This is a genomic window from Streptomyces sp. NPDC012888, from assembly GCF_042900645.1.
GTDB lineage: Bacteria > Actinomycetota > Actinomycetes > Streptomycetales > Streptomycetaceae > Streptomyces.
In genome coordinates this window covers 56020-98386 of the sequence record NZ_JBIBBM010000017.1, presented here as the reverse complement: position 1 = coordinate 98386, position 42367 = coordinate 56020, and the positions used below count along the sequence as shown (strand labels likewise).

Here is a 42367-nt window from a genome sequence, read left to right as displayed (position 1 = left end):
CCCGCCCGCGGCGCCTCTGTGCCACACCCACCGGGGCGGGCGGTGGTGTAGATGGGGCCGGGGGGGGGGGCCCGCGGGGCGGGGGGGGGGGCGGGGGGGGGGGGGGGGGCCCGCGGCCGCCGCCATTCTGACGAGGAACAACGGAGCGAAGGACGGGCTATGAACCCCGAACTCAGCAGCGGGCGCCGCCGGGCGATCCTCGCGCTGCTCGCGGCCACGGTGCTGGTCGTTGTCATGGACCTTACAATCATCAACGTCGCACTGAACCCGATCCAGCAGAGCCTGGACGCGACCCACGGCGAGCTCCAGTGGGCGCTCGACTCCTACCTGATCACCTTCGCGGCCTTCCTCTTCACCGGCGGCGTCTGCGCCGACCGGTTCGGCCGCCGGAAGACCCTGATCACAGGTCTCGTGGTGTTCGGCGTCGCCTCGGTGCTGGGCGCCTACGCGACCGACATCGTCCAGCTGATCGTCTGGCGCGCGGTCATGGGCGTCGGCGCGGCCGTGGTGCCCACGGTCACCCTCGCGGTCATCATGAACGTCTTCCCGCCGGCCGAGCGCCCCAAGGCCATCGCAGGCTGGGCCGCGGCCGCCGGTGTGGCCATGGCCGTCGGCCCGGTGCTCGGCGGCGTGCTGCTGGAGGCCTTCTGGTGGGGCTCGATCTTCCTGATCAACGCCCCGCTGATCGCCGTGGCCGTCGTCCTGCTCGCCACCCTGGTGCCCGAGTCCAAGAGCCCGGTGCGCGGCAAGTTCGACCCGGTCGGCGTGCTGCTCTCCGTGGTCTCCATCGGCCTGCTGGTCTACGGCATCGTGGTCGCCGGTGAGGACGGCTGGACCAGCGCCGGCGCGCTCGGCGCGATCGCGGGCGGTCTGCTGCTGCTCGTCGCGCTCGTCGTGTTCGAGAAGCGGACCGCCGCGCCCTCGCTGGACGTCAGCCTGCTGCGGAACTCCCGGTTCTCGGCCGGCACGGTCGCCATCGCCCTCTGCTTCTTCGCCCTGATCAGCGTCATCTTCCTGTCGCAGTTCTACTACCAGGCGGTCCTCGAGTTCTCGCCGCTGAAGGCGGGCCTGCTGATGCTGCCCATGGGCATCGGCTCCATGGTCGTCTCGGCCCGCTGCCCCAAGCTGGTCATGCGCTTCGGCCCGCGTGCCGTCGTCGCCGCCGGCGCCACCGTGATCGCCCTGTCGGCCGCCGTCGCCGCCCTGTTCGACGCCGGTACGCCGACCTGGCTGCTGGTCGTCTCGCAGCTGGTACTGGGCCTCGGCTGGGGCTCGATCATGGCGCCCGCCACCGCCTCGCTGATGTCCGTCGTCCCGCCGGCCAAGGCGGGCGCGGGACAGGCCGTCTCGCAGACCGGCCGCCAGGTCGCCGGCGCCCTCGGCGTGGCCGTCATCGGCAGCCTGCTCGGCTCCAGTTACCGGTCTTCGATGGGCGACGCCGTGAACGTCCTGCCCGAGGCCCTGCGCGAGGAGGCCGCCAACTCCATCGGCGGCACCCTGCGGGCCGTGCAGGCGACGGAGCTGGGCGACCAGGCCCCGGCGCTGATCGCCAAGGCCTCGGACGCCTACGTGGCCGGCATGCAGCTGACGATGTTCGTGGTCGCCGGCGTCGCCCTGGCCGCCGCCCTGGTGGCCCTGCGCTGGCTCCCCAAGACCCCGCCGGCCCCGCCCGGACCCCCGCCGGGCGCGGCCGGGCCGGGAGCCCAGGCCCCCGGTGCCCCGGCACCGGGCGCCCAGGCCCCGGCTCCCCCGGCGGACCTGCCCGGCCCGGCGAAGGACGGACAGCCCGTCCGTCCCTGAGCCCCGCGCAGCCCGCCCCCGTGCCCGCCGCCCCACCGAGGGGCCGGCGGGCACGGCCGTTCCCGGACGACGGAGCCCCCGCCCGCGCGCCGGTCCGGCGCCGCCGGCGGGGGTTCGCGCGTGGGCGGGGACGGGTGCGGACCCGGGTCTGGCGGGGCGGGCCGCCGGAGGCCCTTTCGGGGCGGGTTCCCGGATGTTCCTCCGATTTGTTCCAGTCACCGTCGTGGGTTCCATTGGTCTTCAACTGCCCGCATTGAGCCATGAGTTGAAGGAATGTCGGACACGACGGATATGCATTCCGGCCGCACTGGCCGGTCGACGACCGGTCAGGTCGGGCTCAAGTGTTTCGGCGTTATGTACAACCCAAAAGGGGGTTCCCATGCAACTGGGCAAGGGGTCACAGCACACCGGCGCGTCCTGGGGGGACGACGTCGCGGCGATAGCCGGCTGGCTGCGCGACGAGGTCGCCGCACGGACCGGCCGGACACCCGGCGAGATCCATGACGACGACCTCTTCTCGGCGCTCGGCATCGACTCCATGCGTGCCGTCGCCCTCATGGCGGACCTGTCGGGGCTGGCCGGCACCACGCTCGGCCCGGCGCTCATGTGGTCGCACCCCACCATCGCCTCCCTGGCCGCCCGGGTGGCCGCCGGTGAGGACGCGCCGCCCGCCGAGGTGCCCGAGACCTTCCGCGCCGCCCCGCGCGAGCGCGAGCCCATCGCCGTCACCGGCATGGCCTGCCGGTTCCCGCAGGCCGACGGCGTGCGGGAGTTCTGGGAGCTGCTCCGCTCCGGCACCGACGCGGTGAGCGAGGTCCCGGCCGAGCGGTGGAACGCCGCCGACTGGCTGGACGCCGATCCGTCCGCCGCCGGCAAGATGGTCACCTCCCAGGCGGGCTTCCTGCGCGGCCCCGTCGACTCCTTCGACCCCCTCTTCTTCGGCATCTCCCCGCGCGAGGCGCAGGAGATGGACCCCCAGCAGCGGCTGTTCCTGGAGGTCGCCTGGGAGGCGCTGGAGGACGCCGGGCTCACCGACGGCCGGCTGTCCGGCACCGCCACGGGTGTGTTCGCCGGCGCGATCTGGCACGACTACGCCGACCTCGGCGCCGCCGACCCGGCCGGGACCTCGCTGCACTCGGCCACCGGGCGGGCCCTCAACATGGTCGCCAACCGCCTCAGCTACCTGCTCGGGCTGACCGGCCCCAGCGTCGTGCTGGACTCGGCCTGCTCCTCGTCCCTGCTCGCCGTCCACATGGCCTGCCAGAGCATCTGGTCCGGCGAGTCCGAGACCGCCGTGGCGGGCGGTGTGAACCTGCTCCTCAGCCCCCACACGATGGTCGCGCTCAGCAAGTTCGGCGGGCTCTCCCCGGACGGCCGGTGCAAGGCGTTCGACGCCCGCGGCGACGGCTTCGGCCGCGGTGAGGGCGCCGGGGTCATCGTGCTCAAGCCGCTCTCCCGGGCGCTGGCCGACGGCGACGACGTCTGGTGCACCATCCGCGGCACGGCCACCAACAACGACGGTCTCAGCAACGGGCTGACCGCCCCCAACCCGCTCGCCCAGGAGGCGGTCCTGCGCGCCGCCTGCCGGCAGGCGGGCATCTCCCCCGCCGGTGTCCAGTACGTCGAGACGCACGGCACCGGCACCGCCCTCGGCGACCCGGTCGAGGCGTCCGCCCTCGGCGCGGTCTACGGCCGGGGCCGCACCCCGGACGCGCCGCTGCTCATCGGCTCGGTGAAGAGCAACATCGGCCACCTGGAGGCGGCCGCGGGCATCGCCGGCGTGGTCAAGGCGGCGCTGGCACTGCGCCACCGCCACGTCCCGCCCAGCATCCACTTCGAGACGCCCAACCCGCACATCGCCTTCGAGGAGCTCGGGCTGAAGGTGGCCGCGGCCGAGGAGCCCTGGCCGGACTCCGGTACGGGTCCCGCCCGTGCCGCGGTGAGCGCCTTCGGCTGGGGCGGCACCAACGTGCACGTGGTCCTGGAGGCCCACACGGCACCCGCCCCCGCCGCCCTGCCGGCCGGATCGGGCACGGAGCGCCCGGACGGTACGGCCGCACGCCGCCCGAAGGTCGCCTTCGTCTGCTCCCCGTACGGGCAGCAGTGGACCGGCATGGCCCGCACCATGCTCCGCACCGAACCGGTGTTCCGCGCCGTACTGGAGGAGTGCGACCGCGAACTCGCCCGGCACACGGGCTGGTCCCTCCTGGAGGAGCTGCACGCCGACGAGGCCACCGCCCGCACCGGTGACGTCGGGGTCATGCAGCCGGTGCTGTTCGCCGTCCAGGTCGGCATCGCCGCCTGGCTGGAGGCCGCCGGGGTGCGCCCGGACGCCGTGGTCGGCCACAGCCTGGGCGAGGTCGCGGCCGCGGTCATCGCGGGCGTCCTCGACCTGCCCGACGCCGTCCGCCTGATCCACCACTACAGCGACCAGCAGCGCCGGGTCGCCGGACCCGGCGGCGGCATGGCGGTGGTCGAACTGTCCGCCGCCGAGCTGGAGGAGCGGCTCGCCGCCCGCGCCGCGGACGGGATCTGCGTGGCCACGCACAACGGCCCGCGCACCACCGGACTGGCCGGACCGCGCGAGGCCCTTCAGGCCCTGGTCGCCGAGCTCAAGGCGGAGGGCGTGCTGTGCAGCATGATCCGCGTCGACCTGCCCGCGCACAGCCCCGGCATCGACCCCATCACGGCCGACCTGGAAGCGGCCATCGGCCGACTCTCGCCGCGGCCGGGGCGGATCCCGATGATCTCGACGGTGACCGGTGAGCAGCTGGACTGGCGGACCGCCGACGCCGCGTACTTCGTGCGCAACCTGCGGCAGCCGGTGCTGCTGGCCCCCGCCACCGACCTGCTGCTGGCCGGCGGGACCGACGTCCTGGTGGAGGTCAGCGCCAACCCGGTGCTGGTACCGGCGCTGCGCCAGGCGGCCGAGGACCGCGGCGGCACCGCCACCGTCCTCGCCACCATGCGCCGCGAGGGCGACGACGACCGCGCCGGCCTGCTGGACGCCCTCGGCGCGCTCGCCCGGCTGGGCTGCGAGGTCCGGCTGCCGTCCGCCAGACCGGAGCCCACCGCCGAGCTCTTCACCCTGTCGGCGCGCAGCCCGCAGGCGCTGCGGGAGCTCGCCGGGGCCGTCGCCGGGCAGCTCGCCGGCCCGGCCGCGGACGCCGGCGCCGGCGGTGACGGAGACGGCGGTGACGGCGACGGCGACACGGCCGCCGGGCCCGCCCTGCTGCCGGCCCTGGCCAGGGCCGGCCTGACCCGCGCCCACCACCCCTACCGCCTGTCGGTGGTGGCCCGCGACCCGGCCGAGCTGGCCGAGGCGCTCGCCGCGCACGCCGCCGGCGAGCGGCCGCCGCTGCTGTACGCGGGCGAGTCCGCCGTGCAGTCCCGGCCCAGGACCGCGTTCGTCTTCCCCGGGCAGGGCTCCCAGTGGATCGGCATGGGCCGCGAACTGTTCCGGACGGAACCGGTGTTCGCGGCGTCCATCCGGACCACCGACGCCGCCGCCCGCGCCTGGATCGACTGGTCCATCGAGGCGGAGCTGTGCGCCGACGAGGACACCTCGCGGCTGGACCGCATCGACGTGGTGCAGCCCATGCTGTTCGCCGTCGAGGTCGCGCTGGCCGCCCTGTGGCGGTCCTGGGGCATCGAGCCCGACGCCGTCATCGGGCACAGCATGGGCGAGGTCGCCGCCGCGCACGTCAGCGACGCGCTCGGCATCGAGGACGCCACCCGCGTCATCTGCCGCCGCAGCCTGCTGCTGCGCCGCGCGGCCGGCCAGGGCGCCATGCTGGCCTGCGAGCTGACGATGGAACAGGCCGGGGAGCTGCTCGCCGGGCGGGAGCACCTGGTGTCGGTGGGCGTCAACAACAGCCCGCGCTCCACCGTGCTGTCCGGCGACCGCGACACCCTGACGGAGATCGCCGCCCGCCTGGAGGCCGACCAGGTCTTCTGCCGCTGGGTGAAGGTGGACGTCGCTTCGCACAGCCCGCAGATGGACCCGCTGCGCGAGGACCTGCTGGCCGCCCTGGAGGGCATCGCCCCGCGGGCCGGGAGCGTACCCGTCTACTCCACCGTCACCGGCTCGGTCGCCTCCGGCGCCGAGATGTCCGTCGACTACTGGGCCGACAACCTGCGCGAGCCGGTGCTGTTCGCCGACATGGTGGCCCGGCTCGTCGAGGACGGGGTGACCGTCTTCGTGGAGATGAGCCCCCACCCGATCCTGCTGCCCGCGGTGGAGCAGACCGCCGCGGAGGGCGGCACCGCGGTGGCGGCCCTGCCGTCGCTGCGCCGCCGCGAGGAGGAGCGGGACACCCTGCTCGGCTCGCTGGGCCGGCTGCACGTGCTGGGCGCCCCGGCCCGGGTCCACCGTGCGCTCACCCCGGCTCTCGCCGGGCAGAAGCTGCCCCACTACCCGTGGCAGCGGGAGCGGTTCTGGATCGACGCGGCCGGGCCGGGCACCGCAGGGACCCCGGCCCGGGCGCTGCGCGGCGGGCTGCTCGGCGAGCGCTTCGACTCGCCGCTCACCCCGGGCACCCACTACTGGCAGATGGACTTCGACGCGGGGACGGCGACTGCCTCGGACCATCGCATCGGCGGGGGCGCCGTCCTGCCGGGGGCCGGTTTCGCCGAGATGGCCCTGGCCGCGTCCGCGCAGGTGCGGCCCGGTGCCCGGCCGGTGCTGGAGGGGCTCGCCTTCCGGGAGCCGCTGGTCCTGCCGGCTCGGCGGACCCGCCGGGTGCAGGCCGTCATGGAGGGTTCCGGGAGCGACCGGGCGGCCCTGCGCTTCTTCGTGCGGGACGAGGACGGGGAAGCGGTGTGTACGGCCGAGACGGCCGTGCTGTTCGACGACACGACCCCGGGTGACACCACCGGTACGGACGGCGGACCGGCCGCCGGTGCCTTCGATCCGGCGGCGGTGGCCGGGGACCTGCCCGAGGTCCTCGACGGCCCGGCCTACTACCGGGCGCTGGCCGCATGCGGGCTCGGATACGGGCCGGCCTTCCGGCAGATCGCGGAGATCCGGCGCGGTCCGGGTGCCGCGCTGGCCCGGATCGTCCCGGACCCGGCGGTGCTGCCCGCCGACCACGGCTACCGGGCGCACCCGTCGCTGCTGGACGCGGCGTTGCAGTCGGCCGTCGCGCCGCTGCTCGGCGCGGCGTGGGGCGAGGGCGTCACCCAGGGGTTCGTCAGCGAGTCGCTGGGCCGGCTGCGGGTGCACGGGCGGCTGAGCGGCGAGCTGTGGGCGTACGCGCTGTGCGAGCCGGCCGGGGACGGCGACGGCCGGCGCCACACGGCCCGGGTGCGGGTGCTGTCCGCCGCGGGGGTCCTGCTCGCCGAGGCGGAGGAGCTGCGGATCGTCCGGCTGGACTCCGTGCCGGTGCTGGCGGCCGACGACGCGCCGGGGGGCGCGGACGCCGGCGGCGGGGCGGCCGCCGGGGCGACGGCGGCCGCGCTGGCCCTCCTGCCGCTGGACGAGCGGCGGGCGGCCGTGGAAGCGGCGGTGCGCGAGATCGCCGCGCAGGTGGTGAAGCTGCCGGCCCGGCGGATCGCCCCCGAGACCCCGCTGCGGTCGCTCGGCATCGACTCGCTGATGTCGCTGGAGCTGCGCAACCGCCTGGAGGCGGCCTTCGGTGTGGAGCTGTCGGCCACCCTCATCTGGAACTACCCGACCGTGCGGGACGTCGCTCCGTTCCTTGCGGGCAAGGCGGGCATCGCCCTCGACGGCGACACCGGCACCGGCACCGGCACCGGCACGGGCACCGGCGCCGACGGGGACGCCGCGCCCACCACCGCGCCCACCGGGGCGGACACCGCGGCCGGCGCGGAGGACCCGGAGGGCCTGGAAGCCCTCCTCGCACGCGAACTCGCCGAACTGAGCGAGCGGATGGAGAGCTTCTGACGGGCTCCCCGTCTCCCCTCCCTCCCATCCCCTCCCTCCCCTCCCCGACGGGCCCGACGGGACCCCGCGGGAGGGGAGTCACACCCTCGCGGGTGCACAGCACCGAGATGACGACGCGTTTCCTCCCCCGGTCACGTCCCGGGGTTTCCACGCAAGGGGATTGAAGATGAGCCTTACCGCCGCCGGGGCGACCGCCCCGGCCGAAGCGCGGTCCGCAGACGCCCTGACCAAAGCACTGTCCGCCGTCCGCATGCTGCGCGGCAGGCTGGACGCACTGGAGCAGCGACGGCACGAGCCGGTCGCCGTCGTCGGCATCGGCTGCCGGCTGCCCGGCGGCGTCCGGTCCCCCGAGGACTACTGGCGGATGATCACGGGTGGCACCGACGCCATCGGCGGCGTCCCGGCCGACCGCTGGGACGTGGACGCCTACTACGACCCGGACCCGGCCGCGCCGGGCCGCACCACCATGCGGCACGGCGGGTTCATCGACGGGGTCGACCGGTTCGACCCGTACTTCTTCGGCATATCGCCGCGCGAGGCGGCCCGCATGGACCCGCAGCAGCGGCTCTTCCTCGAGGTCGCGTGGGAGGCCCTGGAGGACGCGGGGCTGACCCGCGAGCAGCTCCAGGGCAGCCGCACGGGCGTCTTCGTCGGCGCCAACAACGTCGACTACCTGCACATGCAGCTCCAGGAGCCGGCGGGTGTCGACACCTACACCGTCATCGGCGGCACCAACTGCATCATCTCCAACCGGCTCTCCTACCTGCTGGACCTGCGCGGGCCGAGCCTGACGGTGGACACCGCGTGCTCGTCCTCCCTGGTCGCCGTGCACCTGGCCTGCCAGGCGCTGCGCAACGACGACTGCGGAACCGCCGTCGTCGGCGGGATGAACCTCATCCTGTCGCCGACGGTGACGGTCGCCCACACCAAGGGCCTGCCGCTGGCGCCCGACGGCCGGTGCAAGACCTTCGACGCGAGGGCCGACGGCTACACCCGCGGCGAGGGCGTCGGCACGGTCGTGCTCAAGCGGCTGTCCGACGCGGTAGCCGACGGAGACCGGATCTGGGCCGTCGTCCGCGGGTCCGCCGTCAACCAGGACGGGCTGACCAACGGCCTGACCGCGCCCAGCGGCCTGTCCCAGCGCGAGGTGATCCGCACCGCCCTGCGCAACGCCCGGCTGGAGCCCGCGCAGGTCACCCTGCTGGAGGCGCACGGCACCGGCACCAGCCTCGGCGACCCGATCGAGGTCGAGGCCCTCCAAGAGGTGTACGGGGCGCCGGACGCGACCGGCAGGGACTGCGTGCTCGGCTCGGTGAAGGCCAACATCGGGCACCTGGAGGCGGGTGCCGGACTGGCCGGGCTGATCAAGGTGGCGCTGAGCATCCACCACCGGGCGATCGCGCCCAACATCCACCTGGAGACCCTCAACCCGCACATCTCCCTCGACGGCGGACGGCTGCGGATCCCCACCGAGCCGGCCGTCTGGGACGAGCCCGCCGAGCGGCGCCACGGCGCGGTCAGCTCCTTCGGCGCGGGCGGCACCAACGCCCACGTGGTCCTCGGACCGGCCCCCGGGCCCCGGCCTGCGGACGCACGCCCGGAGCAGGACGCCGCGCCCGCCGCCCCCGAGGTCCCGCAGGCCGCCGAGGGGCCCTGGCTGCTGCCGGTGTACGCGGGCACCGCCGAGGCGCTGGTGCCGATGGCCCGGGCGTGGCGCGACCACCTGCGGACGAAGGAGTCCCGCGAGGCGCCGTTCGGGGCGCTGGTGCACGGAGCGGCCACCCGCCGCACCCGGCACCCGCACCGGCTGGCGGTCGCCGCGGGCTCGCACGCCGAGGCGGCGGAGCGGCTCGACATGTGGCTGGAGGGCAAGGAGCCCGCCTCGGTGGTCACCGGCCGCGCCGGGGGCGACATCGGGGACAAGGTGGTCTTCGTCTTCCCCGGCCAGGGCTCCCAGCGGGCCGGCATGGGCCGTGAACTGCTGCGCACCTGCCCGGTGTTCCGGGCGGCGGTGACCGAGTGCGACGAAGCGATGAAGCGGTGGACCGACGGCGGTCTCTCCGTGATCGGCACCATCATGGCCCTGGAGGACGGGGCGCCGCTCGACCGGATCGACGTCATCCAGCCGGCCCTGTTCGCCGTCGCGGTCGGACTGGCCGCCCGGGCGCGGGCGTTCGGGGTGGAACCGGACGTGGTGGTCGGCCACAGCATGGGCGAGGTCGCCGCCGCGTACGTCGCGGGCGCCCTCACCCTGGACGACGCGGCCCGGATCATCTGCCGCCGCAGCTCCCTGCTGCGGCGGATCAGCGGGCGGGGCGCGATGCTGGTGGCGGGCCTGACCTTCGAGCAGGCCGCCGGGTTCGTCCGTGAGCACAGCGACCGGGTGTCCGTCGCGGTGAGCAACAGCCCCACATCGACGGTGCTCTCCGGCGACCCGGAGGTCCTCGACGGGCTGGCGGAGGAACTCCGCGCGCGCAACGTGTTCTGCCGGCACGTCAAGGTGGACGTGGCCTCGCACAGTCCCCAGGTGGACGTGCTGCGGGCGGACCTGCTGGCCGAGCTGGAGGGCATCGAGCCGCGGGCGGCGCGGGTACCGATCCTGTCGACGGTGACGGGCGCCCTGTGCGACGGCTCCGGTTTCGACCCGGCCTACTGGGTGGACAACCTGCGCGAACCGGTGCTGTTCTGGGACGCCGTCCGCTCCCTGATCGAGGACGACCACGGGGTGTTCGTCGAGATGAGCCCCCATCCGACGCTGCTGTCCGCCGTCGAGCAGGGCTTCGAGCACACCGGACGCGAGGGGCTGGCGCTGCCGTCCATGCGGCGGGACGAGCCGGAGGCGCACGGCCTGCTGGAGGTACTGGGCGCGCTGCACGTCAACGGGCTGCCCGGCCGGCTGTCGGACCTGCTGCCGCCGGCCCCGGCCCGGCCGGTTCCGCTGCCCCGCTACACCTGGCAGCACGAGTCGTTCTGGTTCCGCGCACCCGGTGACGCCGGTCCGGTGGCGGTGACCGCCTGCGCGCCCGCCGCCGTCGTGGCGGCGGAGGAGCGGGCCGGGGCGGCGGGCCCCGCCGAGCTGGTGGCGGCCGTGGCCGCCGCCGGGCCGGGTGCGGCCCGTGCGGAGGTGGTCCGCGGGTTCGTGCTGGACACGGTCGCCTCGACGCTGGAGCTCGCTCCCGCCCGGATCGACCCGGCGGGCGGCTTCTTCCAGATGGGCATGGACTCCACGCTCGCCGCCGTGGCCCGGCGCCGGCTGGAGGGCCTGCTCGGACGGCGCATGCCGGCGACGGTGATGTTCGAGCACCCGTCGGTGGAGGCGCTCGCCGCGCACCTGCTGGTGCTGGCGGAGCGGGCCCTGGACCGGGCCGGCCCGCTGCCGGACGCCGCGTCCGCGCCCGTGCCCCCGTACGCCACCGGCTCCGCGCCCGCCGCGGAAGCCGTCGGGACGGCCCCCGGGACCGCCGCCGGACCGGCCCCGGACGGCTCCGGTCCGGACGACGACTCCCTTGACTCCCTTTCCGAAGCCGAGCTCCTGGCCGTCCTGGCCGAGGAGTCCGGTTCGCCCACCCAAGCAGCCGGAGGAGCCAGATGACCGACATCGAACGCGAGCGGCAGAACGTGCTCGCGCAGAGCGTGCGGGAGATCCGCAGGCTCCGCGAGGAGCTCGACGCCGCCGACCGCGCTCGCTGCGAGCCGGTCGCCGTCGTCGGCATGGCCTGCCGGATGCCGGGCGGGGCCCGGACCCCGGAGGAGTTCTGGGAGTTCCTCCGCTCGGGCGGCGACGGCATCCGCGAGGTCCCCGCGGACCGCTGGGACACCGCCCGGCACGGCAGCCGGCGCGGCGGCTTCCTCGACTCCGTGGACGGCTTCGACGCCCCGTTCTTCGGGGTGTCGCCGCGCGAGGCCGCCTCCCTGGACCCGCAGCAGCGGCTGCTGCTGGAGGTGGGCTGGGAGGCGCTGGAGGACGCCGGCATCTCCCCCGCCTCGCTGGCGGGCAGCCCCACGGGCGTGTACTTCGGCATCACCACGTACGACTACGTGCAGAACCAGATGCAGCAGGTCGACCCGGCCGAGCTGGAGGCCTACAGCCTCACCGGCAACGCCTCCACCTTCGCGGCCGGCCGGTTCTCGTACTGGCTGGGCCTGCGGGGCCCCAGCCTGTCGGTGGACACGGCCTGCTCGTCCTCGCTGGTGGGCGTGCACCTGGCCTGCCAGAGCCTGCGGTCCGGCGAGACCTCCATGGCCCTGGCCGGCGGGGTGAACGTCCTGCTGTCGCCCGAGTGGTTCACGGTCGCGGAGAAGGCGAACATGCTGGCCCCGGACGGCCACTGCAAGACCTTCGACTCCCGCGCCGACGGGTACGTGCGCAGCGAGGGCTGCGGCGTCGTCGTCCTCAAGCGGCTCTCCGACGCCCGCGCGGCCGGCGACCGGATCCTCGGCGTCATCCGCGGGTCGGCCGTCAACCAGGACGGCCGCAGCAGTGGCATCACCGTCCCGAACGCCGCCGCCCAGCAGGACGTGGTGCGGGCGGCACTGGCCTCCGCCCGCGTCGAGCCCGCGGAGATCGGCTACGTGGAGGCGCACGGCACGGGCACCCCGCTGGGCGACCCGCTGGAGCTGCGCGCCCTGGACGCGGTCCTCGGCGGCCGCGCGCCCGGCGAGGAGCTGCTGGTCGGCTCGGTCAAGAGCAGCATCGGGCACCTGGAGCCGGCCGCCGGCATCGCCGGGCTGATCAAGACGGTCCTGGCGCTGCGGCACGAGGAGGTCCCGGCGCAGCTGCACCTGGACGAGGTCAACCCGGAGATCGGGCTGGAGGACCTGTCGATCGCCTTCCCGCGCACCACGGTGGCCTGGCCGCGCGGCGACCGCCCCCGGCTGGCGGGCGTCAGCTCGTTCGGCGCGAGCGGCACCAACGCGCACGTCATCGTCGAGGAGGCCCCGGACGGCGGCACCGCGCCGGACACGGCCGCCGCGCGCGAGCGGGCGGCGCAGCTGCTGACCCTGTCCGCGAAGTCCCCCGCCGCGCTGGCCGAGCTGGCGGACCGCCACCGCGCCCTGCTGGAACGGCCGGACGCAGCCCCGCTGGCCGACGTCTGCCACACCGCCGCCACCGGCCGCGCCCCGCAGCCGCACCGGCTCGCCGTGGTGGCGGCCGACGCGGCGGAGATGGCCGGCAAGCTCGCCGGGTACGCGCCCGGCGGGCTGCTGCCGGCCGGGGTCCGCGCGGGTCACGCGCCGGGCGGGGCCGCCCCCGGGGTGGCGTTCCTGTTCACCGGCCAGGGCTCCCAGTACCCCGACATGGGCGCCGGCCTGTACCGCACCGAGCCGGTGTTCCGGGACGCGATCGACCGCTGCGACGCGATCGTCTCGGAGCTGGCCGACCGCTCGCTGCGCTCCGTCCTGTACCCGGCTCCCGGGGACGCCGGACTGGTCCACGAGACCCGGTGGACCCAGCCGGCGCTGTTCGCCGTCGAGTACGCCCTCGCCGAGCTGTGGCGGTCCTGGGGCGTCGAGCCGGGCGCCGTGCTCGGCCACAGCATCGGCGAGATCGTCGCGGCCTGTGTGGCCGGCGTGCTGTCCCTGGAGGACGCGCTGACCCTGGCCGTGCGGCGCGGCGCCCTGATGCAGGAGCTGTCCGGGGAGGGCGCCATGGCGGCGGTCTTCACCACCGAGGAGCGGATCGCGGAGGCGCTGCGCCCCCACCGGGGCGAGCTCGACGTGGCCGCGGTCAACGGGCCGGAGTCCCTCGTGGTGTCCGGTTCCGCGGCGGCGCTGGACGCGCTGCTGGCGGAGCTGGCCGAGGAGGGCGTCAAGTCGAAGCGGCTCGCCGTCCGCCGGGGCTTCCACTCGCCCCTGATGGACCCGGTGCTGGACGCCTTCGAACGCACCGCGGCCGGCCTGACGTACGCCGCCCCACGCATCCCGGTGGTCTCCAACGTCACCGGCGAGCCGCTCACCGGCCCGCAGGCCTTCTCCGCCGGCTACCTGCGCGAGCACATCCGCCGCCCGGTGGACTTCCTGCGCGGCATGACCGCCCTGCACGGCCTGGGCTTCCGGGTGTTCGTGGAGGCCGGCCCGCAGCCCGCGCTGTCCGGCATGGCCAAGCGGTTCCTGCCGGCCGACGGCGAGGACGGGCCCAGGCCGGTGTTCCTGCCGTCGCTGCGCAAGGGCCACGAGGACGGCCGGGTCGCACTGGACGCGCTGGGCGCGCTGTGGGCCCTGGGCGTCCGGGTGGACTGGGCGGCGTACGACGAGGGACGCGGCCGGCGCCGCGCCGCCCTGCCGACGTACCCGTTCCAGCGCACCCGCCACTGGTTCGCGCCGAGCGCCCGGCCGGCCGGTCCCGCGCCGGCCGGCGGTTCCGCCGCCGGGGCCGCCCCGTCGGCCCGTCTGGTGGGCGAGCGGCTGCCCTCGCCGCTGGACGCGGTGCAGTACTCCGCGGTCCTGGACACCGCGGCCCACCCCTGTCTGGGCGACTGCGTGATGGACGGCCTGCCGGTCGTCAACATCGGCGTGTACCTGGAATCGGCCCTGCAGGCCGCCCGGGCCGAGGGCGGTACCGGTCCGGCGCTGGTCGAGGAGTGCCTGGTCCTGCAGAGCATGGTCCTCGACGACGACCGTCGGGCCCGGGTCCAGCTGGTGCTGGACCCCGCGCCCGGCGACCGCACCCAGTACCGCTACTACTCGGCGCGGCCGGACGGTTCCGGCTGGCTGCTGCACGCGCAGGGCCGGCTCGCCCCGCTGCCCGGACGCCCGCCCGCCGCCGACCTGGGCGCCCTGCGCGCCCCGCTCGCCGAGGAGACCACGGGCGAGGAGTTCTACCGCCGGATGTGGCGGCGGAAGCTGTACCTCGGCCCGACCGCGCAGTGGATCGACCACGTGTGGAGCGGTGGCGGCGAGGCCGTGGCCCGGATGCGGCCGCCGCGGCCCGGCGAGGCCGACGGCTACCTGCTGCACCCCGGCCAGACCGACGCCCTGTTCCAGGCGCTGTTCGCCTGCCTGCCCGAGAACACCCCGGCCGACGCCACGTTCATGCTCGTGGGCATCGACCGGTTCGCCTTCCACGGCTTCACCGGCGCGCAGGGCGAGACGTGGTGCCGGGTACGGCTGCTGCCGTCGCCCGACCCGCAGGGCATGCTGCTCGCCGAGGCCGCCCTGTACGACGCGGACGGCCGCACGGTGGTCGAGGCGACCGGCGTGTGCCTGCGCCGCGCCGAACGGAGCCAGCTGGTCCGCGAGCCCGGTCCGGCGGCCGCCCCGGCCGCCGCCCGGCCGCTGTCCGCCGCCCCGCCGCCCCCGGTGGCCGCCGGGCCGCTGGACGCCGCCGGGGTACGGGAGCTGCTCACCGCGACGGTGGCGCGCGCCCTGGGCAGCGCCCCGGACGCGGTGGACCTCCACGAGCCGCTGCAGAACCTGGGCCTGGACTCCCTGATGGCCCTGGAGGTCAAGGAGGCGCTGTCCTCGGCGCTGGGCGTGTCCCTGCCGCTGGTGGCCTTCCTGGAGGGCCGCAGCGTCACCACCCTCGGCGACCAGGTGCTGGAGACCCTCGGCACGCCGGACGGCGGCGCCACGGAGCCCGCCGGGGAGGGCACCGCGCCGGCTCCGGCTGCCGGCCGGCTGCCGGAGCTGGTCCGCGACGAGGCGGCCCGCTACGAGCCGTTCCCGCTGACCGACCTCCAGCAGGCCTACCTGGTGGGCCGCTCCAGCGCCTTCGAACTCGGCAACGTCTCCACGTACTTCTTCATCGAGGTCGACCTCGACGGCGTGGACGTCGGACGGCTGCAGGACGCCCTGCGCCTGATGATCGACCGGCACGACATGCTGCGCGCGGTGATGACCGAGGACGGCTACCAGCGGGTGCTGCCCGAGGTGGCCCCGTACGAGATCCGCACCACCGACCTGCGGGAGTGCGGCGAGGAGGAGCGGCGGGAGCGGCTGGCCGAGCTGCACGACGAGGTGGCCGGCCAGGTCTTCGACACCACGGTGTGGCCGCTGTTCGACATCCGCGCCACCCGCGTCACCGAGGACCGCACCCGGCTGCACATCGGGCTGGACGCGCTGGTCATCGACGCGTGGAGCACCTCCATGCTGTTCCGCGAGTGGGCCGCCGCCTACCGCGGCGAGGCGGACGCCCTGCCCGAGGTGCCGCTCACCTACCGGGACTACGTGCTCACCGCCAAGGCCGTCGAGGAGACGGAGCTGCACGCGGCCTCGCTGGCCTACTGGCGGGAGCGGCTGGACACCCTGCCGCCGGCGCCCGAGCTGCCGCTGGCGGTGGACCCGGGCACCCTGGACCGGCCGGTGTTCGCGCACCGCTCCAGCCGGATCGAGGCCGCGGACTGGTCCCGGTTCAAGGCGTACGCCGCGGCCGCCGGCGTGACCCCGTCGGCCGCTCTGTGCACCGCGTACGCGCAGGTGCTGGCCTCGTGGAGCAAGTCCGACCGGTTCACCCTGAACGTGCTGTTCTTCAACCGGCTGCCGCTGCACGAGCAGGTCGGCAGCGTGCTCGGGAACTTCAGCGCCACCACCCTGCTGGAGATCGACTCCCCGGCGTCGGCGCCGTTCGGCGAACGGGCCGGCCGGATCCAGCGCCGGCTGTGGACGGACCTGGAGCACAGCCACGTCAGCGGCGTCGCGGTGCTGCGCGAACTCAACCGGGCGCGCGGCGGGAACGCCCGCGCCAACATGCCGGTGGTGTTCGCCAGCACCGTCAACTTCGCGGCCAAGGAGGACTCCGCGGCCTCGATGGGCCTGGCCCAGCACCTGACGTCCATCGGCAGCGGCGGACAGGAGGTCGCCAGCTCGATCCGCACCCCGCAGGTGTGGCTGGACCACCAGGTGGTCGAGGACGCCGGGGCGCTCATCGTGAACTGGGACGTCATCGAGGAGCTCTTCCCCGCGGGGATGATCGACGCGATGTTCGCGGCCTACCTGGACGTGCTGCGCGGCCTGTGCCACGAGGAGCGGGCCTGGGACCGGCCGGCGTCCGCGCTGGTCCCGGCCGCCGAACTGGCGGTGCGGCAGGAGGTCAACGCCACGAACGCCCCCCTGCCCGCCGGACTGCTGCACGAGCCGTTCACGGCGCAGGCCGCCGCGCACCCCGGGCGGGTCGCGGTGATCGCCCCCGGCCGGCGGCTGGACTACGGCGAACTCGACGGGCTCGGCGACCGCCTGGGCCGCTGGCTGGCCGAGCACGGCGCGGGCCCGGGCACGTTCGTGGGCGTCGTGATGGAGAAGGGCTGGGAGCAGGTCGCCGCCACCCTCGGCGTGCTGAAGTCGGGCGCCGCGTACGTGCCCGTCGACGCCGGGGTGCCGGCGGAGCGGCTGAGGCTGCTGCTGGAGAAGTCGGGCATCCGCCTGGTGCTGACGCAGAGCCGGGTCGAGGACACCACCGCCTGGCCGGACGGGACCGTACGGCTCAGTGTGGACGGGCCGGAGGTCCTGGACGTGCCTGCCGGGCCGCTGCCCCCGTCACCGGCGCGCCCGGAAGACCTCGCGTACGTGATCTTCACGTCGGGGTCCACGGGGGAGCCGAAGGGCGTGATGATCGAGCACACCGGCGCGCTCAACACCGTCCTCGACATCAACGAGCGGTTCGGGATCACCCACGAGGACCGGGTGCTGGCCCTGTCCGCGCTCAACTTCGACCTGTCGGTGTACGACGTGTTCGGCGTCCTCGCGGCCGGCGGCGCGATCGTGCTGCCCCCGCCGGACGCCCACCGGGAGCCCGGACGCTGGGCGGAACTGGTGACCGAACACGGCGTCACCGTGTGGAACAGCGTGCCGACGCTGATGGAGATGTTCACCGAGCACGCGCTGGCCGCCGGTCTGGCCGGCACCCTTCCGCTGCGCACGGTGATGATGAGCGGCGACTGGATCCCGCTGAACCTGCCGGAGCGGATCGCGGCCCTGGTCCCGGACGCGGCCGTGTGGAGCCTGGGCGGCGCCACCGAGGCCTCGATCTGGTCCATCGCGCACCCGATCACGGGCGAGGCGGACCCGTCGCTGACCTCCGTGCCGTACGGGCGGCCGCTGCGCAGCCAGCAGTTCCACGTGCTGAACGAGGCGCTGCAGCCCTGCCCGGTGTGGGTGCCCGGCCAGCTGTACATCGCGGGCGCCGGCCTGGCGCGCGGCTACCTCGGCGACGAGGCGAAGACCCGGGCGTCGTTCTTCCGGCACCCGGCGACCGGCGAGCGGCTGTACCGCACGGGCGACCTGGGCCGGTACCTGCCGGACGGGAACATCGAGTTCCTGGGCCGGGAGGACTTCCAGGTCAAGATCCAGGGCTACCGGATCGAGCTCGGCGAGATCGAGGCCGCGCTGCTGGCCTGTGCCGGGGTCCGGACCGCCGTGGCCTCGGCGGTCGGCGAACGGCAGGGGGCCAAGCGCCTGGTGGCGTACGTGGTGCCCGAGGAGGGCGCCGGCGAGGTGACGCCCGAGCTGCTCGCGAAGACGATCGGCGCCGGCCTGCCCTCGTACATGGTCCCGCAGCACATCCTGCTGCTGGACGCGCTGCCGCTGACCGCCAACGGCAAGGTGGACCGGAGCGCGCTGCCGGTGCCCGGCGCCGACAGCGGCGCGGGAGCGGCTTCGGCCCGGCCCCGCGACGCCACGGAGAGCGGCCTCGCCGCGATCTGGGCGGAGTTCTTCCCCGGCGCCGAGTTCGGCGTGCACTCGGACTTCTTCGCGCTGGGCGGCAACTCGCTGCTCGCCGTGCGGCTGATGGCCGAGGTCCGGGAGCGGCTCGGCTGCTCGCTGCCGCTGTCCACGCTGTTCGCCCGGCCCACCATCGCCCTGCTCGCGGAGACCGTGCGGGAGGCCGGCGGGGCGGTCCGCCGCACCGCCCTGGTGCCGGTACGCGCCACGGGCAGCCGGCCCCCGCTGTTCTTCGTCCACCCGGTCGGCGGCGACGTGCTCTGCTACGGCGAACTGGCCGCGCTGCTCGGCCAGGACCAGCCCTTCCACGCCTTCCAGGTGCCCGACGGGGAGCCGCTGACCTGCGTGCCGGAGCTGGCCGCGCATTACGTCGCGGAGCTCACCGCGGCGTTCCCCGAGGGCCCGTACCGGCTCGGCGGCTGGTCCATGGGCGGGGTGATCGCCCTGGAGATGGCCCAGCAGCTGACGGCGGCCGGACACGAGGTGGAACGCCTCGCGGTGATCGACCTGCTGGAGCCGCCCGGCCCGGCGCCGGACCGGGACCGCGTCGACGAGGCCGTGCTGCTGTCCTGGTTCGGCCGCGACCTGGCGGGCCTCGCCGGCACCGACTGGGAGCCGGATCCGGAACCGCTGCGCACCGCCGCGGACCCGGAGGAGGCCTTCCGGATGCTGTACGCGGAGGCGGCGGCGCGCGGGGTGCTGCCGGCCGGGGTGGGGCTGGACGTGTTCCAGGAGATCTACACCCGCTTCGCCCGCAACTTCCGCGCCCTGCTGTCCTACGCGCCCCGCCCGTACGCCGGGCAGACCGCGTTCTTCCGGGCCGAGGGCGGCGCCGGCGACGAGGCGGTCGCCGCCTGGTCCCGGTTGTTCACCTCCGGTCCCCGGGTGGTCTCCCTGCCGGGCGACCACTACACGGTCATGCAGTCGCCGCTCCTGCGGCAGCTGGCCGACCAGCTGACCCCCTGGCTCGCCGGCACGGCGGCCCGACCCCTCGAAGGAATACAGTCATGACTCTGCGGTTCGGCGCTTTCATCCCGCCCTTCCACTCCCTTGCCGAGGACCCCACCACCGCCTTCTGGCGGGACCTGGACCTCATCGACTGGCTCGACGAGCTGGGCCTGGACGAGGCCTGGGTGGGCGAGCACCACTCGGGCGGCTGGTCCACCGTCAGCTCCCCCGAGGTGTTCCTGGCCGCTGCGGCCGAGCGGACCCGCCGCATCAAGCTCGGCACCGGCGTGGTCAGCCTCCCGTACCACCACCCGCTGACCGCGGCCAACCGGGTCGTGCAGCTGGACCACCAGAGCGGCGGGCGCGCCATGTTCGGCATGGGCGCCGGGGTCTCCCCGGCCGACGCCCACATGATGGGCATCGCCGCCGGCGACCAGCGCCGGATGATGGCCGAGTCGCTGGAGGCGCTGGTCCGCCTGTTCCAGGACGACGAGCCGGTCACCATGAAGACCGACTGGTTCGAGCTGCGCGACGCCCGGCTGCACCTGCGCCCGTACACCAAGCCGCGGTTCGACCTGGCCGTGGCCAGCGCCGGCACCGAGCGGGGCATGCGGCTGGCCGGCCGGTACGGGCTGGAGTCGCTGACGTTCGCCGGGCGGCCGGGCATGGCGGAGCCGCCGCTGGCCCAGCTGTGGGCCGCGGCCGAGGAGGAGGCCGCGAAGTACGGGCAGAGCGTGGACCGCTCCAAGTGGCGGGTGGCGATCTGCGTGCACATCGCGGAGACCCGCGAGGAGGCCCTCGACCAGGTGCGGGCGGGCATGACCCACTGGTTCCGCGAGTACGTGCGGGACACCGTGGGCGCGAACGCGAAGCTGCCCGAGGGCCGGGAGGCGGAGGTGGCGGTGGAGACCCACACCGCGATCATCGGCTCCGTCGAGGACGCCATCGAGGGCATCGAGCGGATGCAGCGCGAGAGCGGCGGCTTCGGCACCCTGCTGGTCAACACCCAGGACTGGGCCACCCGCGAGCAGACCAAGCGCAGCTACGAGCTGCTGGCCCGCTACGTGGCTCCGCACTTCACCGGTGCGCTCGACAGCCGCCGGGCGTCCCAGCGGTGGGTCGCCCAGAACCGGGACGGTTTCGCCGCCCAGGCCCGGGAGGCCGCCTCCCAGGCCTCCCGGCCCTCCAGCTGACCCTTCGACGGACGGAGTGACCGTGCCGACCAACGTCCAGGGGGCGGTCCCCCTGCAACAGAAGCAGCCCACCGTGGACGGGGCGACCTTCAAGGAGGCGATGTCGCTGCTGGCGGCGCCGCTGACCGTGGTCACCACGCGCGACGCGGACGGCCGGCCCTGGGGGTTCACCGCCAGCGCGGTCACCTCGGTGTCGCTGGACCCGCCGCTCGTGCTCGTCGGCATCGCGCACACCTCCAGCTGCCACGGGGCCCTGACCCGGGTGCCCGAGTTCGTGATCAACGTGCTCGGGGAGGAACACCGCGACCTCGCCGGCCGGTTCGCGACCAGCGGGGTGGACCGGTTCGCCGGCGCCCCGCTGGAGGACTGGCCCGACACCCGGGCCCTGCCACACGTGCCGGACGCGCTCGCGTTGCGCTGCGCGCTCGCCGACCGCATCACCCTGGGCGACCACGACCTGCTGATCGGCCGGGTCCTGGAGGTGCGGATGGCCGGCTCCGACCGGCCGCTGCTGTGGTACCGGCGGGCGTTCCGCACCGCCGGCTGAGTCCGGGTCCCGAAAGCCTCCGGGCCGCGCCCTCCGCGGCCCGGACCGGCCCCGGCCGTGCCCGCCCGGCGTGATCCGCCGGGCGGGCGGAAGCCGGCCGGCCGCCCACAGCGGCCGGCCGGTCCGGCCGGTGCCGTCCGCCGGGCCGCCGCATCCCCGCGGCCGCGGGGGCGGACACTTCCGGGGGGCCGGCGCGGGCAACTCCCGCTCCGGCCCCCCGGCTTCGTCATTCCCGGTCCCGGGCCCGGGACCGGGACCGGGACCGGTCACGGCACCGGTCACGGCACCGGACCGGTGCCGTGCGCCGTTTCAGCCGGCGGAACGCCGCGCGGTCGCCGTCGCCAGGGCCTCCGCCAGGGCCCGGGCGGAGCCGGGGGTGCCGTCCGCGGTGCCGGCGACGACGACCAGCGGCGGGTACCAGCCGTGCGCGGCGATCCGGCCGGCGGCCTCCAGGGCGACCGCCCCGGCACCGGCGTGACAGCCGATCAGCAGCGGTTCGCCGGTCGCCAGCGCCGGGCGCAGCGCGGTCAGCAGCTCCGCCGCGCCGGCCGGCGCGTCCAGGGTGGCGAGTGCCTCGGGCCCCCGGTACAGGCAAGCCAGCGGCGCGTAGCAGTCCTCGGGCGCGCCCGGCGGCGGGACCAGGAAGACCGTGCCGGCGCCCGGGTGCGCGGACCGGCGCAGCAGCCGGTGGGCCGCCGGGGCGGGAACGGCCGCGGGGGGCACCCGGGTCCCGGCGAGCAGGCCGAGCGCCTCCGCGACGGTGGTGGACCCGTCGGCGGTCGACGGCAGTTCGCGCAGCAGGGCCGCGGTCTGCGCGAGGACCTGTGCGGCCGCGCCATCCGAGAGGCGGCCGCGGTCGTGCACGGCGTCGAGCACCAGGGAGCCGTCGGCGGAGTGCCGGGCGGTGAGGCTGAACGGCACTCCGCCGAGCGGGCCTTCGGCCTCGGCGTCGTCGATCCGGACCCCCTCGGCCGCGAGTTCCGCCCGGTCCGCCGCGGCGGGCCCCGGCTGGGGGGTGCCGGGCACCGGCGGGGGTTCGAAGACCAGCAGCGACTCGGTGGGCCCGGCCTCGTACGGGTCGTGGCCCGCCCATGCGCCGATCTGGCCGGCCGAGACCCATTCGTAGGCGGCGGCGTCCAGGGCCCGCCCGCTCAGGTCGGCGAGCAGGCGGGAGACGCCGGCCGCCGGGTCGACGACCACGTGTACGGGCTGCGGGTTGCGCAGCGGGGCCGGGAGCCGCTCGGCCCCCGGCAGTCCGATGCCCCGGCCGGAGACGGTGACGGCGAACGCGACGGGGCGGGGCGGGGCGTCGGGGCCGACGGCGGCCCGGTACAGCTGCAGGGCCCAGGCGGCGTGCAGGGCGGTGCTCTCCGCGGCGCCCCAGCGGGCGGCCCACTCCCGCAGCCGGTCCGCCTCGGCGGGGGTGAGGACCTGCCGTGCGGTGCCGCGGCCGCGCTGGCCGGTGGGCCGGGCGGCGGGCCGGGCGGGCAGGGTGGCGGCGCCGGGCGGGGGCGCGGCGTGGTACCAGAACGTGCGGGCGGGACCGAGGTCCCGGGCGCGCAGCCACTGGAGGTGGTCGCGGACGTCGGGCCGCCGGTCGCCGCCGGGGAGCCGGCCGCCGGCCAGGTAGGCGCGGTAGAAGGCGCCCAGCAGCAGGCGGACGCCGTGCGGGTCCAGCAGGGCCTGGTGATAGGTGATCAGGACGCGGGTGGCGGGCTCGCCGTCCGGGCCGGGGGCTTCGCCCAGCAGGGCGACGCGCAGCGGGCTGGGGCGGCGCAGGTCGAAACCGCGGGCCCGTTCGGCGGCGGCGAGGCCGGCCCAGTCGGTGCTGCCGTGGGCGTGGTGGCGGACCTCCGGGACGGCGTAGGGGTGGACGGCGACCCGCGGGCCGTCGTCGCGGACGGGCGGGGCGAGCGCGGCCCGCAGCACCGCCTCCCGTTCGGCCAGCGACCGCCAGGCGGCGGTGAACCGCCCGGTGTCCAGCGGCCCGTGCCACCGCCAGTGCAGCTGGCCCACGTGGAGTCCGGCACCGGGCGGGGCGGCCAGCGCGTCGAGCAGCAGGTCCCGCTGGAGCGGGGAGGCGGGTACGGCGAGGGCCGCCGGGGCGGTGAGCGCGGCGGGCGCCGCGGGCACCGGCGCCGGCACCGGCCCCGGCGTCCCGGCGGCGTCCCGGGCCCGGCCGCGCCGTACGCCGAAGACGGGACCCTGCGCGGGCAGTCCGCCCTGGCCGGCAGCGGGTACGGCCGGTTCGGGCAGCGGGGCCGCCAGCAGGTCGACGAGGGTCCCGGCGGGGAACGGCGGCGGGGGCAGCACCAGGGTGTGGTGGTCGGCGGTGTGCCGCCGGAGCGTGGGGGTGCACGGCGGCAGCGCCGCCAGCGCCGCGTCCAGGTCCTGCTCGGTCAGCGGACCGTGCAGGTCGAACGAGGGCGGCGGACCGGGAGCGGCGATCACCGTCACGGGCACGGCCATCTGCTCCCTCCTCGGGCGGCTGGGTACGGGCGAAGGCACGGGAAAGGGCACGATCCTGCGTGCCCGGCCCACGCGGCGCTGACGCGCCGCTGACACCGGCGGCCGCCCACGGCGGCGTGGCACGGCCGTGGGGGCCGGCCGGGAGGTCAGCCGGCCGTCGCGAGGAACTCCTCGACCGCGCCGACGAAGCCCTCGTCGAGCATGGTGTGGACGGCGGTGTCCCGGGCCGGGTCCAGGCCGCTGTCGTGGCAGGCCGTGCTCAGCAGGTAGCGGCCGCCGAGCACCGGGTGGGTCGCGAAGGCCCACTCGCCGCGGGAGGCGGGGGAGCCGTCGGGTGCGATCAGGGCGCCGCTGTCCAGTCCGAAGCCGAACTCGGTGAAGCCCAGCCGCAGGCCCTGCCCCAGCGCCTTGGTGTACGCCTCCTTCAGGGTCCACAGCCGCAGCATCTCCGAGGCCTGCCGCTCCTGGGACATCCGCACCAGTTCGGCGTACTCGGCGGGGGTGCACATGTGCCCGTGGAGCAGGTCGAAGGACATCCTGCGGCCGGCCGGTTCGGCGTCGACGCCGATCCGGCCGTTGCGGCTGACGCCGACCGCGATCAGGTCGTCGGTGTGGCTGAGGCTGACGTCGATCTGGTCGAACCCGCGGATGTACGGCCGTCCACCGATCTTGTACGCGAGGTCGAGCGCGGCCGGATCGGTCCTCAGGACCTCGGCGGCCGTGTGCTTCAGGACCATGCGGGAGGTGACGAACCGGTAGCGGATCGCGGCGTCCTCGGTGCGCCGGTAGCGCTGCCAGTCGCGGCCGAGCAGGGGGCGCAGCCCGGCGTCGGCGAGCGCCGCGGTCAGCCATTCGCCCCAGGTGGTGTAGACGACGGCGCTGCCGTCGCGTTCCAGCCGGCTGCGCACCGTCTCCCAGGGCCGGCCGGGGCCGGGGCGGGGGACGTGCACGGGCGGCGGCAGCGTCCTCGCGTCGGGTGCGGGGCCGTGCGGCACGGTGGGCTCCCCTCTCATCGGGTCAGTTCGCTGCCGTCGAGGTCGCAGCTGCGGCCGGTGCGGTAGCGGCGGAGGAGTTCGTCCAGCAGCTGCGCCACGCAGCTGTCGGGCAGCTCGGGCGCGGCGATGCCCAGCCGTCCGGCCAGCCGGGACAGCGCGAGCACCGCCCAGGCGGGGTCGGCGAGGAAGGCGTCGGTACCGTCCTGGCCCTCCCAGGTGCCGAGCACCGCGGCGGCGGCCTGGATCAGGGCGTACCGGTCGCTGAGGATCACCGCGGCCGGGTCCGGGGCGGTGGCCCGGCCGGCGGGCAGGGCGGCGCAGCCGGCGCGCAGTGCCCGCAGTTCCCCGGTGAACGCCTCGGCGAGGTCGGCGAGTACGGCGATCTGGCCGCCGACGCCGCGGGTGCCGGCGAGGCGGGCGGCGGAGCCGGCGAGGGTCGCGGACAGGAAGTCGTCGCCGCTGGCGATGCCGAGCAGCCGGTAGTCGAGGGCGGGCAGGTCGGCGCCGGGGCGGAACAGCTCGGGCGGGGGCTCCTCGGCCCGGAACCAGGAGCGTTCGGCGAGGGAGCGCAGCTGGGGGACGATGACGGCGTGGCAGGCGGCCGTCCCGGCGTGGCCGAGGCCGGCGACGGGCAGGTCGCGGACCAGTTTGTCGAGGGAGCCGTACTGGGGGCTGCCGTGTTCGTAGCCGTGCGCGCCGAGGACGGTGGCGAGTTCCTCCAGGTCCTCCCGCAGCAGGTCGGGGACGACGTACTTGACGGCGGCGGCCAGGATGTGGGCGCGGTCGGGCAGCAGGCTGAGGGCGCGCAGCGCGACGGTGGCCATGCTGTCGCAGGCGAGGAGGTCGGCGAAGACCCCGGCGAGCGGTTTGTGCCAGCGGCGGGCCGGCGGCCCGGTCCGGCCGGCGGACACGGCGCGCACGGCCGAGCGCAGCACGGTGTCGGCGGCGGCGATGGCCACGCCGGGGATGAGGCAGCGGTTGACCTGGAAGGTGCGCAGGGCCAGGGCGACGCCCTCGCCGGGCCGGCCGACCAGGGCGTCCGCGGGGACGGGGCAGTCGGCGAACGCGAGGCCGGAGAACAGGCCGCCGCGCATGCCGGGGGTGGGGACGCGGGGCAGCCTGCGCACCCCGGCGGCGGGCAGCTCGCCGGGCTCCAGCAGCAGCACGGAGTGGCTGCGGGGGCCGCGGTGGGGCGCGGTGCGGGCGTAGACGACCCAGGCGTCGGCCCGGGAGGCGTTCATGATGACGTCCTTGCGGCCGCCGAGGGTCCAGCCGCCGCCCGGGGCGGGGGCGGCGACCAGCTCGTCGCGCAGGATGGCGTTGGCGTGGGCGAGTTCGTGGTGGACGATCGACGCCCGTCCCCCGCCCAGCAGCAGTTCCGCGGTCCGCCCGCGCTGCCGTGCGCTGCCCGCGGCCCAGACGGGCGCGGTGGCGAACAGCGACGTGATGCCGAACCCGAAGCCGAGGGCGAGGTCGCGGCGGAACAGCGGGCGCAGCGTGGTGGCGAGCAGGTCGGCGCGGGTGAGGCGGCCACCGTGCTCGGCGGGGACGAACTCGGCGGCCAGGCCCGCCCGGGTGAGCAGTTCCTCGGTGGGGGCGGGGGGTTCGCCGCGGGCGTCGGCGGCGCACAGGGCGGCGATGCCGTGCGGGTTGGCCGGGTCGTGGGGGTCGCCGAGGAGCGCTTCGAGGCGGGCGGCCCGGTCCCGGGCGGCCGCGGCGACGTCCGTGGCGCGGTCCGCGGCGGGGATGGTGGTGGTGTCCGGGGTGCTCGGGGAGAGGGCCATGGCTGTGGTGATCAACTCCCGGTTCACAGGGCACGTACGGCGGATTCCGCGTGCCGTGCGGCGAGGTGCAGGACCGTGCTGCTCTGTGCTCCGAACAGGTCGCGGACGTGGGCGCGGACCGCGGCGGCGCCGCGCCCGGGCAGGTCGCGCAGCAGGACGTGGTGCTGGGCGACGGCGGTGACGCCCGTCTCGTCGGGCAGCACCGACCACTCGGTGGTGTGCGCCTCCAGCGGCCCGGCGGGCGCGGTCTCCTTGGAGACGATCCGCAGGGCGTGCGGGAAGCAGATGCGGACGCTCTCGGCGGTGCGCACCGTCCCGTCGCCGGACCGGGTCGTGGTGCGGACGGTCTGGACGCCGGGCTGCTGTTCGACGACGTCGGCGCCGAGCACGTGCGGGACGCGGCCGGGCCAGTCGGCGATCCCGCAGAGGTAGTCGTAGACGAGCTCGGCCGGTCCCTTGACGCGCACCGACTCCTCGAAGGACAGCAGCAGCCCGTCCAGCCGGTCCCAGCGCTCGGCGGTCCCCTTGAGCAGGGCCAGTTCGGCCGCGCTGTTGGCGTCGGTGACGCGCCCCACCCAGGCGGCGTCCCCGGGACGGTCGCCGGCGACGGTGAACTCGTGCTCCAGGACGAGCCGACAGCGGTCGGCGCCGGTCTCCGCGACGGTCCAGCGCCCGCCCAGGGACAGTGCGGGGGCGGCGGGCACCTCCTGGTGGAAGTCGATGCGGCGGGCCACCGGGTCCAGGGTGCGGTGCGACAGCCAGGACTTCACCGCGCCGTCGGCCGTGACCCACATCTGGAACCGGTCCCGGACCCCGTCGAAATCCAGGCGTTCGACGTGGATGCTCGGCGGCACGAGGAGCGGCCACCGGGTGGTGTCCGCGACGAGACCGTAGACGACGCCGGCCGGAGCGGCGACGTCCACCGCGTAGGTCCTGCGGTGCACCGGCTCACCAGCCATGGCCTGCCCTCCCTCGACGTTTGCTCCCGAGGTTCACCGGGGCGCCCGGAGAACCCCTCGAACTTCCCTGGACCCCGGGCGGAGTCCACCGGGCCGGTGGTACGGCCCCCCGCGCGGCCCGGACGCGGCGGCGTGCGCGAAGCCTGGTGGACAGCGTCTCCCGGCCCGCTCGAAGCCCGCCGGAGAGCGGGTCGGTACCGCTCGGAGGGTGCGGGGCGGCGGGCCGCCGGGCGGTTCCGCGGGCCCGGCCCGACCGGCACCCTGGACCCCTGACGTCGTACGGGGAACGGGGAGACGGGGAATCCATGACCGGGATCAGCGGAACGGGCGCGGCCGGCGGGGAGTCGGACTGGTTCCGGGCGTTCAGCCCCTCCCCCGGGGCGGCCGTGCGCCTGCTGTGCCTGCCGCACGCGGGCGGTTCGGCGGGCTACTGGTTCCCGGCCGCCAAGGCGCTGGCCCCCGGGATCGAGGTGCTGGCGGTGCAGTACCCGGGCCGCCACGACCGGCGGCAGGACCCGCTGGTGCCGGAGGTGTCCGTACTGGCCGACCTGATCGCCGACGAGCTGGCCGCGTACGCGGACAGGCCGCTGGCGGTGCTGGGCCACAGCATGGGCGCCGTGGTCGGGTTCGAGGTGGTCCAGCGGCTGGAGGCCCGCGGGCGGGCGGCGGTGGAGCTGTTCGTCTCCGGGCGCCGCGCCCCGTCCGCCGTGCGCGGCGACCAGTGGCACCAGGTCGGCGAGGCGGAGCTGATCGCCGAGATCAAGTCCCTGGGCGGAGCCGGCTCGGAGCTGCTGGACGACCCGGAGATCCGGGCGATGATGCTGCCGGTGATCCGCAACGACTACCGGGCGGTCGAGACGCACGTCTACCGGCCGGGGGCGCGGGTGTCCTGCCCGGTCACCGTCCTCACCGGGGACGCCGACCCCAAGGTGACCGTGGACGAGGCCATGGCCTGGCAGGACCACACCACCGGTGCCTTCCGCGCGGAGGTGTTCCCCGGCGGGCACTTCTACCTCGCCGACCACCTCGACGCCGTCCTCGCCACCGTCACCGCCGCACTGACCGCCCCGGCCCTGGCCGCCGACTGACCGGTGCCGCCGGAACCCCCTCGTACGGATCCCCGGACCTGCGCCGGACGCACGTCGGCCGGTACCGGGTCCTGTACGAGGTCACCGAGGCCACCGTCACCGTCGTGGTCGTCCACGTCGGCCGCCTCGGCTGACCTACCCGACGCGTCCGAGGGACCGGACCGCGCGCTCGGGCCCGCCGGCCGGTTCCTGCGGGCGGGCGGTGCGGCCCAGGGGGGCCAGTGCGCGGTCCAGGACGGCCGGGCCCAGCTCGGCGCCGCCGGCGGCGACGTACCCGTCGGGCCGGATCAGCACCCAGCCGCCCGGCACCAGCCGGAGTTCCGTGCGCAGCCGCCCGTGCGGGTCGGCGAGCGGTCCGGGGTCCCCGGCCGCGCCGCCGACCGTGCGTACGGACATCCACTCGCCGTACGCGGCCGCGGCCCGCAGCGCCGTGGCTCCGGCGGCCGGGGGGCCGTCCGCCGCGTACAGCAGCGACCAGCGCGGGTCGCGGAGTTCCGCGGTCAGCCCGTCGGCCCCCGGGTCGCCGGGGTGCCGTGCGGCGGCCGCCGCGGCCCGGCTCCCGGGCGCCACGCCGGCCGCCGGGTCGGGGCTGGTCAGCGGACTGTCGGGGTAGGCGACGCGCAGCCCGGACATCCCGCCGAGCACCTTGCGCTGGATGGCCCGCCGCAGCGGCGGCAGGTTGCGCACCACGCCCAGCACGACCGGCAGCATCACTCCGGCGACGGCGTTCTTGAACTGCACGAGGAAGGTGGCGGTCCGGGTGCTGCCGAGCAGTGCCCGGCCGATCGGGACGCGCTCCTGGCCGTAGCTGGCGAGGAGTTCGGGGCCGGCGTGGCCCCGGTCGACCTGGGCGAGCTTCCACGCCAGGTTGAACGCCTCCTGGATGCCGGTGTTCATGCCCTGCCCGGACGCGGGGCTGTGCACGTGCGCGGCGTCGCCGGCCACGAAGCAGCGGCCCTCCCGCATCCGCGGCACCATCCGCTGCTGGAAGGTGAAGCGGGAGGTCCACTCGGGCTCCCCGACCTCCACCGGCTGTCCCAGTCCCCCGCCGAGCTTCGCGCCGAACCGGCTCGCGGCGTCCCCGGCCGGGCGGCCGCCGGCGACGCCGGCGTCGTCGGCGGCGGGCGCCGTGTCGAGCAGCCGCCAGTGGCCGGTGCGCGCGTACGGCACCATCATCATCGCCTGCCGGCCGGTGTGCACCCAGTAGATGCTGTCCGGCTCCAGGGCGGTGGTGACGGGGGCGTCGGCCAGCTCCCAGGTCTCGCTGGACTCCCCGATCAGCGGCAGCCGCAGCTGCTTGCGGACCGTGCTGTGCCCGCCGTCGCAGCCGACCAGCCAGGGGACCTCGTACTCCTCGTACTCCTCGTGCTCCTCGTGCTCCTGGGCGCCGCCGGCGTGCTGCAGCCGGGCCAGGACCCGGTCGCCGTCCTGTTCCAGACCGGTCAGCCGGACGCCCCATTCGACGTGGACGCCGAGCCGGGCCACCGCCTCGCGCAGCAGTTCCTCGGTGCGGGTCTGCTCGATGATCACGGTGTAGGGGTGGCGGGTGGGCATGGTCGAGTAGTCGGCTTCGAGCCGGACCTGCCTGCGCCCGCCCGCGAACATGGTGAACGCCCGGTTGCGGCGCCCGGCCCCCACCACCCGCTCCGCCAGGCCCATCTGGTCGAAGGTCTCCAGGGTGCGGGGGTGCACGGCCACGGCACGACTGGTGCGGGCGGGCCCGGCGGCGGCGTCGACGAGCCGTACGGCCAGGCCCCGGCGGGCCAGTTCGTGGGCGGCGGTCAGACCCACCGGGCCGGCGCCGACGACGAGGACGCGGGCCTGGTCAGGCATCGGCGGCGGCCGTCTCCGGCCGGGCGCCCTCGGGGAGCGGCGCGTACAGGCCGGGCTCGGGCTTGGCGAGCGCGGCGAGCGGGCCCACCAGGGCGGCGAAGCCCTCGCTGCGGACGGCGGCCTGGTGGGAGGCGGCGTCCTCCCAGTCGGCGACCTCGATGAACACGTCGGGCTCGCCGACGGACCGCAGGGTGCGGTTGGCGATGTGGCCGGGCTGGGCGCTCATGTAGGCGGTGATCCGGTCCTTGGCCGCCAGGAACTCGTCGATGTCGCCGTGCACGGTCAGCTTGTTGACGAAGGTCACCATGGTGCTCGCTCCTCGGGTTCGGTGGTCGGTCGGGTACCGGCGGTGGGCCGGGGTGGTGGTGTCGGCCGTCGCGGCGGCCGCGCGGGCGTTCAGGGTGATGCGCAGGACCTGCCGTGCGGGTTTGCCGACGGGTGTGCGCGGCACGGAGTCGACGATCTCGGCGCGGCGGATCCGCTCGAAGGGCGCGAGCCGCTCGTTGGCCCGTGCGACGACCGCGTCGAGCAGTTCGGACGGGTCGGATCCGGGCATGCCGGGAAGGACGGGCAGGCCGGGCCGCTCGGGTTCGCGGAGCACGATGCCGGCCCAGGTCACGGCGCCGTGGACGGGGTCGGGCCAGCCCACGACCACGCATTCGGCGACCCTGGGGTCCTCGGCGAGGACGGCCTCGACGGCGGTGGGGGAGACGAGTTCGTTGTCGTACTTGAAGACGTCGCCGAGCCGGTCCACCAGGAACAGCACGCCGTCTTCGTCGACCCGGCCGATGTCGCCGGTGGAGAACCAGCCGTCCGCGTCGGCCGGCCCGGGGCCGTCCTCGTCCAGGTAGCCGGTCATCAGCTGCGGGCCGCGCACCTGGACCTCGCCGGTGCGGCCCGTCCCGACCGGCTCCCCGGTGATCAGGTCGGCGATCCGGCATTCGGTGCCCGCGACGGGGCGGCCGACGGAGCCGGGGACCGGGTCGAGGACGTCCTGGCTGTGGGAGAGCGGGGAGAGTTCGGCCATGCCGTAGCCCTGGACCACGGGCACGCCGAGCCAGCCGCCGAGTTCCCGGGTGGCGGCCGGGGAGAGCGCGGTGCCGCCGGACAGCACGGCGGTCAGCCGCAGGCCCTCGGGCGGGGCGGGCCGGGAGTCCGCGCCGGCGGCCCGGAGTCTGTCGGCGAGCGCGTGCAGCCGGGCCGGCAGCCCGTAGAAGTGGGTGGCGCCGGTACGGGCGGCCGTGCGGAGCGCGGCCCGCGGGTCGGGGTCGGGGCACAGCACCTGGCAGGCGCCCGCGTAGACCGCGGAGTTGAGGTGCATGACGTGGTACAGCGGCAGGTGGTTGAGGGTGGTGCTGTCGCTGCCCAGGCGGTGGGCGCGGGCGGTCTGGGCGGCGTTGGCGACCAGGTTGCGGTGGCTGAGCCGGACGCCGCGGGGGCGGCCGGTGGTGCCCGTGGTGAACTGCACGCACGCGTCGGCGTCGAGGTCGGCGGGGCCGCGGCTGCCGGGTGCCGGGGCGGGCGCCCGGTGCAGGACTTCGGCGAGCGGCACGGTGCCGGCCGGCACCACCCCGTCGGGGGCGTCGGTGACGACGATCTCGGCGAGCTCCGGCAGCAGGTCGCGGGCCTTGGCGAGCAGCCCGGCGGTGGTCCGCGGCACCAGGGCCAGTTCGACCGCGCCCCGGGTGAAGACGTGGAGGAGTCCCGGCTCCTTGATCAGCGGGTTGACCAGAACGACGGTGTTGCCGCTGCGGACGGTGCCGTAGTAGGCGGCGGCGAAGTCGGGACCCAGCACGTTGGCGACGCCCACCCGGGCGCCCCGGCGGCCCAGCCGGTGCTCCAGGAAGGCGGCGTACCGGTCGGCCCGGTCGTCGAGTTCGGCGAAGGTGACCGTGCCGGCGGGAGTGCGCAGGGCGCAGCCCCCCGGGTCACGGACGGCGGCCCGGCGCAGCAGGGCGTCCAGCGGCAGTTCGGGGTACGTGAAGTCCGGCACGGCTGTCCTCACTGTCGGGTGCTGTCGGGTGCTGTCGTGCGCGGTCGGGCGCGGTCGGGCGGTGCGGGCGGCTCCTCGGCCGGGTGGCCACGGCGGCGGGGTCGTGCACCACCCTCGTCACAGGTGCTTGAAGCAACTTCGAAGGGAGCTCAAGCCGCGCCACAGGAGCCGTGCGGATCCTGTGTGCGCGGAGGCCGGATTCGACCTCCGGCACACGCAGGGCGGACGGGCGCTCGAAGATCCGGGCCGTCTTCCGCGGCCCGTCCTACCGTTCGCACCATCCGGCGGCGGTGGGCCCACGGCCGGGTACGAGGAAGGCCGGTACGGCCACCCGCCGGTGCCGGCCTCCGCACCTCCGCGCGTCCGGGCACGCTGCCGGGCGCACCCCGCAAGCAGGACTGGTACTTCCCTCGCACCGACCGGACCGGACGGGCCGACCGTGGCCCGTCCGGCGTGCCGCGGCCGGCGGGCCGCGGCGCCTTCCGGAGCGAGCCGAGCCCCACGCCCGACCGCCGAGGAGGCGCAGAACCGATGGTGACGACGGCACTAGAGGACGAGACCGGAAGACCGGCCGGGCCGCCGGCCCCCCACCCCGCGGTGCCCCCCGGGCCCCCGGCCGCCCCCGGGCGGGAGCCCGGAGCCGTGCCACGGCTGCCCCGGCCCCCCGGGGCCTTCCCCCTGTGCTTCGCCGCCTCCCCGCACCAGGAGGCGACGTGGGGCGCGCTGCCGCACGCGGGCCGTCCGCCGGTGGTGCAGGGCACGGTCCGGCTGACCGGGCCGCTGGACACGGCCGCCCTGCGGCGGGCGTGGCGTGCGGTCGAGGCCCGGCACGAGGTCCTCCGCAGCGGCTACCGCGAGGACGGCGGCCGGCTCACCCAGGTGGTGGCCGCCCCCGGGGACCTGCCGGTGCCGCTGTCCGCGGCGGAGGTCCGGCCGGCCGGGTCGGCCGCCGCGCTGCGGGCCGAGCGGGAGCGGCCGTTCGACCTGGTGCGGGGTCCGCTGGCCCGGCTGCTGCTGCTCCGTGCCGCACCCGGGGAGCACCTGGTGGTGTTCACCCTGCACGAGCTGATCGCCGACACCGCCGCCCTCGGCCTGCTCGCCGGCGAGCTCGCCGCCGCCTACCGCGGTGCGGCGCCGGACCGGCCGGCCGCGCAGTACGCCGACCTCGCCGCCGTGCAGCGGCAGCGGAACGCGGAGGGGCGGGGCGACGAGAGCACCGAGTACTGGCTGCGTCGGCTCAACGGGGCCGAGCCCGCCGTACTGCCCTGGGACCTCGCCGACCCGGCGGGACCGGCCTTCACGCCCGGGCCGGCCCGGTCCCTGTCGTTCCCGCTGCCGGTGGAGCTGTACGAGCGGGTCGCGGAGGCGGCCCGGCGGCACCGCACCGGGGTGCAGGTCGTCGGGCTGACCGCCTTCCACCTGCTGCTCGCCTGCTGGTCGGGGCAGCGGGACATCAGCGTCCGCGGGCCGGTTCCGGACCGCGTCCGGCCGGCGGACCCGCCGCTGCTGGCTCCGCTGTCCCGCGCGGTGGTGCTGCGGGCCGACCTGTCGGGCGCGCCCGCGTTCGGGGAACTCGTCGACCAGGTCCGGCTGACCAGCGCCTGGGACTTCGCCCACCGCGACATCCCGCTGGAGCCGGTCGCCGCACAGCTGGGCCGGCCCCGGCTGGTGGAGGAGCTGGGCGGCGCCGAGTTCGGCAGCGGCGGCCTCGTGGACGCCGGCCCGGCGTGGGGCAGGGCCTCCTGGGGCGGGCGGCTGACCGCGGAGCCGTTCACCGGTGTCCCCCTCCCGGCGCGGCGGCCGCTGTCCTTCCGCCTGCTGCACGACGAGCGGTCGGCCCGGTGCGTGGTCACGTACGACACGGCGGTGTTCTCCGAGGCCCGCGTGCGCCAGCTGCGCGCCGACTACTTCGGCCTCCTCACCGACCTGGCCGCCCACCCCCGCGCCCGCTTCCACTGACCGGGCGCGCGGGAGCGGTCCGGCGGTCAGGGGGCGGGTACGGCCGCGGTGGTGAACAGGTCGGTGCGGACCGACGCGGGGTCGGTGCCGTAGGCGACCTTGCGGGTGATCTTCCGGCCGAGCGGGGTACGGGTGACCAGCCCGGCGGCACCGGCCAGCGCGAGCCGGGCCAGCGGTCCGCCGCCCGTCCCGAACATGGCGCGGGCCTGCGCCTTCTGCATCCGGTGGACCGCCGCCGCGGCCGCGGCGCGGCGCTGCCGGTACGGGGCCAGGCTCGCCGCGGTGACCGGTCCGCGCCGCAACGCCGCCAGCAGCACGGGGTGCAGCACGGCGGCGTCCTGGAGGGCGAGGTTGATGCCCTGGGCGCCGATCGGGCCGTGGGTGTGGGCGCTGTCCCCGACGAGGACCAGGCCGTCGCGGGTCCATTCCCCGGCGTGCGCGGCGAACACGTCGAGCAGCGCCAGGTCGGCCAGCGAGGCCGGCTGCTCGTGCAGCAGGTCCGCGAACTGCGGGAGGGCCCGGGTCAGTTCGCGGCGGATGTGCTCGATGCCCCGTCCGGCCAGCGCTCCCCATCCGCCGTGCGGCAGGGTCCACCCGATCCGCAGCCGGTCGGGGTGGCTGTCCTGGACGAGGACGGCGCTGCCCCCGGCCCGGTGCACCGCGACCTTGCCGGTGGCCCGGCCGGGCGCGTGCAGGGAGAACCACACCACGTCCTGGGCGAAGGACTCCGAACGGCCGGCGTCCACGCCGGCCAGCGTCCGGGTGCGGGAGAACCTGCCGTCGGCGCCGACCACCACCGCCGCGCGCACGGTGACGGGCGTCCGGTCGGGTCCCTTCAGCACGGCGCCGGTGCAGGGCGCCCCGGGCCGCTGCTGAAGCAGGGCCGAGATGCGGTGGCCCTCCAGGTGGGTGAAGCCGGGCAGCCGGCGGCAGGCGGAGAGCAGTTCGGCCAGCAGGTGCGGCTGCGGGAGGGCGAGGAGGTGGTCGTACGGGGCGGGCAGCCGGCCGTAGTCGATGTCGAGCAGCACCCGGTGCCGCTCCCGCACCTGGAAGCCGCTCAGGGCGAGGGAGCCGCGGGCCCGGGCCGCGGCGAGGACGCCGAGCTCGTCCAGGATCCGCTGCCCGCCGGGCTGGAGGACCTCGCCGTGGAACTCCCGGCGCAGCGCGGTGGAGCGCTCGGCCAGGGCGACCCGGACACCGGAGCGCAGCAGCATCAGCGTCAGGGCGAGGCCGGCGGGACCGGCGCCGACCACGCACACGTCGGTGTCGATCACGGGGCCGGCGGGGCTCACGGTCCCGGCAGGACGCGTGTCCGCGCCCGCGCCCGTCGTGCCGGTGTCGGTGCCGGTGCCGTCCTTGTCGCCGCTGTCCATTCCCGTCCCCTCTCGGCTCTGCCCTGCCGTGCCCTGCTGTGCTCTTGCCTGTCCGCTGCCCGCTGCCGGTGTCAGGCCGGCCGGGTCAGCACCAGCGCGCTCTGGAACCCGCCGAAGCCGCTGCCCAGGGCGAGCACCGCACCGGTGCGCTGCTCCCGGGCGGTCAGCGGCACGTAGTCGAGGTCGCACCGCGGGTCGGGCGTCCGCAGGTGCGCGGTGGGCGGGACCGTCCCGTGGCGGATCGCCAGCGCTCCGGCGGCGGCCTGGAAGGCGCCGACGGCGCCCAGCGGGTAGCCGGTCATCGAGGTGATCGCGCTGACGGGCACCCGGTACGCGCGCGGACCGAGTACGCGTTTGACGGCGGCGGTCTCGTGGACGTCGCTCTGCGGGGTGCCCGAGCCGTGCGCGCTGACCCAGTCCACCGCGGACGGGTCCAGCCGGGCCTCGGCCAGGGCGGCCCCGGCGGCCGCGGCGAGTTCGGCGCCGTCGGGGGCCAGCCCGGTCATGTGCCGGGCGGCGGCGCGGCCCGCGTGGCCGGCGAGCTCGGCGTAGACGGTGGCGCCGCGACGCCGGGCCCGTTCCCGTTCCTCCAGCACCAGGACGCCCGCGCCCTCGCCGAGGACGAACCCGTCCCGGGTGCGGTCGAAGGGCCGGGCGGCGCTCTCCGGTTCCCCGTTGCGGCGGGAGGTGATGCGCAGCGTGTCGCAGCACACCATGGCCGCCACGGAGATCGGCGCCTCGGCGGCCCCGGCGAGCACCAGGTCGGCGCTGCCCTCGCGGATCAGGTCCGCGCCGTGGCCGAGGGCGTCCAGGCCGGCCGTGCAGCCTCCGGAGACCAGCGACACCGGGCCCTGCGCCCCGGTGTCGCGGGCCAGTTCGGCGGCGAGCGAGCCGGGCACGAAGTAGTCGTACAGGTGGGGCACGGCCCGGGTGTGGTCGACCAGCCAGCGGGAGCCGACCTCGCTGGCGACGGCGTACTCCAGGCTGAGTTCGGCGGCGCAGCCGAGGGCGCTGCCCACGACGACGGCGGTGCGGGCCGGGTCGCGGGCCGGTTCGGCACCGCTGTCGGCGACCGCTTCGCGGGCGGCGGCGAGGGCGAACTGGGTGGCGCGGGCGGGTTCGGCGCCCGCGCGGGGGGCCAGGCCGTGGGCGCGGGGGTTGAAGTCGACCTCCGCGGCGAGCCGGGAGCGCAGCCGGCGGGCGTCGAGTGAGGTGACCGCGCGGGTGGCGGAGCGGCCGGCGGTCAGCCGGGCCCAGAACCCGCCGGTGCCGCCACCGCCCGGGGCGACGACCCCGATCCCGGTGATCACCACTCGTCTCACCGGGCGGACCGCCCCACGAGCCGGCAGGCCCGGCCGATGAGTCGCGGGAGTTCGTCGTCCCGGACGAAGAAGTGGCCGCCGGGCACGGTGCGGTGGACGAACCGGTCGCTGGTCCAGGCGCTCCAGCCGCGCACCATCGCGGTGGGCACCAGGGTGTCGTCGCTGCCGCCGACGGCGAGCAGCGGTACCGGGACCGGGCCGCCGGTGCCGGGCTCACGGGCGGCGGCGCGCAGGTCGGCGGCCAGCCGCAGGTCGTCGCGGAGCACCGGCAGGACCAGGCGGTGCCAGACGTCGCCGGGCCGGGTGTCCTCGGGCACCGCCTCGAACTTCTCCAGTACCCGCATCAGTTCGTGGTCGGGGGCTTCGGCGGCGGCGATCAGGCCGCCGGTCTCGTGGGGCGGCGGGCTGGCACCGACGGCCAGCAGCGCGGGCAGCGGCAGGCCGGCCGCGTGCAGGGCGCGGGTGAGCGTGTAGGCGATCAGACCGCCCAGGCTGTGCCCGTACAGGACGTACGGTCCGGGCGGCTGTTCCTCGAACAGGTCGCGCAGGTCGTCGAGGAGCGCACGGCGGGTGGTGACGCGGGGTTCGCGGCGCCGCGCGTCCCGGCCGGGCAGCAGCCGCGGCTCCGGTGCCGCGGCCGGGCCCAGCAGGGCGCCCCAGCGGTGGAACGCCGAGGTACCGGCCCCCGCGTGCGCGAAGCACAGCAGCCGCACACCGTTCTCCCCAGCCATGCCTGGTCCTTCCTGCCGTACCGTCTCCTTCCCACCCTGGCCGGTCCGTGCTCGCGAGGCGCTCGAACGCGCCGGTGGAGCCCGGGCCGTGTCTCAGGCCGCGTACAGGTCGAACGTGGAGCCCCGCCGGGGTCCCGCCACCACGTCCAGCGCCGGGTCCACCGCCAGCATCGCCTGGTGGAGCCGCTGGAGCTGCGGGGAGGGTTCGACGCCGAGGTCCTCGATGAGCCGCACCCGCAGCCTCCGGTAGACGTCCAGGGCGGTCGCCTGGCGGCCGGAGCGGTAGAGCGCCACCATCGCCTGCGAGTGCAGGCCCTCGTGCTGGGGGTGACGGGCGATCAGCTCGGTGAGCTCGGCGATGAGCTCGGCGTGCCGGCCCAGCCGAAGGTCGACGTCGATCCGCCGCTCCACGGTGACCAGCCGGCTCTCCTCCAGCCGCATGACCTCGATCTCCAGGATCGGACCCACGCGCACGTCGACCAGGGCCGGGCCCTGCCAGAGGCCGAGGGCCTGCCGGAGCCGGGCGGCGGCACGCTCGTCGTCGCCCTCCTCGAAGGCGCCCTGCCCCTCCGCGACCAGCCGGTCGTACTCGTGGACGTCCACGCTCTCCGGGGAGATCTGGAGCAGGTAGCCGCCGTGCCGGGTCGCGAGCACCTCCTTGGCCGCGCCCGGCACCCCCGGCCCCATGGCCGTGCCGAGCCGGCGGCGCAGCTGGAGTATGTAGGTCTGCAGGGTGGTGAGCGCGCTCTGCGGCAGTTCGGTGCCCCAGACCTCCTCCATCAGCGTGGGCACGGGCATGACCCGGCCCGGGTAGAGCGCGAGCAGCGCCAGAATCTGACGCGGCTTTCCGGCCGTCGGAACAATCGAGCCCCCGTTGACCTCGGCACTCAACGGACCCAGAACCTGAATCTTCACGGTTTCCTCCGCTCGTCGTCGAGTTCGCATCGATTTCAAGCCTTCGACTGAGGCACAGTAGCGGGGTCCAGGAGACCGTCCCGAATTCCTTGAGCTCCTGTCGAGTCCGGCTCCAACAAACGGAGTTCAACCGTTTCGGCCCGGCTGCTACATTCCACCCGGGGACGATGGCGGACGCGTAATTCCAAAAGTCCGAGTCGCAGGCTTTTCCGCGATTCCCGACGGATCGCTGGGAGGAAGCACCGATGGATCGGAACGCGGGCCGGGACTCCGGCTGGGACTTCCACGTGCTGGGACCCCTGGAGCTGCACGACCACGCGTCGGGCAGCTGCGTGGTGCCCGCGGGCCCCAAGCAGCGGGCCCTGCTGGGGGCGCTGGTCAGCCGGGCCGGCGAGGTCCTCTCGGCGGACCGCCTCATCGACGAGCTGTGGGGGGAGCGGCCCCCGGCCCGGGCCGCCAACGCCCTCCAGGCGCACGTGTCCCGGCTGCGCCGGCTGCTGCCGGCGGGCGGAACCGGGCCCGGCGGCGCGCCGGACATCACCACGCACCCGCTCGGCTACCTGCTGCGGCCGGGGTCCGCGTCGACCGACGCCCAGCGGTTCCAGGAGCTCTCCGCCCAGGGCCGGGCCGCGGTCGTGGCCGACCCGGAGCACGCCGCCGAGCTGCTGCACCGGGCCCTGGCCCTGTGGCGCGGCCCGGCCCTTCAGGGGTGCGGCCGCGGCCGGATCTGCGCCCGGGAGGCGGAGCGGCTGGAACAGGGCCGGCTGGCCGCGCTGGAGACCTTCCACGAGGCGCGGCTGCGCGGGGCGCGGCACGCCGAGACCGTCGGCGAGCTGGAGCGGCTGACGGCGGCCCATCCCACCCGGGAGCGCTTCCACGACCTGCTGATGCTCGCCCTGTACCGGTGCGGCCGCCGCTCGGAGGCGCTGGGCGTGTACGAGCGGGCCCGGCAGCGGCTGATGAGCGAGGTCGGAGTCGAGCCGGGGCCGGCGCTGCGGGCGCGGATGGAGTCGATCCTGCACCGCGACCCGGACCGGGACGCCGCCCCGGCGGTGCCGGCGCCCGCCCCGGGGCCGCGGCCCCTGCCGTCGGTGGTGGAGGAGGGTGCCCTCCTGGCTCCCGGTTCGCCGGAGGCCGGGCTGCCGGACCTGGGGGCGGAGATCGCCCGGCTGCGCGCCCGGGTCGAGGAGGTGGGCCGGGCCCAGGAGGAACTGGCCCGGCGGCTGGGTCCGCTGCTGGGGGACACCGCCGGCACGACGGCCGGCGCGCCCTGACGGCGTTCTCCTTTCCGCCCCCGCCGGGGGCGGATCGTGCGGCCGTGCTCGAGGCGCACTCCAGTGGAATTCCGGCGGCGTCCGCATTCCGCCGGCGGGCCGATTTCGCCGGAGTACCCATTCTGCCCGCGAAATGTGATCGGCGGATTATCGGACCGTTGGGGATTCCGGCAGGACCAGGCGGCGCGGCGCGGCGCGTCCCCACGGGAATCCGTGGTGCAGGTGCACGGACGGCGGTTGTGCCGGGTCCACTTCGACGGCGACCGCCGCCAGCACGTCGGGCACCGGTTCGACCTCCAGGAACCGCCAGTCGCCCCCCAGGTCGTCGCCGGGCGGACGGAAGGACACCACCCCGCGGTCCTCGGCCAGGTGGAACGCGAAGGAATCGAAGGGCAGGCCCAGTCCGAGGCCGCGGGCCTTGGCGTAGGCCTCCTTCAGGGTCCACACGCGCAGGGCGCGCCGGTCGCGGGGTCGTCCGGGGGCCGCCTCGTCGATCCACTGCCTCTCCTCGGCGGAGAAGGTGGTGATGATGTTGTCGAGGCCCCGTTCGCCGCGGTCCAGCCGTTCCACGTCCACCCCGATGCGGCGGCGCCGGGAGACCCCGAGCAGGTTGTAGCCGTGGGCGTGGGACAGGTTGAAGTCCAGGGTGGCGGCGCCGCGCGGCAGGCCGCCGGCGGGCGCCTGGAGGAAGGGCCGGCCGCGGGAGGACCGCCAGATGACGGCCTCGGCCTCCGGGATGCCGGTCTCCAGCGCGAGCACCCGGCGGACCAGGGTGTGCGCCACGAGGTACTGGCGTCGGTCGCGTTCGAAGAGGAAGCGTCCGGCGGTCTCCTGCTCGTGCTCGTCCAGCCAGTGCGGCGCCAGGGTGGCGGCGATGCCGGGGGCGAGGTCCTCGTTGGGGCAGAACCACAGGTTGACCGGGGCGCCGCCGGGATCGTCCGGGGCGGCGCCGGTGGCCGTCCCCCGGGGCCGGCCGGTCATGCCGGGTCCTCTGCGCCACCCAGCCACAGCGGTGTGCGCAGGAACGCGGAGGGCGGCAGCGGCACGGACACGGCCCCCGCCCCGGCTGTGCCCTCCAGCGCCGCCCAGTCGACGTCGACACCGGACAGCCACAGGGCACGCAGCCGGTGCAGGTGCCCGGCCCGCCAGAGCGCCGCGAGGTAGGCGTCGGTCTCGGGTACGCCGGCCAGCCCGAGCGGGTCGGCACCACCGTCCCGCAGGTCGGCGTGCGGGGCGCCGTCGCGGAGGAACTCCTCCAGGACACGCAGCAGTTGCCCGGCGTCCTCCACCACGGCCGCGAACCGGCAGTCCATGGCGGCCCGCCCGGTGCGCAGCGCCCGGGCCAGCGCGTCCAGGGCCGGGGCCGGGGCCGGACCGGGACCGGCCAGCAGCCCGGTGAACCGCCGTACGGTGGCGGCCAGGTGGGCGGGGGTGGGCGCGGACAGCAGGAACAGCTGGGGGGCGGGCCCGGGCGGGGTGGTAGGGCCGGGTTCCGGCGTCGGCGGGTACTCCTCCAGGACGGCGTGGGCGTCGGTGCCGCCGGCTCCGCGGATGCCGACGGCGGCCCGGCGGGGCGGCGCGCCCGCGGTGGTGCCCCAGGCCTCGGCGGCGGCACGGCCGGGACCGGGGGCGAGTACGCGGTGGCGCAGCTGGAGCACGGCCCGGGTGAGCGCGGCGGCCCCGCCGGCCGGTCCGGCCGCGCCGACGAGCGTCCGTACCGAGCCGGCGTCCTCGCGGACGGTGACGGCGGCGGCGTCCACCCCGGCGTCCCGCAGGGCCGCGCGCAGCACCCGATGCCCGTGGGCGCCGGCGTCCGCGTCCCCGCCGGAGCCGGTGCCGGAGCCGCAGTTGCAGCCGCAGTCGGAGCCGGACTCGGAGCCGGAGTCGGGCCCGGGGCGGCGGCCGGAGTCCGTACCGGGACCCGGGCCGGCGGGCGGGCGGCGGTGCCCCGGCCCCGCGGCGGGGGCGGGGGCGTGGCCGACGGCGGTGCCGAGGACGGTGCAGTACACGGTGTCCCCGTCGGCCAGGGCCCGTGACAGGGGCTTGAGCAGCAGTACGCCCACCCCTTCGCCGGCGCCGGGTCGACGGCTGGACGGGTGCAGCAGCAGCTGGACGCCGCCGACCAGGGCGGCGGCGCATTCCCCTCGGCGGAGCGCGGCCACCGCGAGGTGGAGGGCGACGAGCACGGAGGACTCGGCGGTGTCCACCGACTGGCTGGGCCCGGTGAGCCCGAGCAGGGAGGAGAGCCGGTTGGGCAGGCTCCAGTGGCCGGCCGGGGGCATCGGCCGGGGCTGCCCGCGGGTCCACGAGGCGGCCGCCAGCAGCCGGTAGTCACCGGTTCCGGCGGCGGCGAACACGCCGACCGAGCGCGGGGTGCCGTCCCCGGCGGTGAGCGCGTCGAGCCGGCCGCCCGTACAGCCCGCGTCCTCCAGGGCCTCCCAGGCGGTCTCCAGGAACAGCCGTTCCTGGGGGTCCGTCAGGGCGGCGTCGGCGGGGTCCATCCCGAAGAACTCCGCGTCGAAGTCCTGTACCCGTTCCAGGTAGTGACCGGGTTCGCCGCCGGGGCGCCCGCGGGGAGGGGCGGCGGCCGTGCCGTGCCCGTCGCGGACCCGCTGCCAGAAGG

Annotated in this window: 21 protein-coding genes (1 of these 21 cut by a window edge); 9 read left to right on the top strand and 12 right to left on the bottom strand. The window is 76.2% G+C overall.

The annotated features are described in order from the left end of the window. Nucleotides 1–159 precede the first annotated feature (159 nt). The 6 genes from ACFY61_RS26480 to ACFY61_RS26455 all read left to right on the top strand — a co-directional run bounded on the left by ACFY61_RS26480 (nt 160) and on the right by ACFY61_RS26455 (nt 21049). Nucleotides 160–1800 (top strand): MFS transporter, encoded by a 1641-nt coding sequence (locus ACFY61_RS26480; RefSeq protein ID WP_389475804.1) that lies wholly within the window; start codon nt 160–162, stop codon nt 1798–1800. A 379-nt stretch (nt 1801–2179) separates the two neighbouring features. Then, nucleotides 2180–7705 (top strand): acyltransferase domain-containing protein, encoded by a 5526-nt coding sequence (locus tag ACFY61_RS26475; RefSeq protein ID WP_389475802.1) that lies wholly within the window; start codon nt 2180–2182, stop codon nt 7703–7705. Between the two features lie 166 nt (nt 7706–7871). Continuing rightward, nucleotides 7872–11297 (top strand): type I polyketide synthase, encoded by a 3426-nt coding sequence (locus ACFY61_RS26470; RefSeq protein ID WP_389475800.1) that lies wholly within the window; start codon nt 7872–7874, stop codon nt 11295–11297. Beyond that, complete coding sequence (locus ACFY61_RS26465) at nt 11294–19372, top strand: amino acid adenylation domain-containing protein (protein ID WP_389475798.1); 8079 nt, start codon at nt 11294–11296, stop codon at nt 19370–19372. The genes ACFY61_RS26470 and ACFY61_RS26465 overlap by 4 nt, the downstream gene beginning before the upstream one ends. Continuing rightward, nucleotides 19369–20502, top strand: coding sequence for an LLM class flavin-dependent oxidoreductase (locus ACFY61_RS26460; RefSeq protein ID WP_389475796.1), 1134 nt, complete (start codon nt 19369–19371; stop codon nt 20500–20502). The genes ACFY61_RS26465 and ACFY61_RS26460 overlap by 4 nt, the downstream gene beginning before the upstream one ends. 22 nt (nt 20503–20524) lie before the next feature. After that, nucleotides 20525–21049, top strand: a complete 525-nt coding sequence (locus tag ACFY61_RS26455; protein WP_389475794.1) for a flavin reductase family protein — start codon at nt 20525–20527, stop codon at nt 21047–21049. A gap of 309 nt (nt 21050–21358) precedes the next feature. Here the strand turns inward: ACFY61_RS26455 and ACFY61_RS26450 are convergent, their stop codons facing one another. The 4 genes from ACFY61_RS26450 to ACFY61_RS26435 form a co-directional block, all read right to left on the bottom strand. Then, nucleotides 21359–23518 (bottom strand): condensation domain-containing protein, encoded by a 2160-nt coding sequence (locus ACFY61_RS26450; RefSeq protein ID WP_389475792.1) that lies wholly within the window; start codon nt 23516–23518, stop codon nt 21359–21361. A gap of 146 nt (nt 23519–23664) precedes the next feature. Continuing rightward, nucleotides 23665–24531, bottom strand: coding sequence for a 4'-phosphopantetheinyl transferase family protein (locus ACFY61_RS26445; protein WP_389475790.1), 867 nt, complete (start codon nt 24529–24531; stop codon nt 23665–23667). Beyond that, a complete protein-coding gene (locus ACFY61_RS26440; RefSeq protein WP_389475788.1) occupies nt 24528–26312 on the bottom strand; it encodes an acyl-CoA dehydrogenase family protein in 1785 nt (594 codons plus the stop codon). The genes ACFY61_RS26445 and ACFY61_RS26440 overlap by 4 nt, the downstream gene beginning before the upstream one ends. Before the next feature lie 8 nt (nt 26313–26320). Next, nucleotides 26321–27256 (bottom strand): SRPBCC family protein, encoded by a 936-nt coding sequence (locus ACFY61_RS26435; protein ID WP_389475786.1) that lies wholly within the window; start codon nt 27254–27256, stop codon nt 26321–26323. 305 nt (nt 27257–27561) lie between these two features. Between ACFY61_RS26435 and ACFY61_RS26430 the strand changes: the two genes are divergently transcribed. Next, nucleotides 27562–28344 carry a thioesterase II family protein gene (locus tag ACFY61_RS26430; protein ID WP_389475784.1) on the top strand — a complete coding sequence of 261 codons (783 nt, stop codon included), beginning with the start codon at nt 27562–27564 and terminating at the stop codon, nt 28342–28344. Nucleotides 28345–28479: 135 nt separating this feature from the next. Here the strand turns inward: ACFY61_RS26430 and ACFY61_RS26425 are convergent, their stop codons facing one another. Together ACFY61_RS26425 and ACFY61_RS26420 are read right to left on the bottom strand one after the other, a co-directional pair. Next, nucleotides 28480–30177: an FAD-dependent oxidoreductase gene (locus ACFY61_RS26425; protein WP_389475782.1), complete on the bottom strand. Its 1698-nt coding sequence runs from the start codon at nt 30175–30177 to the stop codon at nt 28480–28482. Then, on the bottom strand, nt 30170–32170 hold the full coding sequence (locus ACFY61_RS26420; RefSeq protein WP_389475780.1) for an AMP-binding protein: 2001 nt from the start codon (nt 32168–32170) through the stop codon (nt 30170–30172). The genes ACFY61_RS26425 and ACFY61_RS26420 overlap by 8 nt, the downstream gene beginning before the upstream one ends. Before the next feature lie 642 nt (nt 32171–32812). Between ACFY61_RS26420 and ACFY61_RS26415 the strand changes: the two genes are divergently transcribed. Continuing rightward, nucleotides 32813–34129, top strand: coding sequence for a condensation domain-containing protein (locus ACFY61_RS26415; RefSeq protein ID WP_389475778.1), 1317 nt, complete (start codon nt 32813–32815; stop codon nt 34127–34129). 26 nt (nt 34130–34155) lie between these two features. On the opposite strand, the gene ACFY61_RS26410 is transcribed toward ACFY61_RS26415, so the two are convergent. The 4 genes from ACFY61_RS26410 to ACFY61_RS26395 form a co-directional block, all read right to left on the bottom strand. Beyond that, nucleotides 34156–35502, bottom strand: a complete 1347-nt coding sequence (locus tag ACFY61_RS26410) for an FAD-dependent monooxygenase (RefSeq protein WP_389475776.1) — start codon at nt 35500–35502, stop codon at nt 34156–34158. A 71-nt stretch (nt 35503–35573) separates the two neighbouring features. Further along, the gene (locus ACFY61_RS26405; RefSeq protein ID WP_389475774.1) at nt 35574–36824 is read right to left on the bottom strand and encodes a beta-ketoacyl-[acyl-carrier-protein] synthase family protein; all 1251 of its coding nucleotides are present in this window, start codon (nt 36822–36824) and stop codon (nt 35574–35576) included. Further along, nucleotides 36821–37555: a thioesterase II family protein gene (locus ACFY61_RS26400; protein ID WP_389475772.1), complete on the bottom strand. Its 735-nt coding sequence runs from the start codon at nt 37553–37555 to the stop codon at nt 36821–36823. Before ACFY61_RS26400 ends, ACFY61_RS26405 begins: the two co-directional genes overlap by 4 nt. A gap of 93 nt (nt 37556–37648) precedes the next feature. Further along, the gene (locus ACFY61_RS26395) at nt 37649–38470 is read right to left on the bottom strand and encodes a BTAD domain-containing putative transcriptional regulator (RefSeq protein WP_389475770.1); all 822 of its coding nucleotides are present in this window, start codon (nt 38468–38470) and stop codon (nt 37649–37651) included. A 245-nt stretch (nt 38471–38715) separates the two neighbouring features. Here ACFY61_RS26395 and ACFY61_RS26390 point away from each other — a divergent pair, with 245 nt between their 5' ends. Then, complete coding sequence (locus tag ACFY61_RS26390; protein WP_389475768.1) at nt 38716–39744, top strand: BTAD domain-containing putative transcriptional regulator; 1029 nt, start codon at nt 38716–38718, stop codon at nt 39742–39744. A gap of 147 nt (nt 39745–39891) precedes the next feature. Here ACFY61_RS26390 and ACFY61_RS26385 read toward each other — a convergent pair whose 3' ends face one another. Both ACFY61_RS26385 and ACFY61_RS26380 read right to left on the bottom strand, forming a co-directional pair. Next, complete coding sequence (locus ACFY61_RS26385; RefSeq protein ID WP_389475766.1) at nt 39892–40725, bottom strand: 4'-phosphopantetheinyl transferase family protein; 834 nt, start codon at nt 40723–40725, stop codon at nt 39892–39894. Then, nucleotides 40722–42367 carry the 3' portion of a polyketide synthase gene (locus ACFY61_RS26380; RefSeq protein WP_389475764.1) on the bottom strand. It continues 250 nt past the right edge of the window, so the window shows 1646 of its 1896 coding nt (coding positions 251–1896); the start codon falls outside the window, past its right edge; it ends in the stop codon at nt 40722–40724. The genes ACFY61_RS26385 and ACFY61_RS26380 overlap by 4 nt, the downstream gene beginning before the upstream one ends.

Coding starts and splice junctions, on each gene's coding strand:
- ACFY61_RS26470 (WP_389475800.1), top strand. CDS start 7,872: ATGAGCCTTACCGCCGCCGGGGCGACCGCCCCGGCCGAAGCGCGGTCC.
- ACFY61_RS26465 (WP_389475798.1), top strand. CDS start 11,294: ATGACCGACATCGAACGCGAGCGGCAGAACGTGCTCGCGCAGAGCGTG.
- ACFY61_RS26450 (WP_389475792.1), bottom strand. CDS start 23,518: ATGGCCGTGCCCGTGACGGTGATCGCCGCTCCCGGTCCGCCGCCCTCG.
- ACFY61_RS26390 (WP_389475768.1), top strand. CDS start 38,716: ATGGATCGGAACGCGGGCCGGGACTCCGGCTGGGACTTCCACGTGCTG.
- ACFY61_RS26480 (WP_389475804.1), top strand. CDS start 160: ATGAACCCCGAACTCAGCAGCGGGCGCCGCCGGGCGATCCTCGCGCTG.
- ACFY61_RS26445 (WP_389475790.1), bottom strand. CDS start 24,531: ATGAGAGGGGAGCCCACCGTGCCGCACGGCCCCGCACCCGACGCGAGG.
- ACFY61_RS26430 (WP_389475784.1), top strand. CDS start 27,562: ATGACCGGGATCAGCGGAACGGGCGCGGCCGGCGGGGAGTCGGACTGG.
- ACFY61_RS26425 (WP_389475782.1), bottom strand. CDS start 30,177: ATGCCTGACCAGGCCCGCGTCCTCGTCGTCGGCGCCGGCCCGGTGGGT.
- ACFY61_RS26435 (WP_389475786.1), bottom strand. CDS start 27,256: ATGGCTGGTGAGCCGGTGCACCGCAGGACCTACGCGGTGGACGTCGCC.
- ACFY61_RS26385 (WP_389475766.1), bottom strand. CDS start 40,725: ATGACCGGCCGGCCCCGGGGGACGGCCACCGGCGCCGCCCCGGACGAT.
- ACFY61_RS26460 (WP_389475796.1), top strand. CDS start 19,369: ATGACTCTGCGGTTCGGCGCTTTCATCCCGCCCTTCCACTCCCTTGCC.
- ACFY61_RS26400 (WP_389475772.1), bottom strand. CDS start 37,555: ATGGCTGGGGAGAACGGTGTGCGGCTGCTGTGCTTCGCGCACGCGGGG.
- ACFY61_RS26475 (WP_389475802.1), top strand. CDS start 2,180: ATGCAACTGGGCAAGGGGTCACAGCACACCGGCGCGTCCTGGGGGGAC.
- ACFY61_RS26410 (WP_389475776.1), bottom strand. CDS start 35,502: ATGGACAGCGGCGACAAGGACGGCACCGGCACCGACACCGGCACGACG.